General features: G+C 38.6%; 37 protein-coding genes and 2 pseudogenes (1 of these 39 running past the window's edge). 12 read left to right on the plus strand and 27 right to left on the minus strand.

Annotation, left to right across the window (positions count from 1 at the left end; genetic code table 11):
- The 11 genes from ADICYQ_RS16770 to ADICYQ_RS27800 form a co-directional block, all read right to left on the minus strand.
- Positions 1 to 393, minus strand: partial view of a 3-hydroxyacyl-ACP dehydratase FabZ family protein gene (locus tag ADICYQ_RS16770; protein WP_020889832.1) — the 5' portion only. 33 nt of this gene lie to the left of the window's left edge; only the first 393 of its 426 coding nucleotides appear in the window; it begins with the start codon at positions 391 to 393; its stop codon lies off the left edge, out of view.
- Positions 394 to 724: 331 nt separating this feature from the next.
- Positions 725 to 1,537, minus strand: coding sequence for a GDSL-type esterase/lipase family protein (locus tag ADICYQ_RS16775; protein ID WP_020889833.1), 813 nt, complete (start codon positions 1,535 to 1,537; stop codon positions 725 to 727).
- Between the two features lie 361 nt (positions 1,538 to 1,898).
- Complete coding sequence (locus tag ADICYQ_RS16780) at positions 1,899 to 2,264, minus strand: hypothetical protein (protein ID WP_040416759.1); 366 nt, start codon at positions 2,262 to 2,264, stop codon at positions 1,899 to 1,901.
- A gap of 425 nt (positions 2,265 to 2,689) precedes the next feature.
- Positions 2,690 to 4,246: a RagB/SusD family nutrient uptake outer membrane protein gene (locus ADICYQ_RS16785; RefSeq protein ID WP_040416761.1), complete on the minus strand. Its 1,557-nt coding sequence runs from the start codon at positions 4,244 to 4,246 to the stop codon at positions 2,690 to 2,692.
- Positions 4,247 to 4,264: 18 nt separating this feature from the next.
- The gene (locus ADICYQ_RS16790; protein ID WP_316929320.1) at positions 4,265 to 7,069 is read right to left on the minus strand and encodes a SusC/RagA family TonB-linked outer membrane protein; all 2,805 of its coding nucleotides are present in this window, start codon (positions 7,067 to 7,069) and stop codon (positions 4,265 to 4,267) included.
- Entirely contained in the window at positions 7,030 to 7,383 is a 354-nt protein-coding gene (locus ADICYQ_RS28880; RefSeq protein WP_235114758.1) for a carboxypeptidase-like regulatory domain-containing protein, read from the minus strand. Before ADICYQ_RS28880 ends, ADICYQ_RS16790 begins: the two co-directional genes overlap by 40 nt.
- A gap of 750 nt (positions 7,384 to 8,133) precedes the next feature.
- A complete protein-coding gene (locus ADICYQ_RS16800; RefSeq protein WP_020889838.1) occupies positions 8,134 to 8,541 on the minus strand; it encodes a GNAT family N-acetyltransferase in 408 nt (135 codons plus the stop codon).
- Positions 8,542 to 8,618: 77 nt separating this feature from the next.
- Positions 8,619 to 9,905, minus strand: a complete 1,287-nt coding sequence (locus tag ADICYQ_RS16805) for a M14 family zinc carboxypeptidase (protein WP_020889839.1) — start codon at positions 9,903 to 9,905, stop codon at positions 8,619 to 8,621.
- A gap of 219 nt (positions 9,906 to 10,124) precedes the next feature.
- Positions 10,125 to 11,564, minus strand: coding sequence for a DUF1501 domain-containing protein (locus tag ADICYQ_RS16810; protein ID WP_020889840.1), 1,440 nt, complete (start codon positions 11,562 to 11,564; stop codon positions 10,125 to 10,127).
- A gap of 4 nt (positions 11,565 to 11,568) precedes the next feature.
- The gene (locus ADICYQ_RS27795; RefSeq protein ID WP_020889841.1) at positions 11,569 to 13,368 is read right to left on the minus strand and encodes a DUF1553 domain-containing protein; all 1,800 of its coding nucleotides are present in this window, start codon (positions 13,366 to 13,368) and stop codon (positions 11,569 to 11,571) included.
- The gene (locus tag ADICYQ_RS27800; RefSeq protein WP_200861905.1) at positions 13,350 to 14,570 is read right to left on the minus strand and encodes a DUF1549 domain-containing protein; all 1,221 of its coding nucleotides are present in this window, start codon (positions 14,568 to 14,570) and stop codon (positions 13,350 to 13,352) included. The genes ADICYQ_RS27795 and ADICYQ_RS27800 overlap by 19 nt, the downstream gene beginning before the upstream one ends.
- A gap of 773 nt (positions 14,571 to 15,343) precedes the next feature.
- On the opposite strand from ADICYQ_RS27800, the gene ADICYQ_RS28885 reads away from it, so the two are divergent.
- The 5 genes and pseudogenes from ADICYQ_RS28885 to ADICYQ_RS27175 all read left to right on the plus strand — a co-directional run.
- A complete protein-coding gene (locus ADICYQ_RS28885; protein WP_235114760.1) occupies positions 15,344 to 16,093 on the plus strand; it encodes a carboxypeptidase-like regulatory domain-containing protein in 750 nt (249 codons plus the stop codon).
- Positions 16,094 to 16,137: 44 nt separating this feature from the next.
- Positions 16,138 to 18,465, plus strand: coding sequence for a SusC/RagA family TonB-linked outer membrane protein (locus tag ADICYQ_RS16825; protein WP_020889845.1), 2,328 nt, complete (start codon positions 16,138 to 16,140; stop codon positions 18,463 to 18,465).
- A gap of 22 nt (positions 18,466 to 18,487) precedes the next feature.
- Complete coding sequence (locus ADICYQ_RS16830; RefSeq protein ID WP_020889846.1) at positions 18,488 to 20,332, plus strand: RagB/SusD family nutrient uptake outer membrane protein; 1,845 nt, start codon at positions 18,488 to 18,490, stop codon at positions 20,330 to 20,332.
- A 126-nt stretch (positions 20,333 to 20,458) separates the two neighbouring features.
- Entirely contained in the window at positions 20,459 to 20,593 is a 135-nt protein-coding gene (locus ADICYQ_RS29375; protein WP_020889847.1) for a hypothetical protein, read from the plus strand.
- Positions 20,594 to 20,642: 49 nt separating this feature from the next.
- Positions 20,643 to 20,789 (plus strand): annotated as a pseudogene (locus tag ADICYQ_RS27175) (helix-turn-helix transcriptional regulator); the annotation flags it as partial.
- A gap of 266 nt (positions 20,790 to 21,055) precedes the next feature.
- On the opposite strand, the gene ADICYQ_RS28890 reads toward ADICYQ_RS27175, so the two are convergent.
- The 5 genes from ADICYQ_RS28890 to ADICYQ_RS16850 all read right to left on the minus strand — a co-directional run bounded on the left by ADICYQ_RS28890 (position 21,056) and on the right by ADICYQ_RS16850 (position 25,316).
- Positions 21,056 to 21,526, minus strand: a complete 471-nt coding sequence (locus ADICYQ_RS28890; protein WP_235114763.1) for a glycosyltransferase family protein — start codon at positions 21,524 to 21,526, stop codon at positions 21,056 to 21,058.
- 166 nt (positions 21,527 to 21,692) lie between these two features.
- Positions 21,693 to 22,331 carry a polysaccharide pyruvyl transferase family protein gene (locus ADICYQ_RS28895; protein ID WP_020889849.1) on the minus strand — a complete coding sequence of 213 codons (639 nt, stop codon included), beginning with the start codon at positions 22,329 to 22,331 and terminating at the stop codon, positions 21,693 to 21,695.
- Positions 22,332 to 22,526: 195 nt separating this feature from the next.
- Positions 22,527 to 23,825 (minus strand): TRAP transporter large permease, encoded by a 1,299-nt coding sequence (locus ADICYQ_RS16840; RefSeq protein WP_020889850.1) that lies wholly within the window; start codon positions 23,823 to 23,825, stop codon positions 22,527 to 22,529.
- Between the two features lie 3 nt (positions 23,826 to 23,828).
- A complete protein-coding gene (locus ADICYQ_RS16845; protein WP_020889851.1) occupies positions 23,829 to 24,317 on the minus strand; it encodes a TRAP transporter small permease in 489 nt (162 codons plus the stop codon).
- A 3-nt stretch (positions 24,318 to 24,320) separates the two neighbouring features.
- On the minus strand, positions 24,321 to 25,316 hold the full coding sequence (locus ADICYQ_RS16850) for a TRAP transporter substrate-binding protein (protein WP_020889852.1): 996 nt from the start codon (positions 25,314 to 25,316) through the stop codon (positions 24,321 to 24,323).
- A 405-nt stretch (positions 25,317 to 25,721) separates the two neighbouring features.
- On the opposite strand from ADICYQ_RS16850, the gene ADICYQ_RS16855 reads away from it, so the two are divergent.
- The 4 genes and pseudogenes from ADICYQ_RS16855 (at position 25,722) to ADICYQ_RS16870 (ending at position 30,802) form a co-directional block, all read left to right on the plus strand.
- Positions 25,722 to 27,368 carry a UxaA family hydrolase gene (locus tag ADICYQ_RS16855; protein ID WP_040416820.1) on the plus strand — a complete coding sequence of 549 codons (1,647 nt, stop codon included), beginning with the start codon at positions 25,722 to 25,724 and terminating at the stop codon, positions 27,366 to 27,368.
- Between the two features lie 26 nt (positions 27,369 to 27,394).
- Positions 27,395 to 28,210 carry an SDR family oxidoreductase gene (locus tag ADICYQ_RS16860; RefSeq protein WP_020889854.1) on the plus strand — a complete coding sequence of 272 codons (816 nt, stop codon included), beginning with the start codon at positions 27,395 to 27,397 and terminating at the stop codon, positions 28,208 to 28,210.
- Positions 28,211 to 28,233: 23 nt separating this feature from the next.
- Positions 28,234 to 29,402: pseudogene (uxuA, locus tag ADICYQ_RS16865) on the plus strand (mannonate dehydratase).
- Between the two features lie 41 nt (positions 29,403 to 29,443).
- The gene (locus tag ADICYQ_RS16870) at positions 29,444 to 30,802 is read left to right on the plus strand and encodes a Gfo/Idh/MocA family protein (protein WP_020889857.1); all 1,359 of its coding nucleotides are present in this window, start codon (positions 29,444 to 29,446) and stop codon (positions 30,800 to 30,802) included.
- A gap of 219 nt (positions 30,803 to 31,021) precedes the next feature.
- Here the strand turns inward: ADICYQ_RS16870 and ADICYQ_RS16875 are convergent, their stop codons facing one another.
- A complete protein-coding gene (locus tag ADICYQ_RS16875; RefSeq protein WP_020889858.1) occupies positions 31,022 to 32,470 on the minus strand; it encodes an NAD-dependent epimerase/dehydratase family protein in 1,449 nt (482 codons plus the stop codon).
- A gap of 60 nt (positions 32,471 to 32,530) precedes the next feature.
- On the opposite strand from ADICYQ_RS16875, the gene ADICYQ_RS29830 reads away from it, so the two are divergent.
- Both ADICYQ_RS29830 and ADICYQ_RS16880 read left to right on the plus strand, forming a co-directional pair.
- Positions 32,531 to 33,088 (plus strand): TolB family protein, encoded by a 558-nt coding sequence (locus ADICYQ_RS29830; protein WP_316929318.1) that lies wholly within the window; start codon positions 32,531 to 32,533, stop codon positions 33,086 to 33,088.
- Positions 33,019 to 35,811: an amidohydrolase family protein gene (locus ADICYQ_RS16880; RefSeq protein ID WP_316929319.1), complete on the plus strand. Its 2,793-nt coding sequence runs from the start codon at positions 33,019 to 33,021 to the stop codon at positions 35,809 to 35,811. Before ADICYQ_RS29830 ends, ADICYQ_RS16880 begins: the two co-directional genes overlap by 70 nt.
- On the opposite strand, the gene ADICYQ_RS16885 is transcribed toward ADICYQ_RS16880, so the two are convergent.
- From ADICYQ_RS16885 to ADICYQ_RS16930, 10 genes are all read right to left on the minus strand, one after another.
- Positions 35,812 to 36,564: an AAC(3) family N-acetyltransferase gene (locus ADICYQ_RS16885; protein WP_020889861.1), complete on the minus strand. Its 753-nt coding sequence runs from the start codon at positions 36,562 to 36,564 to the stop codon at positions 35,812 to 35,814.
- A 219-nt stretch (positions 36,565 to 36,783) separates the two neighbouring features.
- Entirely contained in the window at positions 36,784 to 37,260 is a 477-nt protein-coding gene (locus tag ADICYQ_RS16890; RefSeq protein WP_020889862.1) for a Dps family protein, read from the minus strand.
- Positions 37,261 to 37,282: 22 nt separating this feature from the next.
- Positions 37,283 to 37,600 carry a rhodanese-like domain-containing protein gene (locus ADICYQ_RS16895; protein ID WP_020889863.1) on the minus strand — a complete coding sequence of 106 codons (318 nt, stop codon included), beginning with the start codon at positions 37,598 to 37,600 and terminating at the stop codon, positions 37,283 to 37,285.
- A gap of 4 nt (positions 37,601 to 37,604) precedes the next feature.
- The gene (locus tag ADICYQ_RS16900; RefSeq protein ID WP_020889864.1) at positions 37,605 to 37,889 is read right to left on the minus strand and encodes a rhodanese-like domain-containing protein; all 285 of its coding nucleotides are present in this window, start codon (positions 37,887 to 37,889) and stop codon (positions 37,605 to 37,607) included.
- A gap of 235 nt (positions 37,890 to 38,124) precedes the next feature.
- Complete coding sequence (locus tag ADICYQ_RS27805; protein WP_200861906.1) at positions 38,125 to 38,364, minus strand: SGNH/GDSL hydrolase family protein; 240 nt, start codon at positions 38,362 to 38,364, stop codon at positions 38,125 to 38,127.
- Positions 38,343 to 38,897 carry an SGNH/GDSL hydrolase family protein gene (locus tag ADICYQ_RS27810; protein WP_020889866.1) on the minus strand — a complete coding sequence of 185 codons (555 nt, stop codon included), beginning with the start codon at positions 38,895 to 38,897 and terminating at the stop codon, positions 38,343 to 38,345. Before ADICYQ_RS27810 ends, ADICYQ_RS27805 begins: the two co-directional genes overlap by 22 nt.
- 110 nt (positions 38,898 to 39,007) lie before the next feature.
- A complete protein-coding gene (locus ADICYQ_RS16910; protein ID WP_020889867.1) occupies positions 39,008 to 39,814 on the minus strand; it encodes a hypothetical protein in 807 nt (268 codons plus the stop codon).
- Between the two features lie 305 nt (positions 39,815 to 40,119).
- Positions 40,120 to 40,884 carry a type I methionyl aminopeptidase gene (gene map, locus ADICYQ_RS16920; RefSeq protein ID WP_020889868.1) on the minus strand — a complete coding sequence of 255 codons (765 nt, stop codon included), beginning with the start codon at positions 40,882 to 40,884 and terminating at the stop codon, positions 40,120 to 40,122.
- Positions 40,885 to 40,994: 110 nt separating this feature from the next.
- Positions 40,995 to 41,615, minus strand: a complete 621-nt coding sequence (locus ADICYQ_RS16925) for a putative metal-binding motif-containing protein (protein WP_020889869.1) — start codon at positions 41,613 to 41,615, stop codon at positions 40,995 to 40,997.
- A gap of 237 nt (positions 41,616 to 41,852) precedes the next feature.
- Positions 41,853 to 43,109 (minus strand): PAS domain-containing sensor histidine kinase, encoded by a 1,257-nt coding sequence (locus tag ADICYQ_RS16930; protein WP_020889870.1) that lies wholly within the window; start codon positions 43,107 to 43,109, stop codon positions 41,853 to 41,855.
- 724 nt (positions 43,110 to 43,833) lie between these two features.
- On the opposite strand from ADICYQ_RS16930, the gene ADICYQ_RS16935 reads away from it, so the two are divergent.
- Positions 43,834 to 44,445: a DUF2911 domain-containing protein gene (locus ADICYQ_RS16935; protein ID WP_020889872.1), complete on the plus strand. Its 612-nt coding sequence runs from the start codon at positions 43,834 to 43,836 to the stop codon at positions 44,443 to 44,445.
- Positions 44,446 to 44,478: the final 33 nt, after the last annotated feature.

The raw sequence follows: 44,478 nt of genomic DNA on the forward strand, positions 1-44,478 counted from the left end.
AGCTTCTGCAATAGGTTCGTTTTTTGCGTTGTAGGCGACTCCACTTTGTTTTATTAATCGGTTACTAACTCTTATGTTTTTAATGATATATTTGATTTCTTCGTCATAGGTTACTCCTTTTAAAAACTTAACATTCTCCATACTTACTAATGCGAAAAATCCGCTCGCAAGTCCTGCTTTATTAACACCCGCGCCACCACATTGTGCCATTGATTCAACTAATATCATTCCAGGAATAAAGTTAAATTCAGGGAAACTTCCGATCAACATTTTGTCATTGGACTTGTCAAAAACCTTTCGTCCAATTATTTCTTTTTCGTTCGCAGTGATGATTTCATCTAAGAATAAAAAAGGAAATCTATGGGGCAGTAATTTTTTAATTTCAGTTTCCATATTCATTTTCTCTTAAATATTTCACAAGGCCCTGGTACCTTTCATAGCCCATGAAATTTCAGTTATCTTTCTTTGGCTATTAGCCACTTAATAGAATTTCTATCGTTGCATTCCTAAGATAGGAAAATATGCAGGCAATTTAATACCATCCGTCAAAGAAAATACATAACAAAAGTGCCCATTTATTAAAAGCCTGCTGGGCCTAAGAAAAAGCCATGCTAAGATTAATTTTCCCCCAGAAATTCATCCCAAACTTAAAAAGGAGCCCTTAAATCCAAGGGCCAAGCCCAGCCACTCTTGCAATTTAAATGTTATTAAATGATTTTGAATTTCAATCTTCCATACTATCAATATATGGACGCAGGGCCTCTCCCCAAATTTGATATCCAACGTCATTTGGATGACAGAAATCAAGGGTAACCTGTTTGGTGAGGAGGCCATCAGAAGTTAGCATTTTAGAAGCAATGTCTAGTAATATTATCTTGTTATCAGCTGCATATATCTTCAACAATTGATTTGTTTCGTTGATTAATAACCTGCGTGGATTATCTGGCATTTCTTCACGAGGCATAATTTCCATTAATACAATTTTTGCATTAGGCGCTTTAGACCGAACGCCGTTATAAATTGCAGCAATTCCTTCAACAATTTCTGCAGCAGTATTCATGCGGGCATTTTTTGTTTCACTGGTATTGTTAGTGCCAATGTGGATAACCACCAATTTTGGGTCAAGCCCATCAAGTTCTCCATTATTCAATCGCCAGAGTACATTTTGAGTACGGTCCCATCCAAAGCCTAAATTCAATACACGGTGGTTTTTAAAAGTAGCTTGCCAGGAAGCTGGGCCATTGGATATTCTTGAACTACCATCAGCATACTTCAATGGGGGATAATCGCCTCCCCAAAAATGAGTGATGGAGTTTCCAATTAAAACAATTTCTGGATCCAATGAATCTTTAACATCAAGCACATCGCTATGCCGCACTAGCCAATCGTAACTGTCATCTTCCAGTTTTGGGACCGGTATTATGGCTGAATTGACAGGTTTTTCTACCGTTTGGGCTACTTGCTTATTTTGCTGCTTACAGCCAATAAAACAAATGGAGAAAATGGCAAAATAAAGGAGCGTTGTTATTGATTTCATATCATAATGAGGTTTTAATAATATAGACAAGTTAGCTATAAAAATAGCTGGATATTGACTTCCAACCTGGTTATTTTGGCCAATAACTCATTAGAATTGTTTAAAAGCTTATGAAAAAGGGCGAAATTTAGACTCTTAGGGCCTTGCACATATTAATGAAATCAACATTGGCTAGATTTTTAAATCAGCTGTTATTAAAAGTCTATATTATTCGGATTGTCTGTTTTTCTGATGTGTTGACCACCAGTACCATAAAGCCAACATAAAACAATTTATTTTTTTTGAACGCCCAAAAAACACAACAAAATCATACGGATTTTACTTTAAAGTCTTTTAGATTTAGAGGTCAAAACGTGAGGCTTTACTCAACTTTTTTAATCTCAACAATTTCACAGTCAATACTTGGAGAACAAGATTCATTTATGTCGATTTCTTTGTATTTCACACTTACTTTATCTCCTGAATTAAAAGTTATTATATCGTCTAAATTTACTATTAATGTGTCTCCATTGTTAAGGTGTATTTGTTCAGCGCAGTTTGCTAAACCGCCACTTAACCAAACGTTTCCAATTTCATGAATAATAAAATCATCCTCATTATCCAAATTGCAGGAAAAAGAAAACAACAGTGTCAAACCGAGTAAGATTATTTTACACATTGTTGAGTTGATATAGGTGGATTTTTTAAAGATGCTTTTTATTTTAAATTGATTGTGTAAGTTTTTCAAACGATCAGCTACTTTACGAATAAAGTATATCCTTCAAATTACTCTCTTTATTATTGCCTACTAATCTAACTAAGTTTTTATGATTATGAAAGTATTGATTTTAGCAGAAGGCAGAAGATAGAATTCTTTTGTTAGCATTATTTCCTAACCATAGTTAAGCAAACACAATTAGGTTTCTCAATTTATAGAATTTGACAAATTGAAATGCTGAGAGAGAGTCTGAAAATTTTTTCGCCTTTAGCAGTGAGGTCTATTTTTTGGGTTTATAATTTGGCTAAACCCAGAACCGTGCTTAATCCATGAATACCTCCAGTTAAAGCAGGAGGCTTTTAAGAAACTAACCAAAAAAGCCCACAAACAAATCGTTTGTGGGCTTTCATTCAACTTTAAGAACTATACTTTAACTTGATAAATGCTGCGTAACCTTAATAATTAGGGTTTTGCGTGATGTTATCATTGATATCAATCTCTACTTGAGGAATAGGCCATAAATAATCCCGCTCAGGTCTGAATGTCCTGGTCAAACCACTGGTGATGGTTTCCCACTCACCACTAGTAGTATTGAGGTAATAAAGACCTTCTACAGTACCTATCTTGTCCTCCCCAATTTCCCATCGGTTCATGTCAAACAACCTAAGCCCCTCAAATGCCAATTCAACGGCTCTTTCATCCCTGATGATTGCCCTTAACTCTTCCTGGGATTTACCTGATGCTATAGGAGGCATTTCTACCGTTGGTCTCTCTCTTACCATATTGATGGCATCGTACACTGAATCATCAATCTCATTCAACTCAATTTTAGATTCTGCATACATAAGAAGCACATCTGCATAGCGTATCAAAATCATATTGATAGAACCGGTATTTGGATTAGCCGCATCAGCTTCAAAATCCACCCACTTCTTCAGGTTGTATCCATTGACCGTAGAAAATTCCGATGACCTAACCCTATCTGCTGTCGGACTGTCCGGCAATGAGTTAAAGGTACTGTTACCAATTGGCTGACCAGTATAATAAGTCGTGAAATTCCAACGTGGATCAATGTTCTCAAAAGGATCGTTTGGATTTTGAGGTCCTTTGTACCCATACTTCAATAGCAAATTGTGGACAGGCTCAACCACGGAACCTCCACCTATAGAAGCTGCGGCAAAGGAAAATGCATTGTAGGTATCTCCCCCTACAGCATATTGCCTATCAAAGATCACTTCTGAAGAATTCTGTCCGGCATAATTAAATAATTTTCCGTAGTCAGGATAGAGTTCATAAATTCCTAAATCCATTACCGCCATGGAAGCATCTCTGGCAACAGCATACCTTTCATTTCTGATTGCTACCCTGGCTTTCAATGCCATAGCAGCGCCAAGCGTAGCCCTTCCCACTTCCTGAGAATAACTCAATGGCAATTGACTTCCTTGTATTATCTGATCCAATTCAGCAATGACAAAATCAACCACTTCAGACTTAGCTGTCCTACCGATTTGATCTGTAATTTCCAGCGGCTCCAAAATTAATGGCACATCTCCCCAAAGACTGCTCAATTGGGTATAAAAGAAAGCACGTAAAAACCTTGCTTCAGCCTTGTAACGGGCCAATAACTCCTGGTCTCCCTGCTCGATTCTGTCGATATTTGCAAGCACATTATTTGCTCGCTGAATCCCTCTGTAGTACCTGTCCCATTGAGACCCTATCGCTGCGTTGACCGGATCAAAGGACCCCATACTTACATCATGCAGGGAACCAGGTCCGGAAGGTGCTCTAAATCCAATATCCGTTGCGCCATCCAGTTCTTTCACCATCGTCTGACCATCCAGTTCCGTGTAAATCCCGTTTACTGCGAGGTTTGCATCCTTTTCCTGCTGCCAGTAAATAAGTTCTGAAACCTCCCCTGGTGGAATCAAATCAAGCCCTTGGTCACAGCTAAACATGCCAAAAGCCAAATATGATAACCCTATATATTTTATTGTTTTGTTTATTAATTTCATCGCTTTTCCTTTTTTTGATTAAAACCTGACGTTTATGCCACCACTGAAAAGTTTGCTGTGTGGGAAGAACTGACTTCTTCCTCTAGGTGTCTCTGGATCAAACAACTCTGTTTCTGTAAAAGTCAACATGTTCTCACCTGAGATATAAACCCTAAGGTTGTCTACAAGATTTTGAGGAATGGTGTATCCCAATTGGAAATTCTTTAACCTAAGATAACTGGTGTTCTGTAACCAAAAATCAGCTTCCATTAAGTTGGCTGAATTTCCAGACCTTACCATAGGCCATGTGCCATTTGGATTTCTTTCCGGATGATAAGCTTCTCTGGCCATGGTCACAGGAATAAAATTCGTGTAGTTCGGACCTTCCATCAATGCGCCATCCAATGAATGTTGCTGACGAAGGACTCCTTGCCAAAACATAGAGAAATCAAATCCTTTGTAGGAGGCACTAAACCTTACCCCAAATTCATACCTGGGATCTTCATTCCCCATGATGTATTGGTCGCCAGCAGGATAAAGAGATTGAGAAATAACACCATCTCCATTTAAGTCCTCATAAATAACGTCTCCAATGGTAACTGTAGGGAAAATGGTCGCTGGATATTTGTCTAAATCCGCTTGGGATTTATAAATACCCGGAGATTTTAAACCTCTTAAGGAGTTGATAGATTCACCTTCTGTCCATACGGTAAATTTATCAGGGAAAAATGGTCCCGTACCTTTCAAGTCTTCAATTCTATTAACTACATCTGAAAAATTCACTCCCACAGAATACTCGAATCCATTGTCTGAGGCTGGAGAGCCATGGTAATTAACGGCCAATTCCCAACCTCTATTAGAAACTGCAGCTGCATTTTGCACTGGAGGGTTGTAACCAATGGTTCTTGGGATCGGCAATTCAATCAAAATATCATCGGTGTATTTGTAAAAATACTCGGCGATTACTTCAATCCTATCGTCCATAAAGCCCATATCCAATCCAATGTTTGACATGGTAGTGGTTTCCCAGGTAATGTCAGGATTTCCTGCACTTGTGATAGCTGTTCCTGGTACCAGGTTATTGTTAAACTGGTAGCCAGTACCAAGGTTGTAGGTATTGAGATACCTGTAAAGTCCAATGCTTTGGTTACCCAACTGACCCCATGATCCTCGAAGTCTTAGATCACTGAACAAATCTCCGCCGCTAAGGAAGTCTTCTTCTGATATTCTCCATCCTGCTGAGAAGGAAGGGAAAATGCCCCATCTTTTGCCTTCTCCAAACCTGGATGATCCATCATACCTAACATTGGCCTGGAACATGTATTTGTCGTCAAAACTATAATTTGCCCTTCCGAAAAAGGATCTTAGTCTCCACTCCTGGGAATAACCACTTGTAGTCTGGTTTTGAATGTCACCTGCGTTGATATCTCGCAAATCATTGCTATAGAAATTGTCCCTGGAAGCAGAAATTTGTTTGTATCTATTGTAGATTTCTTCGTAACCAACAGTTCCCTGGATACTGTGCTTGTCAAAGGTTTGGTCATAATTCAAATACAATCTTTGACTCAATTCACGTTGGTTCATCTGACTTTCGGTAAGCACAGAAGTGGCAAACCAACCCCCAACATTTACCAAATCACCAGTCAAATAATTCCTCATTCCTGCCAAACTGTTTTGAAATACAAAACCATCGGTAGACTCTGTGTTAAGCGTTACGTTACCTTCCAGAGATAATGCTTCATTGATGGTATAAGCAAAGCCTAACTGGCCAAAAACATCATCACTTACATTGCTTGTTTCTCCCTCTTGAGCCATTGCTCGGGCATTCCATTGTCCTGAAACAAGGTCATAAGTACCGTCAGGGTATTCCATCACAATATTTCTATTGATATGCAACAAGGCTTGTGTTATACGCTGTCCAGTAAATCCCGGTCCGCTAAACCCTCTGTTTCTATACATCAGATTGGTTTTAATCGTCAACTTATCCGTAGCATACATGTCAGAATTTATCCGCATGGTTACCTGCTTGTTGTTGAAATTTTGGAGGATACCATCTGTGTCAGAATAATTGATAGAAGCGAAAACCCTTCCAGATTCTCCTCCACTGGAAAGAGAAACAGAATGCCGCTGTTGAAAAGCATTTGGGTTAAAGATTCCCCCTTCGTAGTCCGCAAAAGGATATTGCAAAGGATTGGTACCTGCCGCTACATTTTCTATATAAGTTTCACTATAGGTTGGATTTGCTCCTACATTGGCCTGAGCCTCATTTTCCAACCTCATCCAGGTAACCGGATCTGTTGGTTCAGGAAAGAAATTTGGGTTTTGCCATCCCACAAAATTATTGTAGGTAATCTTGACTGCACCATCTTCACCTCTTTTGGTAGTTACCAGAATTACACCATTTGCTGCTCTAGAACCATAAATGGCGGAAGAAGCGGCATCCTTTAATACAGTAATAGAGGCAATGTTGTTTGGCTCCACCGTACTAAGCGATTGCTCTACACCATCTACTAAAATCAGAGGGTTGGAATTATTCAATGTTCCCACACCCCTTATCCTTATGCTGGTACTTTCATCTCCAGGAGCACCACCGTTGTTTTGAATAGAAAGTCCTGGTGTCGTACCCTGCAATGCTGCAGCTGTATTGACCACGGGTCTTCTGGCAAGATCCTCCCCAGAAACAGTACTCACGGCACCCGTTACATTGGCTCTTTTTTGTGTACCAAACCCAACTACTACCACCTCATCCAATGAGGAAGTAGACTCCAATAAGGTTACATTAATGATGGAACGATCACCTATTTTTATCTGCTGGCTTTCAAATCCAATAAAGGAAAAACCAATTCAGATGCTTCCGGTACAGTTAATGAATACTTCCCGTCTAAATCAGTGGCTGTGCCAATGGTCGTTCCCGGTAAAGAAATAGTTGCTCCTGGAATTGGTTCACCATTTTGATCTGTTACTGTACCTGTTACCGTAACATCTGCCATCAAATTCAATTTTTCCGCATTGTTTTCAGAGGAATTGATGATGGTAGGTACTTCTTCATAAAGGGCATGCGCATGCCCTTTATGGATATTGGGGTAAAATAGCTGAATAGCCATTAGGAATATCAACATTTTGATTGACGGATACCCCGAGAGTAGTCGTTTTTTCATAACTTTGTAGGCTTTAGTGTTGTTTTTTGAACTGCATTAAATTAGATCAAATGGATGAACCTGAGAAACTTACCCATTTGTCTATCGTTTTTGTGAAGGCCATCTATTTATAGATGGCTTTTTCATTGGTGGTTTTTCTTTACATAAGATTTAATTAATTTTCTAGTTATTGGATTGAAAACTTCCCATTTACCCAGTTAGGGAATAAGTAATTAATTGGTCTTTTGGGTCAATTGGGAATAGAAATCAATAAAATGGTTCGTGAAACCACATCTACCTATTCATTTAATCGTTGGTCTAATCAGGTAAATTCACCCCTAAATTATTGAATTAACGCTATCGGAAACAAATTTTTAGTCTATTAAAAGAAATAATAAAACAATTACATTATTCTGTATATCTGGTATAAATATTATTTCATTTATACTGATAAAAGCTGTTCTTTATCAAATTAGATAAAATTCCTTTTATAAGCAAAAACAAAGAATAATTCATCAAATAATTCTGTACTTTTAATAAAAAAGAAGGTATTTGGATTGATTATTACCTTAAGTTGGTATAATGATACTTAAAAATTCAAAAAAATAAAAGAAAATTACCAGTAAAAAGTATTTTTTAAATAAGAATCTAATGAGGCCATCTGTTCAAATAACATCGAGCAGCTTTTTTTAAAAAATAAATGAGTAACGTCTTTAGTTTCCCGCAAGCCTTAGCCTGGGCGTATTGGACGTTTAATTGGATAAAGGATACTTAATGTTCATTGCCTTTGTAAACCCACATGGGCATTGTTTCTCCTGCTTTCTCAAAGCCCATTTTTTCATAAAATGAAATGGCTTTTCCATCTGCTGTCAACATTTGCATGTGGAAGTCTTTGTATTTTTCTTGAAGTTTGGCTACAATTCTTTTCCCTATGCCTTTTCCCTGATAATCTGGATGAACCAATAAATGGGGATAGTAAACGACTAAATAACCATCTGAAATAGCATTCCCCAATCCAATCAATTCCTCTTTGTCCCAAGCGGTGATCAGTGAATGAGAATTTGACAGTGCATTTTTTAATTCAGTGGGCTTCTCAGCAGCAGACCATTCGTTCGCTTTGTAAAGGGCTACAACTTGTTCAATTGTAATGTCCCTGGTTTCTGAAAGAATAATGTCCATGCTTGAATTGTTTTATTAAGCTAAAAGTGAGGACCTATTATTCATTCCAATTTTCATCTAAAATCTAATACTCCTCCTCATTGACCTTCAATATACTCCGAAAGCGCATAAATTAAATCCTTTCCGAATAACCTGGCTTTTTCTTGGGTAACAAGCTGCCCGTTATTGATTCCAAAAGGAAATTCCAGGGTGGTGGTCATAATTAAACCTTCATCTAAAAATCCCGAGGCCCATTTGCTAAAGGAGTATCCCTGTTCATAATTGCTTCCCTTATTCCAGGCAGTACCATAGGCAAGAAAACCTGTTTTGCTATTGATTGTAAGTGGTCCCTTCTGTGTTCGGATCAAAGTATTCACGAATTTTTCTTGTGCAGCAGAAATCCTTTCCTCTTCATTTCCCACAAAATAAACCCACTCATTGTTTTCTCCCTTTATCCAGGGATTGTGAAGATCTATCCCTATCCATGGCAATCCATCTATCCATTTTGGAATGTCTTCTCTTATGGCCTTTGTGCTTGTGTAAATACTTTCACCAGAGTAATCTCTGTTGTGATCTCTTGGACTTCGGTATTTGCCTTGATCACCTTGTTCTACCCCATCTTTATCCAAAAATGGAATGATCATAACCTCCACATTCTCTAACAGTTTATCCATGGAGGCATTTCCTGATAACATAGCATCAAGCATGCCCTCAATAATATAATTGCTCATCATTTCTCCAGCATGGGCCCTGGCAGTAAACAATACCCTAACCTTGGGTTGAGAATCAAAATTACTTATTAACAACTGTTCAACTTCTCTTCCCGCTCGGGTAGTGCTGAGCACTGACTTTCTTATATATTTGGAGTTTTTGTGCTGCAACATAAACTTATCGAAGTTTTTCTGTGTGTAAGCCATCCCCATGCTAAACATTACGGGTTCTCCATCACCTGAAAACTCAAAGCTGAAAAGGTCAGGCCCAAGGTAATTGCTTTGATCAATCCAATTCCATCCATAGCCTCCATCTTTGCTGTAGGCTGCCCCTAAATTGGTCAAAACATTTGGCTTAGTCGCTTTAAAAAACCATTTCTTATTGCTGGTGTTTTTAACAGTAAAACACCAATAAAACCATTCTCTCGGGGTATCCCGAAGAGCTGGCTTAAAAAATATAGTGTCGCCTAAAACCTTATCTATGACAACATTTCCACCAGGAAAATCGCTATCTATAATAGGTATTTGAGCAGTCCTCTCAGCAAAATTCAACTTGTTGGTACTCCCTATTCTTAAAGGATTCTTTAACTCTTCTTGGGCAAGTAGGTTTTGAGAAACAAACACGGCTAAAACAGTAGCAAACAGAATAAAGTAAAAAGGTTTATTTGATTTCATAGAGGTAAGAATATGGGCCTAAGGGTATATATCTTTTCTGTTTTGTTCGAGATTAGCTTTAGCTTTTTTGCTAATCTATATTCTATCCAATTTAGTGAAAAATCAACTATCAAGACCTAAGGAATTCTTTGAAGAATGAAAACTTTGGGAATTCCTCAAATTACATGGAAAACACCGCTAATAAAAGCCTTTGTATATACCATTAAACTATTTAAGTTTTCAGACCAAAATATCTTTGACCACGTTTCCGTGAACATCGGTAAGTCTAAAATCTCTCCCTCCAAAATGATAGGTCAATTGCTTGTGATCTACACCCAATAAGTGAAGAATGGTGGCATGAAGGTCATGAATCGTCACAGGCTTATCAACTACCCTATAGCCATACTCATCAGTTTGGCCATATATCGTTCCTCCTTTAACACCCGCGCCAGCCATCCACATACTAAAGGCAGAAGGGTTATGATCTCTTCCATCAGCCCCTTGAGCAAAAGGGGTTCGACCAAACTCTCCAGTCCAAACCACTAGCGTTTCTTCTAACAGCCCTCTGTACTTTAAGTCTTTCAGAAGTCCAGCAATGGGTTGATCCACCGCATGTGCATTCCGCTCATGCCCGTCTTTTAGACTTTGGTGTTGGTCCCACCTATCAATACCACTCATGTATGGACAAGTAAGCTCCACAAAACGAACACCTCTTTCAACCAGCCTTCTGGCCATTAGGCACTGGGCACCATAGTTTCTCGTATTTATATCTTCATCAAATAATCCGTACAACTGCTTCGTAGCTTTTGTTTCTGCCGAAAATTCGGTCAATTCAGGCACGGAAGATTGCATGTGATAGGCCAATTCATAATTTTTGATGGCTGCCTCTATTTCGTTTGACTTTCCTTCCTCTTTGGCATCCATTTCTTTGATGAAATCCAACTTTTGCTTTTGGTGACTTGTCAAACTGCTGTCCGGCTTAATATTTGCCACAGGAGTATTTCCAGTTTTCATAATTGACGCCTGATAATCTGCAGGAAGGAAGCCATTTTTAAAGTTATCTACCCCTCCAGGAGGAATTAATCCCCCATCTAAAACAACATAACCGGGTAAATTGCTGTTTTCTGTTCCTAGTCCATAATTTACCCAGGCACCCACACTAGGTCTTCCTTGCAGGCCACTGCCTGTGTGCAGGAAATAATTGGCGTTGGTGTGCTCGGGAAAATTGGAAACCATCGACCTAATCAACGCCAAGTCATCTGCACAGCCAGCAATATGCGGGAAAAGCTCACTTACGGCCATTCCAGATTCTCCATATTGCTTAAAATCCCATGGGCTTTTCAGTATTTTACCATTGTTGTTAAACTGTGTCGCATCTATTTTAAACTTGGGATCCATACCGTTTTCCTTCGCAAGTCTGGGTTTTGGGTCAAATGAATCTACCTGTGACACTCCGCCATCCATGTACAAGAAGATGACGTTCTTGGCTTTAGGTAAAAAGTTAGGTGCTTTAGCCAACTGGCTTAGGATATTTTGCGATTGCTTGTCTGTAGACTTGCAGGCAGTATTCAGACCACCCATCATTCCCATTAAAGCAAGAGAGCCAAACCCACAACTGCTAAATTTTAACATCTCTCTCCTACTTAAGGCTTTATTGAGAAGTGGTTTGTGATTGTTCATGGGTTTACAGTAAATAAATAAATGATTTCATATTAAATAGAGCATGACAGTATTCCTTCCATACAATTAAGTCAACATTTTCTTCGGCCTTAGAATCAAGAATCGCTACGGCCTTGGTTTCACTTAAAAAAGCCAAGCCTTTACTTATTTCATCGGCTGTTGGTAACCTGGAAAAAGCCCTTAAATAAGCCTCGACAATTTTTTCATTTTCAGAAAGCTGATTATTGGCCAACAATTCATTGGCCATATGGCCAGCTTGTTCTGCAATGAAAGGATCATTCATTAAAAACAAAGATTGAGCAGGAACATTGGTCACATCTCGTTTACCGAAAGTGGTAAATGGAGTAGGCCTATCAAAGACCGTCATCATTCGGTCAAGAAAATTCCTTCTGACTTCAAGGTATACAGACCTTCTTCCATTTCCATCCAGGGGACCAGAATTTCTAGGCCTTCCTCTCCCCTGCATAAAGGATGTCAAATGAACAGGGACAGGATTTCCATACATGGACGGATTCAAAGTTCCAGCAGCTGTCAAAACAGCATCCCTGATTCCTTCCGCTTCAAGCCGCCTGACGGAATACCTTGTCAGGTATAAATTGTCAGGATCTTTATCTACACTTCCACCCGTTGTACTTCTTTGAAAAGTTTGGGTCAGCACCATATTTTTAATCATTGTTTTGATGGACCAGGATTGCTGAACAAATTGTAAAGACAGAAAATCCAACAATTCGGGATTAGTAGGCAATTTCCCTTGAAGCCCAAAATTATCAACGGTCTCTACTATTCCTCTGCCAAATACATGATGCCAAATCCGGTTCACCATTACTCTGGAGGTGAGTGGATTATCCGCTGACAACATCATCTTCACCATTTGTTGTCTTCCACTTCCCGCACCACGATAGGCTTTTTGTTCTTCAAATATGCCGGAAAGGAAAATCCTCGGCATTTTTTCCTCGCTTTGATCAGCATGATTTCCCCTGATAAAAATGGGGCTTTCTCCAGCAAATCCATCTGTTACTCCTTGTATGAATACACTGTCTTTGACCATGGTTCCGATAGCATCACTTTTTGCCTTTAATGCCAATGCAGAAGGGAAATACTTTTCCAGATCTCCTTTTTTCAATTTCTGATTGAGATAGGCTATTTCTGAAGGCGTGCTTTGACCAGACTTCCAATTCTTAACTGCCTGCGAAAGTGAAACGTTAGTATCCTGATCGGATAGGACGGGAGTTTGCCAGACATAGTCAAAAGCTATAGCATAGGCAGCGGCTATATAAGCCTCTGGATCCTGGGTATAATTATGTCTGATAAATGAGCCAGGTAATATTTCTATATAGACTTTCTGGCCTTTCCAACTTCCCACATCTATGGTATAATTTTGCCATTCTTCCTCATTTACTTTCTGGTCCAAATCACCGTAAATAGGATTACTTATCAGTTGAAAATTCTCCATCACAATACGGATGCTTGCGCCTTTCCCTTTTGCTCTGACACCTACAAACTGCTTGTCGACAATAAAGTCAGGAGACCTTAAAGCACCAAAAATACCCCTTCCAAATTTTTGACTGGATGCAATTCCCGGAGAAAATGTTTCCAAATCACCATTTGAGGAAGAAAACAATGGCTCTCCTAAAGTTGTATTTGCACCAAAAGCAAAACCATCCGTTTTCCAGTCCTGAAAATCAGCACCTCTGAAATCTCCCAGGACTTCAAACCCTTCTGGATACGCTGGTGTTGATTTTAAATTTGCGAGTTGGACTGGAAGTGTATCTGCCGTTGTGGCGTCTACCCAGGAATTGGCCAACAAAGATTTAATTTTTGTTTTAAGGCAGCAGCCTGAGAGATTTTTTCAAATTTTAAATTGGAATTTCCTACAGGCACAGGGCTGAATCGAGTACTTCCCAATACCCCGTAAAGCGCATAATAATCTGCAGTAGGTATAGGATCAAATTTATGGTCATGACATTTGGCACAAGCCACGGTAAGGCCCTGAAAACTTTTACCTACCACATCTATCATATTGTCTATCCTGTCTGCCTCATCCTTTTTAACATCTACTGGACTGTGTGTCCCTTCACCCATGGTGAAAAACATGGTACCTAAAACAGATTCATTCTCAGCAGTTTTAGGATTAACTCTAGGAGAAAGTAGCATGTCTCCCATCAATTGTTCTTTTATCAATTGGTCATAAGGCAGGTCTTCATTGAAAGCTCTGATTAAATAATCCCGATACCTCCATGCCCCTTGAATTTGATAATCAAACTCATGCCCTTTGGTCTCAGCATAACGCACCACGTCCATCCAATGGCTGGCCCACTTCTCACCAAATGCTGGGTTTTCAAGGTATTCATCCACCAATTCAACATAAGCCTCTGGTCTCTCATCTGCAACGAACTGCTTTACCCTTTTTACTTCCGGAGGAAGGCCTGTGAGAACATAAGACAACCTACGTATCAGTTGGTATTTATCTGCTTTCAAGCCAGGTTTTAAGCCCTTTTCAGCTATTTCCTCATCAATTAGCGCATCAATGTTACTGCTAAAGGCATCCTTGTCAATCCCCTTTTCAGTTTTGGCGGGCAAAAAAGCCCAATGAGGTTCAAATACGGCACCGTCTCCTATCCATTTTTTTATCAATGCCACTTCATGTTCAGAAAGGGTTTGTTTCAAAGAAGGGGGTGGCATCATAAAGTCCTCATCTTCGCTGGTGATACGGTCGATTAAAGCACTTTTATGAACTGATTCTGGTACGATGGCCCTATTCCCACTTTCCAAAAGCTTTATTGCTCCCTCTTCGAGGTCAAGTCTTAAACCTGCTTCTCTACTACTGGGATCTGGACCATGGCAGAGGTAGCATTTCTGTACAAGAATAGGTTTTATATGAAAATTAAAGTCGACCTGAGCAGGCATTTCCTGCTTTGTCTCTTGCTCACAGGAAAGCAAAGCACCCAAACCAATAACAGTACAAAATGCTATTAAAACACGAAAAGAATAAACCCATTTAAGCATTAACATCCCATATGAAATTGATACTTTACAGATAAAGTAAAATGAATAATCTTCAATTTACTTTATTTTGCAAAAACTTCAATGGCAAATGAAGGAAAAGACCAACTTTAAAGTAAAAAGCAATACAACCGGTAAAAACAAAGATTAATTATTGAAAACCAGTTTTAACCCTAAATACTCAATTGGCAATCTATTACCTATTAAAATTACCTTTAAGTTAGCCACTTCTCCAGTTCCGATCCTGCAGATAGGCAGGCTCAAGACACGGGTGAAATTGGGAAAAAACCTCCAAAAAGACTCATTTTCTTATAATTACAACACTTCCCGTTGGAGCTTAAATTCAAACAACCACCCAAAAATCGCATGAAAATTATTGATTTTAAGCTATGCGTATGAATTTTTTATTAAATTTTTAATTATATGGCAAATAATTAAACATATGTTAATTTCATATATTATTTATTAAATTTATAGATGTTTTCATTTAATTAATTAACTATAAATAGTTAAATATTGATTTTTGGCTTTAAAAAATATAATATTTATAATTTATATACCATAATTCTAAATATATATTAAATTATACTATATATTCTATATTATAATTTATCAAAATATAAATTGTTAAAACGGTTACGTACGTCATTATTTTTGGTAATGAAACCGATTGCATATCCAATTTTGTTTTATTATAATTGAATATTATATAGGATATTTTGAATCAATTTGACAATTAGTATTCTAATACAATCTTTTAATTATAACCCAAAAAAATGAAAAACTTATTACAAAAACAATTTTTCAGAGTATCTGAAATGAAAATTCTGATACTCTGTTTCTGCATGCTGTACAGTTCGGTGGATGTTACAGCGGAATCACCAAATATCAGGATTGACGAAGACATTACGGTATCTGGTCAGGTAACTGATGAAAACGGTGAAGGTATTCCTGGAGTAACGGTACTTATCGAAGGACAGGGAACGGGAACAGTCACTGACATTGAAGGCAATTATAAAATTACTGTTCCTGAAAATGCAAGTTTGACCTTTTCTTTTGTTGGATTTACTCCCCAAACTCTGGAAGTAGGGAATCGTTCGGAATTGAATATCACCTTAATTATGGACACTGCTTCATTAGATGAGGTTGTGGTTATTGGCTATGGTACCGCTAGAAAGAGAGACCTAACAGGTGCTGTATCATCTGTCACCGCATCCAAACTTGAAAATGAAAACCCAAACTCAATTCAAGATGTCCTAAGAGGAAATATAGCCGGCTTGAATGTTGGTTTAAGCACATCCGCAAAAGGAGGAGGTAGCCTTGAAGTTCGTGGAAGGACTTCCTTAAATGCTGGTTCTAGTCCCCTTTTGGTTCTTGATGGGGCCATTTATTATGGGCAGCTTGCAGATATCAACCCAAATGACATTGAAAGCATAGATGTTTTAAAAGACGCTAGTTCTGCGGCTGTATTTGGAGCGAAGGCAGCCAGTGGTGTAATTTTAATCAATACCAAAAAGGTAAATTAGGAAAAACTCAAATTAAGATTAATTCCAACTGGGGCTTGGCAACGATGTCAAAAAATGAGCCTTTATATGGTCCAGAAGGATTTCTTTCATGGAGAGAGGACGTAATGGAAAGTATAAATGCGGGAGGATTTGAACCTTATAGATTTTCAAACCCTAATACATTACCCAGCAACATTTCCCTAGACACATGGCTGGACTATGACGGCTCAGAAGGAGATCCAGAAACGGTTTGGCTACAGCGCTTAAACATGCAACCTCTTGAGATTGCCAACTATAAGGCAGGAGAAAGTGTCAACTGGTACAATATGATGTTTCAAAATGGATTGCGACAAGACCACACAGTAAGTCTCTCTGGAAGAAACGAAGATTTTCAGTACTACTGGTCAATGGGCTATCTGGACAATGAAGGTTTAATAGTTGGTGACGAATTCACTACAATAAGAAGTAGGTTCAATATTGAAGGCAACGTAAAAGATTGGCTAACAGTAGGAATGAATACACAATTTGCAGATAGGGATGAAAGTCAAATCTCAGTGAATTGGGGAGACATGGTCAACCTGTCTCCATGGGCAGAACCATTTTTAGAAGATGGAGAAAGCCTTAGGTTCAGACCAAACGAAGAAGGAAGTGGCGGACGTCACCCTTATTATACTCCTGGATTTACGGATAGATTACAAAAAGAAACCACAATAAATGCTACATTATTTGCAGCAATTGAACTTCCTTTTGGCATCAAGTTCAGAACAAATTTTACTCCGAGGTATGAATTTTACGAACGATACAACCATGAAATGGCTGCCCATCAGGATTTTGAAAATATGGGAGGACGAGCAAGTAGGCAACAAAGAAAAGTATATTTCTGGCAGGTTGATAATATCTTAAGTTGGAGCAAAAACTTCAATGACATCCACAATTTCGATATAACACTCTTGGCCAATTCAGAAAAATACCAAAGCTGGGACAATACCATGACAAATGTGGGGTTTGAACCTCATGACCGATTAGGTTACCACAATATTGGAGCTGGTATCAATCCCATCATATCTAGTAATGACCAATACCATACAGCAGATGCACTGATGGGAAGAGTAATATACACACTAGAAGATAAATACATAACTACTCTCTCAGTCCGAAGAGATGGATACTCTGCCTTTGGTCAAAGTAACCCTAGAGCTACTTTCACTTCAGCCGCATTTGCCTGGGTTTTTACTGATGAAGATTTTGTCAATATCCCCTGGTTGGATTATGGAAAATTAAGAGCTTCTTGGGGAGTAAATGGCAACCGAGACATTGGTAGGTATGCTGCCCTATCCGACTTACAAACAGGTAAATATTTTTATCAAAGACCAAGTGGTGAAATGTATTTTGTAAGTCAGTTGTATGTAAATACCATGCAGAACTCCAATCTTAAATGGGAAAAAACTACCTCTACAAATCTTGGAATTGACTTTTCCCTGTTCAATAGTATTCTTGATGGAACCATAGAAGCTTATGACATGTCCACAACGGACCTCCTGGTGGAAAGATCTCTACCTGATATTTTAGGATTTAACTTTGTCTATGACAATTTAGGTGAAGTAAGAAACCGAGGCGTTGAAGTAAGCTTAAATAGCCAGTTGTTACAAAGAACTAATTTAACATGGAGAGCAAGCATTAACTTCCAGATGAACCGTAATAAAATTATTAGTCTGTATGGAGATTTAGATGAAAATGGAGAGGAATTAGATGACATAGAAAATAAATGGTTTTTAGGTCATCCAATTGATGCCATCTGGGATTACAAGACAGATGGAATTTGGCAAACCCCTGAAGCAGACCAAGCAAGTGACTATGGTGTCAGACCAGGTGACTTTAAAATTGAAGATGTTAACGAAGACGGGCTTTACTCTAATGCGGACAGGCAATTTTTAGGCTTTACGGAACCCAGATCGAGATGGAGTTTAAGAAATGAATTTAAAGTGTGGAAAAATTTCGACGTTTCATTTATGATGTATGCTTATTTAGGGCATATGAACACCTTCAATCAAAGAAAAAATAGACAGGGGTTTCTTGACCGTTCCAATTCATATATTCTACCTTATTGGACTGCGGAAAACCCAAACAATGAATGGGCAAGACTTTATTCAAGCGAGGGTGGAGCTGGTGGATTTAATGTTTACCAAAGCAGGTCTTTTGTACGTCTGGAGAATATATCTGTAGCTTATACCGTTCCGAGCGCCATTGTGGAAAGGGCGAAAATAGAAAACCTTAGATTCTATATGAATATTAGAAATGTAGGCTTCTATGCACCTGAATTTAATTTTTGGGATCCTGAATCTGCAGTTCCAACACCAAGAATCTTTACACTTGGAGTTGATTTGACATTGTAAAACTGGCTTAAAGAAAAAAATTATGAAAATCCATATAAAAAACTCAACATTTTACCTTGGCCTTTTCGCGATAGGTTTAATGATTAGCACAACTTCCTGTGACGAAAGTTGGCTAGAACCCAAACCATTATCCTTCTATGCCCCTGAAAACACTTTTAACTCATCAAGTGGGCTATGGGGTGCATTGGTAGCCTGTGAAAGAAACATGAGACATGAACTTACGGGTGATGGCCCTCCAATTCTGACCGAGCATATTTTTACGGAGGTGGCTGTAGAAGGTACAACGGACAAGTCTGGCCCTGCTCAGGACATGAATCTCTTGATAACACCAGATGCCAACCTTAATTCAGCAGATTACAATAGAATTGGTTGGTATTGGTACGAAGGATTTAAGGGTATTAAATATGCAAATACCGTAATATCCAGAATTGACGATCCAACAGATTACGAATCAGAAGAGGAAAGAAACCACATTCTTGGAACAGCCTATTTTCACAGAGCACTAAGGTACTATAGGCTTACGAATCAATTTGGGGATGTTCCTTTGATTCTTGAAGAAATTCTTGAACCAAGATTAGACTTCTATTCCACTAAAAGAGAAGTAATTCTTCGTAAAATCAAAGAAGACTTAGAATGGGCAGAGCCTTGGGTTCCAGCAGTGATGGACAAAGGACAAGTTCCTAAAGGAGCCATTCAGCACCTTCTAACCAAAGTAAATCTTGCGCTGGGAGAATTTGATGATGCCATTGCATCTGCTTCAAGATTAATAGATGGAGGTACGCATTCCTTAATGACTGAAAGATTTGGATCTACAGGTAATGACCCAGAGAAAAATTTAATCTGGGATTTGCATCGACCAGAGAATAAATCAGCAAATGTAAATACGGAAGCAATTCTGATGGTCATGGACCGCCTTGATACTGAAGGTAATTCTGGTGGAATGTCATCCATGCGACAAGGTGTGCCTTTTTGGTTTGCAAATATTAATACCCCTAACGGTAATCGAGGCACAATAGATCAACCAGGAATTGAAATTGATCAAGTAAGTGCCTATGGTAGAGGAATTGGTAGACTTCGTGGTACCTGGTACCACCAAAGCATGATATGGGATGATGAAAACGACCTCAGACATGCACCTGGAAACTGGATGGACATGACGGATATGGTACATAACAATCCAGATTTAAAAGGAGCTGATGACTACTATGGAAAACCTTTACAATTCCGAAACGACGAAGGTACAGTTTTAGTAGTAGACACCATTAGAAGTTGGTTTTCTTGGCCTCATTACAAACTTTTTATACCTGAACCCCAAAACATAAGACCCGCAGGAGGTCACAGTGACTGGTATATATTTAGGTTAGCCGAAACCTATCTTTTGAGAGCTGAAGCATATGTTTGGAAAGGTGATTTAGCCAATGCGGCCAATGACCTCAATGCGGTTAGAACACGTGCTGGTGCAGCACCTTATGCACCTGATCAAATGAATATTGGAACCATACTTGATGAAAGAGCTAGAGAACTGTATTACGAAGAACCTAGAAAAACGGAGCTCACAAGAATGGCTTTCATTTTTGCCAATACAGGTATTCAAGCTTATAATGGTAAAACATATTCTATAGAAAAATTCTCTGATGAAAACTTCCTCTACGACAGAATAATGTCCGTAACTGACTTCTATAATAAAGGAGTCTCAACCAGACATGGGGACAGATACACCTATAGTCCATATCACGTTTTATGGCCTATTCCTGCGCCTGCAATTAATAGTAATACCCAAGGTATTATTAATCAAAACAAGGGTTATTCAGGCTATGAAAACAATATCCCTCCACTAACCACAATAGAGGAAAATACAAGTGAATAAATTACTCTAACAAGCAATACCGAAGCCAGGAAAAACGAAAGTATTTCCTGGCTTTATTTTTTGGTTTCAATTTTTATCTTTTAGAAGGTTTAACAAATAAAAGGTTAATTGTCTATTATAAATCTTATGGAAAGGTTTCCAATGGATATTTTGGTTACCGATGGGCCTCAGTTTTTGTGGGAAGCCAATAAACTATTGACTTGGCTAGGGGTTCTTTTAAACCTACTTTTCACCGTTGATTTGGTATTGGCTAATATTTGATTTCTCAAATCGCTAGACGATCTGGCGAAGATAATTCAACTGGACCCAAGCAGACCTTACTGACAGCCTGCCTGTATCCAGACAAACCATCAATGCCATAGAAAAGGGAAAGTTTGACCCAAGTCTCCCTCTCGCTTTTAAGATCGCCAAACTCTTTGATAGTTCAATTGAAGAAATATTTGACGATGAAAAATAAGATTGAATCCAGATCCGAAAACATGAAAAACACAAAACATCTAGTAATTTAGGTTGAGATTTTGTCTTTCACTTTTTCAAGGCTTTAAACCCTTGCTTATTAATTTTATCCTTCTACTTATTAAGAATTAAATTGGACTTCCCAACTCCATCTTTAAGCGTTGAATTCACAAGAAGATCAGCCCTGTTCAAGATTGTAATACCAAATAGAATTTCTATCATTGGTTAAAACATTTGGGGAAATTGAAAGACGGTAAACCATCAGCTTCAGCTTGTAACCAATTTGATTTTTCCTGAGGAAGCCTTGTAAATATTGGCTACCTTTTTCATTGATTTGCCCAACTTTCGTTCAGCTTTATTGTAGTTATCCCAGTTTTCCATCAACCTATCGGCAATTTGCTTGCCCTCCGTTTCTTCTATTTCAAATACCCAATCTGCCAATCCCAGGTCATAATACATCTGTCCTTTAATGGTGTCTTCAGGTTGTCTCAAATAAAACATAGGGGTACCATTCGCAGCAGCTATTATCGGAGAATGACATTCAAAGCTTATCACCGAATGAGCCCTTGCATAAATCGAAGCCGCTTCATCCGGAAGCCAATAATCCCGCTTGATAACCTTGCTTTTCACATCCGCGGGAAGGGGATCAATCAACAATTCATCCATAATGTCTACCTGGTAAGTCATCTCCGGACAAATCAATACTTTGTTGCCTGTTTTCCTCACCCATTCTATCATCGCCACCCTCATCTTGGCATGATCTACCTCTTTGTATTTGGCGTTGGTTTCCTCTACCTCCTTAATTTTCTCTGCTGACCAGTTAACTTTTTAATTTTATGGTAAGGAGTGTACCTAAGTCTGGGGATTACACATATAAATTTCTTCTCCTCTAATTGATGGGATTCTAAAAACGAGATGGCTTTGTCTTCATCCAATAGATTAAAGAAAAAGTAGCATCCGGAGCAAATGAAATGTTTTTTCCAGTAAGCCCATGGCTTTTCAATACTTTTAATGAAGCCGTTTCTCTGGTATAAATGAAAGAGGAAGCATCCAACACTTTTTTTAATTCAGGAGAAATGGATTGGATGGTAGTACCAAAAATACCAAAAGGTTTATCGGTATATTTCATCCATGCCTCAAGGTTGTCTTGCCCCACCACATAAGGCCCCGAACCATGAACCAAAATGTCTGCTTTTTTAATGGCGGACATTACTTCTTCATTTTCCACACTACTGTCTGGAGCCACTGACCCATAGATGATTTTAACCTCTGGGAAATTCTTATGAAGAAGTTCCTTTACTTTCTCTCCTTTAGATTTCTTCCAAAGTATGATTTTATATTCTGGCAAGAAGGTTTTCAATATATGAATCAATCCTGGCGTATGTGCAATATCTCCAATGTTCACATCTTGCCAGCCGGACACCAGCAAAATGGTCTTGGTCGGATTTGAAGAATTATTATTTGCAATCGCACCGGTAATGGAAGCGATAAACATCCCTGTTGAAAGGCAAGTAATTTTTTTCAATGCATTTCTTCTTTCCATAATCCTTCCCGATTGTCTCGTTATTAAAATACTAAAATGGCGTTATTTAAGGCAAAATAAAACAATTGATCCAAGTAATTTATGGCTGCAATTTCAAATTCATCAAGAACCACCCTCTTCACATGCCTAATAATTGGTTATAAAAAAACTCCTCAACCGAAGGCTGAGGAGTTAAATATATATAGTGTCTATTTTTTATAAACCAAAAACAGATGGCAACCAAAGGGTAAGCTCTGGAATCAATGTGATCAGAAGCAAACCTAATAACATCGCAAAGAAAAAGGGAAGTAAAGGAAAGAATACCTTAGCAATGGAGGTCTTGGCCACTCCTACCCCAACAAATAAAACAGAGCCAACGGGAGGGGTACAAACCCCAATACACAAATTCAACACCATCATGATACCAAAGTGGATTGGATCAATTCCTAAAGTCACCACTGCTGGTAAGAATATAGGCGTGAAAATCAATACTGCCGGCGTCATGTCCATAAAAGTACCAACAAACAATAAAATCAGGTTTATCATAATTAATATCATGAACTTATTGTCACTCATAGAGAGTAAAGCCGAACTGATCGACTGAGGGATATTCTCACTGGACATGGCCCATGACATGCTCATTGAAGTAGCGATCAACAACATAACAATCGCAGTTGTTTCAGAGCTTTTCAATAAAATGGATGGGAGATTTTTCAATTTTATTTCCCCATAAATAAAAGACAAGACCAAGGTGTAGACAACTGCTATTGCTGATGCCTCTGTTGCCGTAAATACACCGACTACTATCCCTCCAATTACGACGACTAAAAGCATCAAACTAGGAAAAGCTGCTAGAAACTTTGTCCCAAGTTCTTTGGCACTTGTAGGTTCTCCTGGCTTTAGATTGTGTTTTTTGATAAAAATAGCTGCAGTAATCATCAAGAATAAACCAATTAATAAGCCTGGAATATATCCTGCAATAAATAGAGCCGCAATGGATACGCCCCCACTGGCCAAAGAATAAACAATCAGCACATTGGATGGGGGAATGATCAAGCCAGTAGTAGAGGCAGTGATATTTACTGCAGCGCCTAATTCCCTAGGGTACCCTTCTTTCTCCATTCTAGGGGCCAATATACCACCAATGGCAGAAGCTGCCGCAGCCGCTGAACCTGCAATGGCTCCAAAAAGCATGGCAGCAATAACATTTACGTACAACAATCCACCAGGAAGTTTTCCTGTCATGGCTTTTGCCAAATTAATTAACCTATTGGCAATTCCCCCTTTATTCATAATCTCTCCTGCTAAAATAAAAAACGGGATGGCCAATAAGGCAAAACTGTCGAGGCCCACTCCCATTCTTTGGGCAATAGTAGTGGCTGAGGGAACAGATGCTATGGTAACTGTAAGGGTAAGAAAACTAGAAAAACCCAATGCCCAGGCAACTGGAACACCAATCCCCATTAGAATAATAAAACTAACAATAAGTATAAGGATGCTTAAATATTCTTCCATGATTTAAATATTTTGGGGGGCTTTATTGTTCATTAAAATTTTAAGATCTGCCAATTGGTAAAAAAGTACCAGTAGACCTGAAAAAGGGATCATCATATAAACATATGCCAGCGGCAATTGTAAAGTCGCTGATTTTTGTTCCAGAATGAAGGTAATGTAAACCAGGTTTGCCCCTCCCATTATCATCACAGGAATAACAAATAGTATGATGACAATATTTATAACTATTAATAATCTTCGTTTCGCTTCGCCGACCAGCTTGGTTGGCAATATGTCTATGGCAAGGTGATTTCCTTGTCCCGCTACATAAGCAGCCCCTAACATACCTAACCATACCAATAAATACCTTGATAGTTCGTCTGTAAAGGAACTAGGAGATTGGAGCACATACCTTGAAACAACCTGCCAGGTAACATTAAGAACCATCACAGCCATAATGACCATCAGCATGATCCCTACAATTTTATCTAATTTTAATTTAAGACTGCTCATTGCTTAATATTTTCTAATTTCTTGCACCAACTTATACATTTCCGGATCTGATTCTTTCATGAGTTCATAAACCTTTTCCGCTTCTTTTCTAAATGGCTCCTTGTCTGGATAAAGTACTTCTACTCCAGCTTCCTCCAAAATTTTCATTGATTCGGCAACGGATTCTTCCCATAATTTGTACTGGTAAACAGCAGACTCATCAGCAGCATCTTGAAGCCATTTTCTTTCCTCTTCGGATAGAAGGTCCCAAACTTTGGTACTTACGATCATCATATCTGGGATAGCCGTATGTTCATTTAAAGAATAATATTTACAAACTTCATAATGTCGGGAAGTAACAAAACTTGGCGGATTGTTCTCTGCGCCGTCCACAATTCCTTGTTGCAAAGCAGTATATAGTTCACCAAAGGATACTGGGGTAGGTGAACCTCCGAAACTCTGCACCATATTTACTGCAGTTGGGCTTTCCATCACTCGTATTTTCAAACCCTCTATATCAGAAGGAACCATAACAGGCTTGTCTTTGGTATAAAAACTACGTTTACCACCATCGTAAAAACACAAGCCCTTCAACCAATATTTTTCGCCAGCAGCCAGAAGCTGTTTGCCTATAGGTCCTTCAAGTACTTTAGCCTGTTGCTCATCATCGCGAAACAAATAAGGCTGACCTAATATCTTAATTTCCGGTGCAAATCCCTCCATTGCTGCAGTGGATACTTTGGTCATGGCCAAACTACCAATTTGTAGCAGTTCCACAAGTTCCCGCTCAGTTCCTAATTGCTGGTTGGGATATACCTGAACAATCATTTTGCCATCAGATTTTTCTTCTGCTTTTTCAGCTAAATACAACATGGCCGCATGGACAGGGTGACTGGTATCCAATCCATGACCAAGTTTTAATATCCTTACCCCTCCCGGTTTCGAGCAGCTAACCAAAATAACTGCCAAAAACAGCATACTTAGGTAGATTGGGAAATTCGTCTTTTTAAATTTCAACATATGAATTGCAATATAATTTGGGTTTCTATTATTCGTTCACTTCTTAAAATTATATGAATTAAGTTTTATTTCAATAATTCATTCACAATATATCTCTTCTATTGTTCCGCTAAAATTCTTTCTCCAACAATGTCGTGCTCACATACAGACTGATTAATAATGAATTAGCCTAGTGTTTTCAGAAGGTTTCGCTTGCAATTTATTCCTGTCCTCAAATAATTTTTTCCGATAATTCTGGGATCTCTATGAAAATTCTCTTCTAACACCTCTGAAAGGGTTTTTGGAATTTTAACAATAAACCATCAAAATTAGTGGGGATTTAAAAAAAAGAAGCCCTTAGCCTCTTTTCTTTTAATTTATTTATAAATTGTGCAATCGATTGCTCAAGATAATCAAATAATTGAAATGGTGCATAAAGTTTTACAAATTCATCCTGACGACAACGTTCTGGTTGCGTTAACAGACCTTAATAAGGGCGAAATTATCCAATTTGGAAATCATGAAATTACATTAAAAAGCAGTGTTTCTGCCAAGCATAAATTCACCATTTCTGACTTAGGTCAGGATGACAAGGTTTATATGTATGGTATAATTGTGGGTAAAGCCTTGTTTCCCATTGCATCGGGTGATGTAATCACGACGAGCAACCTTGCCCATCAGACAGCGGCATACACTGGCCAAAGAAAGTCATTTGAGTGGAATGCTCCTGATGTAAGCAAATGGAAAAACAGGACGTTTGATGGCTATCATCGACCTGATGGACAGGTAGGAACGGCCAACTATTGGCTAGTCGTACCTTTGGTTTTTTGTGAAAACCGAAACATAGAAATCATGAAGCAAGCTTTTGTAGAGGAGCTGGGTTTTGCTAAACCCAATCCTTATAAATCGTTTGTGAAACAAATGAAACAACTTTATCTCGATGGAGACAAGGAAGGGCTTCAGCAGGTCGGTGTGGAAACACTAGAACTGGCAGGCGAAGAAAAGCTATTTAAAAATTTAGATGGCATCAAATTCCTAACCCATAATGGAGGTTGTGGTGGCACCAGGCAGGATTCGGAGGCCCTTTGCGCCTTGATCGCCGGATACATCAACAACCCAAATGTGGCGGGTGCAACAATTTTAAGTCTGGGATGTCAAAATGCACAACCTGCGATTTTAAAAGAAAAATTAGCCAATATAAATCCGGATTTCAAAAAACCTGTAATCATCTTAGAACAACAGGAAGAAGGGACAGAACCCCAATTGCTCACCAAAGCCATCCAATCTACTTTTCTGGCAATGACAGAGGCAGATCAACTGGTAAGAGAACCAGCGCCTTTGAGTCAATTGACTATAGGTTTGGAATGTGGTGGATCAGATGGTTTCTCAGGAATTTCTGCCAACCCATCCTTAGGTCAGGTATCTGATATTCTTGCCGGTTTGGGAGGAAAAACCATTCTATCGGAATTTCCCGAACTATGCGGTGTGGAACAGGAATTGATCAACAGGTGTACAACCGATGAGAACGCAGAAAAATTCGTGAAGTTAATGCGTGCCTATTCAGCCTCTGCTGAAGCAGTAGGTTCTGGTTTTGACATGAATCCAAGTCCAGGGAATATTAAGGATGGCTTGATCACAGATGCAATAAAATCAGCAGGAGCTGCCAAGAAAGGTGGAACCTCTCCTATTGTAGACATCCTTGATTATACTGAAATTGTCACAAAACCAGGACTCAGCTTATTGTGTTCTCCTGGAAATGATGTGGAAAGCACCACTGCAATGGCAGGTTCTGGAGCCAATATCATACTGTTCACTACAGGCCTGGGTACACCAACAGGAAACCCTATTACACCTGTTATAAAAGTATCTTCCAATCACAAGTTATCCAAACGGATGTCTGATATCATAGATGTGGACACCGGCGGAATCATTTCAGGTGAAAAGACCATTCCTGAAATGGGTGATGAGTTAATGGAACATATTATCCAAGTGGCCAGTGGTAAGATAAAAGCGAAAGCAGTTTTGTTGAATCAGGACGATTTCATACCGTGGAAACGAGGAGTATCACTTTAAATTAAATAATAACTATAATACATACAATGTCTCAATTATTTTCAGTAAAAAACAAAGTCATCATAATTAGTGGTGGAACCGGTGTTTTAGGCAAAGCAATTGCCAAACATCTGGCGTTGGAAGGTGCACAGATGATAATCCTTGGCAGGAATGAGGATAAAGTAGCTGCCCTGGTAAGTGAAATCAAAGATGATGGAGGTTATGCCTACCCTGCCATAGCAGATGTAACCAACGAAAATGACCTTACCCAGGTCAAAGAAAATCTAGAGAAAGAATTTGAGCAGATAGATGTTTTGATCAATGCTGCTGGAGGAAATATGCCTGGAGCTACTGTCATGCCAGATCAAATGGTTACTGACTTGTCTTCCGAAGCTGTAAAAACGATTATGGATCTCAATTATATGGGAACCTTCTTACCAATAAAGACCTTTTTGCCACTATTGGTGAAATCCAATAAAGCATCAATCATAAACATCTCTTCAATGGCGGCCAGCAGACCCATGACCCGTGTAATGGGATATGCTTCAGCAAAAGCGGCTATTGACAATATGACCAAATGGATGTCTGTGGAATTTGCTAAAAAATATGGCGCAGGATTACGCGTCAATGCTGTAGCACCCGGCTTCTTTTTAACCGCTCAAAATGAAGCTTTGTTAACCAATAAGGATGGTAGCCTTACACAGCGTGGAAATCAAATCATTGACCATACACCAATGGCTAGATTTGGAAGTCCAGAAGAGCTTTTTGGAGCAGTACAATGGTTAAGCAGTGAAGCTTCGAAGTTCGTAACAGGAACAATTACAGAAATTGATGGGGGATTTAGCGCGTATTCAGGAGTATGAGCAGCAATAAGCAACCAATATATATGGAACAAACCATGCGATGGTATGGTCCAAATGATCCAGTACAGTTATCAGATATCCTACAATCAGGAGCTACAGGCATAGTAACTGCCTTGCATCAAATCCCCAATGGCCAGGTTTGGACAAGGGAAGCAATAAAGGAACGAAAAGCCATCATCGAAGAAGCAGGATTAACCTGGTCAGTCGTTGAAAGTGTACCTGTGCACGAAAACATCAAAACCCGCTCAGGGAATTTTGAGGAATGTATTAAAAATTATCAGGAGAGCATCAGAAACCTTGCTGCCGAAGGTGTTTTCACTGTCTGTTATAATTTCATGCCTATATTGGATTGGACAAGGACCAACCTTGCTTATCCTATGGCCAATGGAGCAAAAGCACTTCGTTTTGAAATGAAAGCCATTGCTGCCTTTGACTTATTCATTCTTAAACGCCCAAGTGCTGCAGCAGATTACAGCGAAAGCATGAAGCAAAAGGCCAAGGCTCATTTTGATACTTTGTCTGAAGAGGAAAAAACCAATTGGTCAATAATATCATTGCTGGATTACCAGGAGCAGAAGAAGGTTATTCTGTAGAAGATTTTCAAAAAGCATTGGATACTTTCAAAGGAATTGATGCAAAGAAACTGGGTGAAAACCTTAATTTATTCCTCGATGCCATTGTTCCTGTGGCTGAAGAAAACAAAGTATCCGTTTGTATTCACCCCGATGATCCTCCATTCCCTATTTTCGGATTGCCAAGAGTGGTAAGTACAGCCAAGGACTATGACCGTATCCTGGAAAACAACAATAGTCCCTATAACGGTTTCACCTTTTGCACCGGTTCTTTAGGAATCAGGGCTGACAATGATCTTCCTGCAATGGTAGAAAAATATGGTGAGCACATTCACTTTATTCACTTGAGAAGTACTCAGAGGGATGAAGAAGGGAATTTCTACGAAGCCAACCACATGGAAGGTGATGTTCCTATGGCAGATGTTGTAGAAGAAATAGTGAAGTTACAGCAGAAAATTGGTAAATCACTTCCTATGCGTCCTGATCATGGACACCAAATGTTGGATGATCTGGGTAAAGTCACCAATCCTGGTTATTCTGCCATTGGAAGGTTAAAAGGACTTGCTGAACTTAGAGGTTTGGAAATTGGGATTGCCAGAAGCATCTTGAAAACAGAATAAAAGTTATTAACAATACACATTCAACTAACCTAAAAATAATTATGAATAAATCTAATGATAGCAGGAGGGATTTTATTAAAAAATCTGCTTTGGCAACCATGGGTATTTCTTCTTTAGGAGCTGTAGGGTTTTCTGCCAAAAGCTACGGAAATATCATCGGAGCAAATGACAGGATCAACCTGGCAATCGCTGGTTTAGGAAGACGATTGGGCGCATATTATGAGCCTATAAAATTAAAATCCAGCAATATAAACCTTATGTACCTTTGTGATGTAATGCCATCGCAAAGAGAAAGGGCTGCAAAAAATTTCTCGAAACACATAGATTATCAACCAAAACTTGAAAATAGTATTCTAAAAGTTTTGGAAGACAAAGAGGTGGATGCGTTGATCAATGCTACCCCTGATCACTGGCACGCACCAGGTACCTGGCTAGCACTTGAGGCAGGTAAAAATGTCTATGTAGAAAAACCTTGTAGCCACAATCCTTATGAAGGAGAGCTTTTAGTTGCTTACCAAAAGCATTACAATAAAGTGGTGCAAATGGGTAACCAGCAGCGCTCCTCCCCTGAAAGTATCCAAATCATTAAAGATATCCATGAAGGTGTGATAGGAAATGTTTACAAAGCGACAGCCTTTTACAATTCAGCAAGAGGTGAAGTGCCTAACCAAAAGAAGGCTACTCCTCCGAATGGGTTGGATTGGGATTTGTTTCAAGGACCTGCACCTAGAAGAGAATATACAGAAGAAACCTGGAACTATAACTGGCACTGGTATGGCTGGGACCATGGAACAGCTGAGGCTGGAAACAATGGCACCCATGAAATAGATGTTGCCAGATGGGCACTTCAGGTAGATTTCCCTGAAAAAGTATCTGTAGATTCAGGAAAGTACCATTGGCCGAACGATGGCTGGACCATGTACGACACAATGGATGCTGTTTTCAAATTCTCAGGCAATAGAACCATTCAGTGGGACTGTAAAAGCCGAAATGGACACAATACTTATGGTCCGGGAAGAGGAACCATTGTTTATGGAACAGATGGCTCTGTATATATTGACAGGGGTGGTTACAAACTGTTTGATAGAAAAGGTGATTTAATCAAAACCAGTGAATCAGAAAGCCAGGAAGCGGGTACTGCACTTGGAGGCGGAGGCGATATGTCTACCCTTCATGTTGTTAACTTCTTTGATGCTATTCGAGGTAAAGCAGAACAAAAAAGCCCTATAGACGAAGGTGCTAAAAGTGTGTTGCTTTGCCACTTGGCAAACATCGCTTCCAGAACTGGAGAAGTGCTGACTTGTGATTCTTCAAATGGTCACATTACGAATAGTAAAAAAGGGAAAGCCCTTTGGAAAAGAGAGTATGAAAAAGGATGGGAGCCTAAATTAAAAGCTTAACCATTTATATTTTTCTATAGATACAATCAACTTTAAATCCCCGGATATACTTCGGGGATTTTTTTTGACCAATTTTAATGGCACAGCCTAATAAACCATCTTCTTTAGTTCAGCTTGTCAATAAAAAATCAGGCTTAATTGAAGGTTTTGGACTTTAATCGGTGAAAGTTGCTCATTTATTCTTTTAAACTCATCCGGCCATAAACCATCTATTCGGTTTCAATTTAAACGTCCTTTTTTCTTAATTATCTTGTTAAGGTATTTTGCATACCTGTTCATCACCCAAAGGTGTAACCTTGCTTGGGTATTTACATAAAAGAACCATGGGATTTTAGGTACAAATTCATGGATAGCAGAAATAATATATTTACCACCCAACACCTCTCTGAACTCCAGCCAACCATAGTTTGATCGACTTACTAACCAGCCGCCAGAAATGTAAAAAAGCTGTCTTTTCTTATCACTCCTGTCCTTCACCCATGACAATTGAAGCATTGGTACTTTAATAAAAGAGATGTAAAGACTAATGACCCTTTCCTTGTCTTCTTTTGCTATTATTATAGATTTAAAAAAAGTAGGCAACCAAATCATGTACCTGTTCGCAGCCCAGTAGGCACTTTTACGAAGGTTGTTTGGTAAACGCTGAAAACTTCTAACCGTGTTTTTTTGCTTGTTAAGGGGTTTAAAAGAGGGTAGCAAAGGTTCTTTTTCAGTCTCCAGAGCAATTTTAACCGCTTCCTCATAATTCTGGTAATCAATAGGAGCTGCATCAAAAGCAAGCTCTTTGGATACCGTCATCGTATGCTTCAAACTTTCCACCAGGGGAGAGACAAGCTGGGAAGGACTTTCCCCAAAATACCCTACCCATAATTTTGACAAGCCAGGAGAGAAAAAAGGAACAGAAAACACATACCTTTTCTTCCCCATCACCATAGAAGTCTTGATTAGCATTTCCTTGTAAGTCATTACTTCAGGACTACCTATTTCTATGGCTTTATCATATACCTCTTCATTTCCTAAACAGGCATCAATTATGGTGAGTGTGTCTTTTAGCGAGATAGGTTGGGTTTCTGATTCTGTCCACTGCGGGCAAATCAAAACAGGTAATTTTTTCACAAGGTTCTTGATCATATCAAAGGAAGAACCTCCAGGCCCCACAATGATACTTGCTCTCAAGGCTGTCAAAGCAGAAGTTCCTGTAGATAAGGTTTCCTCTACCTCAAGGCGACTTCTCAAATGTTGCGACCATTCTTCTTCAGGTTCTCCTTTCGGCAAAATACCCCCCAAATAAATGATTTGTTTCACAGCATTTGCCGTAGCAGCTCTTGAAAAATTATCGGCTAGAAGCAAATCCGTATCTTCAAAGCTACCCTGATTAAGTCTGGTAGATGCATTCATCGAGTGCACCAAATAGATGGCGTAGTCCACACCTTCCAATGCTTTGGTAGTGGAAGAAATGGAATACAACTCCACCTGCCTCCATTCTATCTCTGGTTGAGGATTGTTTTCCACTTCCTTTCTACTGAGGCCTACGATATGGTACTGGTCCTTAAACCTGTCCATAAACCATTTACCTATATACCCTGTAGCTCCTGCAATGGCCACAACTTTTTTTTCTGTTAGATTCATCATAATACAAACAAGTCCATGGCCAAATTGTTGGCGCATCTATAAGTTATTCATTTTATTGCCTATATCTTTGTGTAGGCAAGTAAAAAATCAATCATTATGCGAAAGTTTTTAATAGTATGGATGGTAGGCATATTTCTGCTGTCACCTTTATTAGCTCAGGAGGAAACGGATTGGAATGTTTCCGAGCCAAATGGCGATTGGGAATTTGATCAAGTTAATTTCACTACGGATGAAGGAACCTGGATGAATTTGGATGTAAGTCCTGATGGCAGTACCATAGTTTTTGATCTGCTAGGAGACATCTACTCTATCCCTATCCATGGAGGCTCGGCAAAGCCTTTGAGAACCGGAATGCCTTTTGATGTTCAACCGCGATTCAGTCCAGATGGTGAATGGATTTCTTTTACCTCAGATGCAGGCGGAGGAGACAATATTTGGGTTATGAAGAGGGATGGAACCGAACCAAAACAAATCACAAAAGAAACCTTCCGCTTACTCAATAACGCTGAATGGATGCCCGATGGCAATTTCTTGATTGCAAGAAAGCATTTTTCTTCTGGCAGGTCCCTTGGCGCAGGAGAAATGTGGCAATACCACATCAGTGGCGGCGATGGCTTACAGCTAACAAAAGAAAAAATGACCAGCAGGATGTAAATGAACCCTCCGTTTCGCCTGATGGCAGGTACCTTTATTTTAGTGAAGACATGTCTCCGGGAGGCAGTTTTCAATACAACCGGGATCCCAACGGCCAAATTTATGTCATCAAGAGATACGATTTTGAAAACGGAGAAATAGAAACAATAACTGGTGGCCCTGGAGGGGCCGCAAGGCCACAAATATCTCCTGATGGGAGCAAACTTGCTTTTGTGAAAAGGGTAAGAACAAAGACAGTATTGTATGTCCACGATTTGAAAACTGGTGAAGAGTGGCCAGTCTATGACCAGTTAAACAAAGACCAGCAAACAGCTTGGGCCATTTTTGGCGTTTATCCAGGTTTCTCCTGGATGCCTCAAGGCGATGAGTTGGTAATATGGGCGAAAGGAAAATTGCAAAAAATAAACACCTCCAACCTTAGTCAAAGCACCATCCCTTTCTCTGTTGCCGCAAACCTGCCTTTGGCTAAAAGAGTACACTTTGAACAGCAAATCGAGCGAGAAACTTTCACGTCCAAGATGATCAGGGATGTAAGTACTTCCCCTGATGGAAAGTCCATTGTATTTAGGGCTTTGGGTTATGCTTGGACAAAAGAGCTTCCCAATGGCAAACCTAAAAGGTTAACCTCTGGAGAAGATTTTGAAGCGGAGCCCTCTTTTTCTCCGGATGGGAAAAAGATTGTTTTTGTTACCTGGAATGATTTAAACAAGGGTACAATTGCAGAAATTGAACTGAAAAGCAAAAAAACTACCACCATAACCCAGGAAAAGGGTATTTATAGACATCCCTCTTATTCCCAAGACGGGAAAAGCCTGGTATACAGAAAAGAAGGTGGCAACCGTGATCAAGGGCGAACATTCACCAAAAACCCTGGAATTTATTCCCTTAACTTAGAAACAGGTAAAAGTAAATTTATTATCGCTGATGGAGATTATCCATCCTTTGCAGAAGGGGATGATAGGATTTTCTTCCAAACAGGTGGCAAGTTCTTTGGAAATCTAACCAAAAGTCTAAAATCGGTGGACCTAAATGGAAAAGATGAAAGAACGCATATTGAATCAAAATATGGCAATCGACTGGTTCCTAGTCCGGACAATAAATGGGTCGCTTTCATTCACCTTCATAAAGCTTATGTGGCTCCCCTCGTCCTCAATGGGCAAACCAATAATCTTGATGACAATAGTAAATCAGTGCCGGTTGCAACCCTGGACAAGGATGCTGGACTTTACCTTCACTGGGCTGAAGACAGCAAGACCGTTCATTGGAGCTTGGGGGATCAGTATTACAGCAAAAATCTGAATGAGAAATTTTCTTTTTTAGGCGCAGATACCGAAGAGGAAAATGAGCTTCGGGAAGAAGGTATAAGCATAGGCCTTAGTGCAGATGTGGATCAACCAGAAGGCAGTATAGCATTTACCGGAGCCACAATTATCACCATGGAGGGAGATGAGGTCATTAAAAATGGTACCATTGTAACAGATGGGTCCAAGATCCTGGCTATTGGAGAAACTGATAAGATAAAGCTACCAAAAGGCGCGAAAGTTTATGAAATGAATGGTAAAACGATCATGCCAGGCATGGTGGATGCACATGCACATATCGGTGCCTTTAGAGATGGGCTTACGGTGAAACAAAACTGGCAATTGTATGCCAACCTTGCCTTTGGTGTCACCACATCCCATGATCCTTCTGCCAACAGCGAAACCGTATTCACCTTGTCTGAAATGGTAAAGAATGGCAGTTTAGTAGGGCCACGAATTTTCAGTACAGGTTTTATTCTGTACGGCGCCGATGGAGATTTTAAGGCTGTGATCAATAAACTAGAAGATGCCAAGTCCTCTATCCGTCGTACCAAAGCATTTGGAGCAGGCTCCGTTAAATCCTACAACCAACCAAGAAGGGACCAGCGACAACAAGTATTACAAGCCGCCAGAGAACTCGGGGTAAATGTAGTGCCAGAGGGAGGTTCAACCTTCTTCCATAACATGTCTATGGTCCAGGATGGCCATACAGGCATAGAGCATAATATTCCAATAGCGCCAGTTTACAAAGATGTACTTGAATTCTGGAGTCAGTCAAAAGTTGGCTACACCCCTACCCTCATTGTCAATTATGGTGGACTTAATGGTGAGAATTATTGGTACCAAAAGACCAATGTATGGGAAAATGAAAAGCTTTTGCGTTTTACACCCAGAGGGGTAATCGATGGCCGGTCAAGACATAGAACCATGGCACCTGATGAGGAATATGAAAATGGCCATATCCTCACTTCCAAACAAGTCAATGCCCTTGCCGATAAAGGAGTGAAAATAAACTTAGGCGCACATGGGCAATTGCAAGGTTTGGGAGCTCATTGGGAACTTTGGAGTTTTGTTCAGGGAGGCATGTCCAACCATGATGCATTGAAAGTAGCGACCATAAATGGTGCAGAGTATATTGGATTGGGCAAAGACATTGGTTCTTTAAAAGCAGGTAAATTAGCGGACCTGGTCATTATGGATAAAAATCCTTTAGATGACATCAATAACTCGAATACCATCACCCATACAATGATCAATGGAAGGCTTTATAAGGCAAACACCATGGATGAAATTGGAAACGAACCTAAAGAAAGAATGCCTTTTTATTGGGAGAACAATCTGTTTCATGAAGCCTTTCCATGGCATGAAAGTATTCAGAGCAACACGCACAGCAGTTGTGGCTGTAGTGTCAATGCCCAATAATTAATTTGCCTTGTCTACAAAATAAAAGGGGTCCTGTTGTAAATACTGGATCCCTTTTTCCCATATGGCCCTGGCATCCATTACAACACTTTTGGCTTCTAAGACATTTCCTGTTCTGTAATCCCCAAGGTCAAGAATGTTAAATAGACGGTCATAACGTTGTTCATACCCTTTAAAACCATGCCTTTGATAGGTTTTCTTTAAGGTTTCCCCATTGGAAAGCTGAAGTTCATGGTCAACCTTTTCGCCAAATAAATAAGGTGGCACGAATTTTTCCTCGACTGCATGCATGGATGTATTGGGACGTGTTCCACATCCAAGAAACATTACCTTCCCTTTAACCAATGGTAATTTGGCAAAGGGTGAGTAAGGGCCACAGGGTGTCTCATCTTTTAAGTGATCATTCAAGAGAAACGCTGCTTTGGCTCCCAAACCGCACACGGAATGAGTGGGATGAATGCTTCTTTTCACACCCGGATAAGTCCTGAAAAATTCCGTTAAACCTCCAACACAAGAAGCTGTGGTTAATTCGTTAAATACCGGCTGTGTTTTATGTACTGTTTTGTAGGAAAGGCTAGGCATTAATAATGTTCCTTCATCACCCAAATAATCCAAAACACCTTTAACAATTTTCTCAGCCCTATCGGGAAATCTCCCCAAAGCGTTAAGTGAGGAATGAATTAATAAATGGTCCCCTTTTCTTACCCCTAATCGGTAAAGATCTGTTGATAAGCGCTTCGAAATTTGATCCATTAAAATTATTGATAAGTTAAAAAAGACTATAAGAATCAAGTTCTATTTCCGATCAATAGTATTGATAAACACCTTAAATTTAGTAAAAAAAGTTTCAATAATGAGAAAACCAATCTGCATTTTTCTGATTGCGAATTCTTCTGACCGTTTACAACAAAAAAGCTTCCCTATTTATGAATGAATCATTCAAAATAGGGAAGCTAAAGATTGTTTTTAATGCTATTTATTTAAGAAAGAAGAATACATCCAAACCAACTTTTCCTGCTCACTAATGTAATCACTCATTAAGGCATTGGTACCTTCATCATCTGCATCAGCAGAAAGAGACAACAACTCTCTTTGCTTTAAAATTATTGTTTCAAAGGCTTCCAGAATGGTTTGAACTCCTTCTTTTCCATCTGAAACATTTTTAACACACTTAATTTTCGCAACATTTTTGTAATCGTCAAATGTGTGTAAAGGAGTTGCCCCCAATGTCAATATTCTTTCAGCAACTTCATCTACTTTCAAAAGTAAATCGTTGTAGAGTTCTTCGAACTTCAAATGCAACTCGAAAAACTTATCGCCTTTAATGTTCCAATGCAAACCTCTGGTGTTTTGGTAAAACATCATATAATCTGCAAGTAAATTGTTTAGGCCTTCAGCCAAGGATTTACTTTTAACTGCGTCGAGTCCAATTTGATTGGTTTTTTTCATTATCCTTTATCTTTTAAAATGATTATTTAATCTTATTTTGTAAACTGTTCCAAGCTCCACCATTGTGAACTTCATTGTAACCGTTAGCTTTTAATATTCTTTTTGCAGAAGCACTTCTCATACCACTTGCGCAACAGGTAATTATCGACTTGTTTTTGTCTTTAAACCTACCTAGATTACTACTTAACGTATCCACGGGTATATTGGTTGACCCTTTTATGTGACCACCTTGATATTCACCCTTACTCCGAACATCTAAAATAATAGCCCCTTGTTTCACCAATTCGGCAAAATCAACTTTTGGTCCAAAACCAAAGATTTTTTTGATTGTATTTATCATTATTTTATGCTGTTTGAGTTTGGTAATAATTAACATCTAACCAAGAGCCTCCATTGAAACACTCAATCCCCTGCTGCTTTAAAAATTGGGTAGCTTGTCCACTTCTACCCCCACTTGCACAACACAATACTAGGGGTTGTTTCAAGGATTTCAACTCCTCAATCCTTTTATCCAGCTCCTGTAAAGGTATGTTAATTGAACCTTCTGCATTTCCACCGCTAAACTCCATGGGAGTTCTTACATCTACAATAGTACCTTGTTTACCTTTGATTATTTCTATTACGCTCATTTTTTCTATTTTTTTAGGTTTCTCCTACCATTCAATCGAACTAGAAAATGCCTCATTTTTTTAGCCCAAGAATTGTCTTGAAAAAATGCTTGGCTTTTCTGTAATAGGATTGTTATGTAAAGATGTGACTTTGTTTTTACACCTACAGTTACATTTGTTACATAAGAGAATTTTTATTTCTTTTCACCTCTGCAGCCCTACTCCCTCTCAAACTGAAAAATCTATTTGACTCCTCTCAATTAGCATTCTTTATAAAATCAAGCTTTTTACTTACCTCATTGATCCAAACACGCGCCATTAATTCATGTCCTGCAGGCATCGGATGCACCCCATCCCAAACCCAATATTTTGCAGGTGCATTCTGGCAAGCTTTATTTAGTGGTTCTTGAAATTCAACATGAATGGTATTATAGCTTTTCGCCAACTGACGGACTATAACCTGCATTTCTTGAATCACAGTTTCCCATGCGTCCACTTTTTCTTTTGCCCAATCTGCGGGAAGTAAAAACGGTTCACATAGAATAAGACTGGTATTTGGTAGTTCTTTTTTGTTGTATCTAAAAGCGTTTTATAGTTTTCATGCCACGTTTCAATTGAGTTTTCATTTGCAATAATTCTAGATACATCATTCACACCTATTAAAATACTCAGCATATCGGGTTTAAGGTCAATGGTATCTTTTTGCCAGCGTTCTAGAAGGTCTTTTACCTTATTTCCACTGATGCCTCTATTGAAAAACATTAAATCTTCCTTGGGGTAATCAAACCAAAGTCGACTTGCAATTAGGTAGGCATAGCCATGTCCCATTATGTGGTTCCAGTCCTTATTTCTTGTTCGTGCACCGTCTGTAATTGAGTCCCCTTGAAACAATATTGTTAAACCATTCCATTTACTATCATTTTGAGTCATACCTTTGGGGTTGATTGCGGAAAGAATACTCGGAAAACTTAATCCGGTCAATCCGGTTAACCCAAGTTTTGTAAAGAATTTTCTTCTTGATGCCTGCATAATTTTTAAATTATCGTAATATTTCTCAGTGATTTGGAAAGACGTATCCACTATCACAAGTTACCCAGCATAGGATTTATCTTGGCACTTATATTTCTTGAGAGATGTTCCTAGTTGGAAACCTTTATAGGCCATCCCCAGGTTGTTAAATCTTCACTCCAAGCGATCCCAATTGAAGCGTTTTTATCAAAATCACCTTCTTGCTCTGTTTTCGGTCCTGAACCGTGAAAAAACATAAGGTATTTACCGAACTTGGGATTATCAGAGAGGTTAATCACCGTACCAGCAGTAATTCTTCCTTTAGCCCAATTCCAATCCTTTTGACCTAGCACTATCAAGTCTCCCCAATCTTTCCATTTTTCAAGATTGGTAGAGCGTTTAATCCCAATTCCATTATGCGGTGAGTGGAACAAAATGTACTCCTCGTTTTCTGTAAGTACAGTAACATTCTCTCCCGATTGGGAATTGCAGCAAAATTTCCAATTTTTCAAATCATAACTGTAAGACATACTTACTCCATTTTGCTTGTAGAAGCACCACCATTTTCCTTTTTCATCTTTGTCTTCAACTATATAAGGATCAATCATCCTTCCCATGTCAGCTTCTTTTATATCCCTACCCTTTACCATTAAAAGCTCCGGCACACTCCAATTTTCCAAGTCTTTGCTACGCATTATGAAAATCCTTGCATCAGAAGTCCCGTACATAACAGGGTCTTTATCACCCAATCCTGGTCTGGGATAGGTCTGTAAACTTAAAATCCATTCGTCCTCAAATCGAATCACATTTCCGGGGCTGCTGAAATTTAAGTTTTGATCCTTTGGCGTGATTATTTTGGTTGGACTCCAGGAGATTAGGTCTTTGGAATGACTAGTTGCTGTATAGGAATAAATAAGCCCATTTTCAGACCTTACCACCGTATAATAAAGGTGAAAGGTACGTCATGAAATAAAACCGCAGGGTCTCTGTAAGCTACTGAATCGTTACCCGCAAAAATAACTGGAGACGCTAAACGTTCTAGTAAATGCTCTTGAGCATTCGCATGTTGTGCAAAAACCAGTATATTAATTAATATCGACAAAGAAAGCCATTTCAATGTATTCATATTGAGATTTAATAATTGAGCAAATTTTAAACCCTCTATTCTAATGAATAGATTGAATGAAAGCATTCCCAATTCACTTTAATCCTCATTTTTGGTGCATTAGTACTTTGGTCATTCTCAATTCCAAAGCTCATTGGACGCTGTAAGGATAACAGGGGCACCATCTGTAATCAGAATTGTTTGTTCATGTTGGGTTACATATCCGCCTTTGTTTCCTACCAATGTCCACCCGTCCATTAGTTCAACAGCATAAGTAGATTTTGTTGAAATAAAAGTCTCAATTGCTACGGTCGTATTTTTCTTAAAGCGGTTTTTATTGCTTCTAACCCTGTAATTCAGAATATCTTCAGGTGCTTCATGCAAACTCCTTCCTACTCCATGTCCCGCTAAGTTTTTGATTACCTTAAAGCCTGATTTCCTGGCTTCCATTTCTATTAAATAACCAATGTCGGCAATTTTAACTCCTCCTTTTATATTGTTAATGGCTTTTTGTAAAATGTTTTTGGAGGCATCTATTAGCGGTTGATGGTTGTGAATATCCTTTCCAATTACAAATGAACCTCCATTGTCTGACCAGAAACCATTTAGTTCGGCAGAAACATCAATATTGATCAAATCACCTTCAACTAATGTTTTATTTACAGAGGGTATACCGTGTGCTGCTTCTTTATTAACACTGATACAAGTAAATCCAGGGAATTTATAGGTTTCATAAGGGGCGGATTTTGCTCCAAAACTTTTCAAAATTTCGCCTCCGTAATTGTCTAATTCTTTGGTTGACATTCCAACTTTAGCGAATTCTCTCATTAGCTTGAGTGTAGTTCCAACTACTTCGCTAATTTTTTTCATTCCGATTAGATCAGACTCTTTTGTTATAGACATTTCGTTTTTTGTTTAAATTTACCTTCATCTCCCAGTAGTTTTTTTTTGAGTAGACTACCACTTTATCTGATGGCTGGAAGAGACCTCAGATGAAGTAGAAGGCAATCGTTTTAATCTCTGGTCAGTTCTACCCATGAAAAGCTACCACAGCCATTATTTAAATCATTGGGGTTTGTAGGATCAGTAGTATTCTCAATATAAGATTGAGATTCGCTATCATAAAATGGTTGACAAAAGTAAAACTTATCTGTTGACAATTGAGTGAAAACAAATTTACTATACAAACCAGCATTAAAGGAATTAAGTAAGCTGTTACGGCAGATCACGTAATCAGTACCAACAACTAAAATCTCAAAGATACTCCCATTTATATTTATAAACGAACTAGTAATTGTATAAGGGTCTCCAAAATTGGATGTCCATACCCCAACTATTTTACCAATTAAACCACATTCATCAATTTCACCATCACCATTGTTATCAATATTGTCATCACATATTTCATCTGCTCCTGGATAAGCTGTGGCATTATCATCATCAAAATCAGTATTATCAGAAACATAATCAGAAGGTGCCGTACACACTAGTTGTGTACTGTTTGGATTGCCAAACCCATCTCCATCAGCATCTTCATACCAAGTTTGTTGTAGACAGTTATCTCCATTATCACAGGATCCAAGAATTGTAATTGTAAATATAAAAAGTAAATAAATTGATTTTTGATACTTCATGTTTTTCAATTTTCGAGTATGGTCGTTTTTTTTTATAATCCTAAAAGTAGTAATAACAAAAGAGTTGCTACCCACCTTCTTCTAAAGGCATTAGAATTATTACAGGAAAGGTGATAAAAATACCTGACAGCAAGAGACAAAAAGAATTTTCAATCGAATTTTACCCTTTTTAAAAGCATTGCAAATTTATATCTGGGAAGGTGATTTGGGTTTAGTGACTTAATAGTAATTCTATAATTATACATTGATCCTATTTTTAAAATTTAATGGCAAATTAAAGATGAAATTACTACCCTTTCCGATTACACTTTCTACCCAAATATTTCCACCAAGCTTTTCTACAAATTCCCGGCAAAGAACTAAACCAAGTCCCGAACCTTTTTCATTCGCGGTGCCTAAAGAGGTGATATTGGTGGAGATGTCAAAAAGTTTATCAGCTGTTTCTTCACTCATCCCTATTCCATTGTCAGCAATAGTAATTTCAACCTGCTGCTCATTTGTAGCCGTTATAACATTTATATTTCCTCCAGGATTTGTGAATTTAATAGCATTTGAAATTAAATTTCTCAAAATAGTTTTCAAAATATTTTCATCAGTATAAAATGCTATTTCTTTTGTCGTGGTATATTTCAAAGTGATATTTTTAGCAATTGAGAGCGTTTTCTCAAGATCTATTATTTCAAGGATAACTTCTGACAAAATAATTTTTTCTGGCCTGAAGCTTAGTCCACCGGTTTGAGAATTGGCCCAATTCAATAAGTTATCAAGTAAAGTCAGGGTACTTTTAGCTGTCGAATTTATTATTTCTATGTATTTTTCAGATTGTTCATTGTCAGCAACATTTTCATGCTCATTTTTAGAGAGCAATTCCGAAAGGCCTATTATATTATTAAAAGGGCCTCTTAAATCATGCGCGATGATTGAAAATAATTTGTCCTTGGTGGCATTAATCTCTCTGAATCGCCCCTCACTTTTTTTTAAGGCCAGTTCTGCTTTTTTGCTTTCGGAAATATCACGAATCACCCCAATTAGAAACTTTTTTCCTGAAGCATCAATAAACCGTGACTTTCGAGTGGAAATCATTCTGGTTTGACCTCTTACTGTAAGAGACTCTTCGTTTGTATTGTCAACTCCATCCTTAAGTACTTTGTTATCAATTTTTAAAAAACTTTCCCGCTCATCCGGAGGAACATTTTCAGCCAATGTTTTCCCTATTACCTCAGCTCTTGAAAGCTTAAAAATTTCACAAAAGGCATCATTAACTAAGATTAATTTACTTTGATCATCCTTTACGAATACAGAATCACCCATATTGTTAAGTACTGTATGTGTGAACTTCTCGCTTTCTTCCTCCTTTTCATTAATCGTTAATGATTCAATATCTTGCTTTACTTTTTCTCCTAGAACGGAAGCTTTGGATCGAAGTACCTCATTTTGCTTTTTGAGTGCGGCGATCTGATTTTCTAATTCTTGGTATGTTGGCTTTTTATTCATTTATTTAATTGTGACCAAGAGCAATCTTATTCAATTACGTACCCCTGTTTCGGATTCACTATTATTCTTACTTTCAATCCAACTCTTTTACCTTTCAAACTTAACCGGATTCTCTCTCGAAAGATTTATTTTAACAAATTCATTAATTTGGAGATGCATTCCTTATTTCATCCTATTTTTTAAAATACAATTGAATGAATATTACAAAACATTAAAGGAAATGCAATATCTTTTAATACTAAATTAACCTTTATTTTCCAATTAATATCTTTAATCTATGAAAAAGACCCTACCATCATTGAAAAGACTTGTCAATTATTGATAGGTGTTACTTTAAATTTCAATAAAATTAGCAAGTCGGTAGTTTTACTCGAAAAATTAAAAATTCACAATGAAAACATTCCTGCTAAGGAATAAAATCACCCATTACAAAGCCATCAAATTAAATACTGAAAGCGAAAATAGCCCTCCATTTATCCAAACCACTTTCAGCTGCTTATTTAACCGGATTGAAACAAGGCAAAGGAAGGTCGCTCTTGAGGGTGCCTAACAATTTCGATTTGGAACATTATTTATTCGTGTTGAAACACAGGAATTTACATTGTTTACCTATTTGTACACTTGGTCAACTTCTTTAAATGTCATGAAAATCATAATGTAAAAAAGCTGAAATTACACAAGCCTTTTGTATCTTTCCCCTTTTACAACTCAGAAACCCAATTTTATGAAAAATTCGAAATCTCTTTACCTGGCTTTGACACTATCTATTTTGATGGTCTTTTCAGCCTCTTATCAATCCCATGCCCAGCTTCAAGCCCCAGCACCAAGCCCATCAAGCTCCGTATCACAAAATGTAGGCTTCACTAAGATTAGTATAGATTATTCCTCACCTGCAGTAAAAGGTAGAACTGTATTTGGTGACCTCGTTCCTTATGGTACTCCTTGGAGAGCCGGTGCCAATGCACCAACAACCATTGAATTCAGTACAGCCGTAAACATCGCAGGAAAAACAGTAAACGCTGGTAAATACTCTGTATTTATTACTCCTGCACAATCCGGTGACTGGACCATTCATCTCAACAGCAAAGGCAATGCTATCTACGCCTATATTCAGGATGAAAAAGTAAATTCAACTGCTCTAGCAAGTGATGATGCTGTGGCCATAAAAGTAAGTCCTGCAAAAACCATGGACGCACAAGAAAGACTTTCTTATTCCATTTCCGCAGAGGACAATAAAGTTGCCAAAGTTACCTTTGGCTGGGATAAAGTGAAACTTTCCTTTATGGTAGATACACAAGTAGATCAATTAATGGAAGGCTTCAAGGGAGCTTTTTAACAAAAAAAATAATTTAGTCATAAAAAACCTCTT

It is taken from the genome of Cyclobacterium qasimii M12-11B, assembly GCF_000427295.1.
In the GTDB taxonomy this organism is placed as follows: Bacteria; Bacteroidota; Bacteroidia; order Cytophagales; family Cyclobacteriaceae; genus Cyclobacterium; species Cyclobacterium qasimii.

What these genes read in the sequence shown, in the direction of transcription:
- ADICYQ_RS16775 (WP_020889833.1), bottom strand. Translation starts at nt 1,537, where the DNA reads ATGAAATCAATAACAACGCTCCTTTATTTTGCCATTTTCTCCATTTGT.
- ADICYQ_RS16785 (WP_040416761.1), bottom strand. Translation starts at nt 4,246, where the DNA reads ATGAAATTAATAAACAAAACAATAAAATATATAGGGTTATCATATTTG.
- ADICYQ_RS28880 (WP_235114758.1), bottom strand. Translation starts at nt 7,383, where the DNA reads ATGAAAAAACGACTACTCTCGGGGTATCCGTCAATCAAAATGTTGATA.
- ADICYQ_RS16800 (WP_020889838.1), bottom strand. Translation starts at nt 8,541, where the DNA reads ATGGACATTATTCTTTCAGAAACCAGGGACATTACAATTGAACAAGTT.
- ADICYQ_RS16805 (WP_020889839.1), bottom strand. Translation starts at nt 9,905, where the DNA reads ATGAAATCAAATAAACCTTTTTACTTTATTCTGTTTGCTACTGTTTTA.
- ADICYQ_RS16810 (WP_020889840.1), bottom strand. Translation starts at nt 11,564, where the DNA reads ATGAACAATCACAAACCACTTCTCAATAAAGCCTTAAGTAGGAGAGAG.
- ADICYQ_RS27800 (WP_200861905.1), bottom strand. Translation starts at nt 14,570, where the DNA reads ATGCTTAAATGGGTTTATTCTTTTCGTGTTTTAATAGCATTTTGTACT.
- ADICYQ_RS28885 (WP_235114760.1), top strand. Translation starts at nt 15,344, where the DNA reads ATGAAAAACTTATTACAAAAACAATTTTTCAGAGTATCTGAAATGAAA.
- ADICYQ_RS16825 (WP_020889845.1), top strand. Translation starts at nt 16,138, where the DNA reads ATGTCAAAAAATGAGCCTTTATATGGTCCAGAAGGATTTCTTTCATGG.
- ADICYQ_RS16830 (WP_020889846.1), top strand. Translation starts at nt 18,488, where the DNA reads ATGAAAATCCATATAAAAAACTCAACATTTTACCTTGGCCTTTTCGCG.
- ADICYQ_RS29375 (WP_020889847.1), top strand. Translation starts at nt 20,459, where the DNA reads ATGGAAAGGTTTCCAATGGATATTTTGGTTACCGATGGGCCTCAGTTT.
- ADICYQ_RS28890 (WP_235114763.1), bottom strand. Translation starts at nt 21,526, where the DNA reads ATGATAGAATGGGTGAGGAAAACAGGCAACAAAGTATTGATTTGTCCG.
- ADICYQ_RS28895 (WP_020889849.1), bottom strand. Translation starts at nt 22,331, where the DNA reads ATGGAAAGAAGAAATGCATTGAAAAAAATTACTTGCCTTTCAACAGGG.
- ADICYQ_RS16840 (WP_020889850.1), bottom strand. Translation starts at nt 23,825, where the DNA reads ATGGAAGAATATTTAAGCATCCTTATACTTATTGTTAGTTTTATTATT.
- ADICYQ_RS16845 (WP_020889851.1), bottom strand. Translation starts at nt 24,317, where the DNA reads ATGAGCAGTCTTAAATTAAAATTAGATAAAATTGTAGGGATCATGCTG.
- ADICYQ_RS16850 (WP_020889852.1), bottom strand. Translation starts at nt 25,316, where the DNA reads ATGTTGAAATTTAAAAAGACGAATTTCCCAATCTACCTAAGTATGCTG.
- ADICYQ_RS16855 (WP_040416820.1), top strand. Translation starts at nt 25,722, where the DNA reads ATGGTGCATAAAGTTTTACAAATTCATCCTGACGACAACGTTCTGGTT.
- ADICYQ_RS16860 (WP_020889854.1), top strand. Translation starts at nt 27,395, where the DNA reads ATGTCTCAATTATTTTCAGTAAAAAACAAAGTCATCATAATTAGTGGT.
- ADICYQ_RS16870 (WP_020889857.1), top strand. Translation starts at nt 29,444, where the DNA reads ATGAATAAATCTAATGATAGCAGGAGGGATTTTATTAAAAAATCTGCT.
- ADICYQ_RS16875 (WP_020889858.1), bottom strand. Translation starts at nt 32,470, where the DNA reads ATGCGCCAACAATTTGGCCATGGACTTGTTTGTATTATGATGAATCTA.
- ADICYQ_RS29830 (WP_316929318.1), top strand. Translation starts at nt 32,531, where the DNA reads ATGCGAAAGTTTTTAATAGTATGGATGGTAGGCATATTTCTGCTGTCA.
- ADICYQ_RS16885 (WP_020889861.1), bottom strand. Translation starts at nt 36,564, where the DNA reads ATGGATCAAATTTCGAAGCGCTTATCAACAGATCTTTACCGATTAGGG.
- ADICYQ_RS16890 (WP_020889862.1), bottom strand. Translation starts at nt 37,260, where the DNA reads ATGAAAAAAACCAATCAAATTGGACTCGACGCAGTTAAAAGTAAATCC.
- ADICYQ_RS16895 (WP_020889863.1), bottom strand. Translation starts at nt 37,600, where the DNA reads ATGATAAATACAATCAAAAAAATCTTTGGTTTTGGACCAAAAGTTGAT.
- ADICYQ_RS16900 (WP_020889864.1), bottom strand. Translation starts at nt 37,889, where the DNA reads ATGAGCGTAATAGAAATAATCAAAGGTAAACAAGGTACTATTGTAGAT.
- ADICYQ_RS27810 (WP_020889866.1), bottom strand. Translation starts at nt 38,897, where the DNA reads ATGCAGGCATCAAGAAGAAAATTCTTTACAAAACTTGGGTTAACCGGA.
- map (WP_020889868.1), bottom strand. Translation starts at nt 40,884, where the DNA reads ATGTCTATAACAAAAGAGTCTGATCTAATCGGAATGAAAAAAATTAGC.
- ADICYQ_RS16925 (WP_020889869.1), bottom strand. Translation starts at nt 41,615, where the DNA reads ATGAAGTATCAAAAATCAATTTATTTACTTTTTATATTTACAATTACA.
- ADICYQ_RS16930 (WP_020889870.1), bottom strand. Translation starts at nt 43,109, where the DNA reads ATGAATAAAAAGCCAACATACCAAGAATTAGAAAATCAGATCGCCGCA.
- ADICYQ_RS16935 (WP_020889872.1), top strand. Translation starts at nt 43,834, where the DNA reads ATGAAAAATTCGAAATCTCTTTACCTGGCTTTGACACTATCTATTTTG.